Source organism: Bradyrhizobium sp. 61, from assembly GCF_023073075.1.
Classification (GTDB): Bacteria; Pseudomonadota; Alphaproteobacteria; order Rhizobiales; family Xanthobacteraceae; genus Bradyrhizobium; species Bradyrhizobium barranii.
This window is the reverse complement of record NZ_JADPIU010000067.1, coordinates 1-57,671: the sequence shown is the minus strand read 5'-3', so window position 1 is coordinate 57,671 and position 57,671 is coordinate 1. Positions and strand designations below refer to the sequence as shown.

At 63.4% G+C, this 57,671-nt stretch carries 47 protein-coding genes (1 of these 47 running past the window's edge); 14 read left to right on the top strand and 33 right to left on the bottom strand.

The window, feature by feature from the left end; translation table 11 throughout:
• Together IVB46_RS24140 and IVB46_RS24135 are read left to right on the top strand one after the other, a co-directional pair.
• Positions 1 to 173: the 3' end of an ABC transporter permease gene (locus tag IVB46_RS24140; RefSeq protein ID WP_247314999.1), read on the top strand. The gene continues 676 nt to the left of window position 1, outside the view; the window shows 173 of its 849 coding nt (coding positions 677–849); the start codon falls outside the window, past its left edge; the stop codon is at positions 171 to 173.
• On the top strand, positions 152 to 1,849 hold the full coding sequence (locus IVB46_RS24135) for an ABC transporter ATP-binding protein (protein WP_247343618.1): 1,698 nt from the start codon (positions 152 to 154) through the stop codon (positions 1,847 to 1,849). The genes IVB46_RS24140 and IVB46_RS24135 overlap by 22 nt, the downstream gene beginning before the upstream one ends.
• Positions 1,850 to 1,885: 36 nt before the next feature.
• Here IVB46_RS24135 and IVB46_RS24130 read toward each other — a convergent pair whose 3' ends face one another.
• Complete coding sequence (locus tag IVB46_RS24130; RefSeq protein WP_247314996.1) at positions 1,886 to 2,899, bottom strand: DUF2891 domain-containing protein; 1,014 nt, start codon at positions 2,897 to 2,899, stop codon at positions 1,886 to 1,888.
• Positions 2,896 to 3,819 (bottom strand): hypothetical protein, encoded by a 924-nt coding sequence (locus IVB46_RS24125; protein WP_247314995.1) that lies wholly within the window; start codon positions 3,817 to 3,819, stop codon positions 2,896 to 2,898. The genes IVB46_RS24130 and IVB46_RS24125 overlap by 4 nt, the downstream gene beginning before the upstream one ends.
• Before the next feature lie 89 nt (positions 3,820 to 3,908).
• On the opposite strand from IVB46_RS24125, the gene IVB46_RS24120 reads away from it, so the two are divergent.
• Positions 3,909 to 4,823, top strand: coding sequence for a LysR family transcriptional regulator (locus tag IVB46_RS24120; protein ID WP_247314994.1), 915 nt, complete (start codon positions 3,909 to 3,911; stop codon positions 4,821 to 4,823).
• 25 nt (positions 4,824 to 4,848) lie between these two features.
• Here IVB46_RS24120 and IVB46_RS24115 read toward each other — a convergent pair whose 3' ends face one another.
• The 13 genes from IVB46_RS24115 to IVB46_RS24055 form a co-directional block, all read right to left on the bottom strand.
• Entirely contained in the window at positions 4,849 to 5,250 is a 402-nt protein-coding gene (locus IVB46_RS24115; RefSeq protein ID WP_247314993.1) for a VOC family protein, read from the bottom strand.
• A 134-nt stretch (positions 5,251 to 5,384) separates the two neighbouring features.
• Positions 5,385 to 6,167, bottom strand: a complete 783-nt coding sequence (locus IVB46_RS24110; RefSeq protein WP_247314992.1) for a class II aldolase/adducin family protein — start codon at positions 6,165 to 6,167, stop codon at positions 5,385 to 5,387.
• Between the two features lie 16 nt (positions 6,168 to 6,183).
• The gene (locus tag IVB46_RS24105) at positions 6,184 to 7,176 is read right to left on the bottom strand and encodes an NAD(P)-dependent oxidoreductase (RefSeq protein WP_247314990.1); all 993 of its coding nucleotides are present in this window, start codon (positions 7,174 to 7,176) and stop codon (positions 6,184 to 6,186) included.
• 440 nt (positions 7,177 to 7,616) lie between these two features.
• Entirely contained in the window at positions 7,617 to 9,314 is a 1,698-nt protein-coding gene (locus tag IVB46_RS24100; RefSeq protein ID WP_247314988.1) for a GMC oxidoreductase, read from the bottom strand.
• 63 nt (positions 9,315 to 9,377) lie between these two features.
• A complete protein-coding gene (locus IVB46_RS24095; RefSeq protein WP_071915237.1) occupies positions 9,378 to 10,709 on the bottom strand; it encodes an MFS transporter in 1,332 nt (443 codons plus the stop codon).
• 72 nt (positions 10,710 to 10,781) lie between these two features.
• Positions 10,782 to 11,588: an enoyl-CoA hydratase-related protein gene (locus IVB46_RS24090; protein WP_247343614.1), complete on the bottom strand. Its 807-nt coding sequence runs from the start codon at positions 11,586 to 11,588 to the stop codon at positions 10,782 to 10,784.
• A 36-nt stretch (positions 11,589 to 11,624) separates the two neighbouring features.
• Positions 11,625 to 13,169: an AMP-binding protein gene (locus IVB46_RS24085; RefSeq protein ID WP_247314986.1), complete on the bottom strand. Its 1,545-nt coding sequence runs from the start codon at positions 13,167 to 13,169 to the stop codon at positions 11,625 to 11,627.
• Positions 13,162 to 13,680: a (2Fe-2S)-binding protein gene (locus IVB46_RS24080; protein WP_166093438.1), complete on the bottom strand. Its 519-nt coding sequence runs from the start codon at positions 13,678 to 13,680 to the stop codon at positions 13,162 to 13,164. Before IVB46_RS24080 ends, IVB46_RS24085 begins: the two co-directional genes overlap by 8 nt.
• The gene (locus IVB46_RS24075) at positions 13,677 to 14,492 is read right to left on the bottom strand and encodes an FAD binding domain-containing protein (protein ID WP_247314985.1); all 816 of its coding nucleotides are present in this window, start codon (positions 14,490 to 14,492) and stop codon (positions 13,677 to 13,679) included. Before IVB46_RS24075 ends, IVB46_RS24080 begins: the two co-directional genes overlap by 4 nt.
• Entirely contained in the window at positions 14,489 to 17,491 is a 3,003-nt protein-coding gene (locus IVB46_RS24070) for a molybdopterin cofactor-binding domain-containing protein (protein WP_247314984.1), read from the bottom strand. The genes IVB46_RS24075 and IVB46_RS24070 overlap by 4 nt, the downstream gene beginning before the upstream one ends.
• Positions 17,492 to 17,634: 143 nt before the next feature.
• Positions 17,635 to 18,474: a helix-turn-helix transcriptional regulator gene (locus IVB46_RS24065; protein ID WP_014496257.1), complete on the bottom strand. Its 840-nt coding sequence runs from the start codon at positions 18,472 to 18,474 to the stop codon at positions 17,635 to 17,637.
• Between the two features lie 127 nt (positions 18,475 to 18,601).
• Entirely contained in the window at positions 18,602 to 20,023 is a 1,422-nt protein-coding gene (locus IVB46_RS24060; RefSeq protein WP_247315122.1) for a UbiD family decarboxylase, read from the bottom strand.
• Between the two features lie 25 nt (positions 20,024 to 20,048).
• Positions 20,049 to 20,669 (bottom strand): UbiX family flavin prenyltransferase, encoded by a 621-nt coding sequence (locus tag IVB46_RS24055; RefSeq protein ID WP_071915243.1) that lies wholly within the window; start codon positions 20,667 to 20,669, stop codon positions 20,049 to 20,051.
• Positions 20,670 to 20,842: 173 nt separating this feature from the next.
• Between IVB46_RS24055 and IVB46_RS24050 the strand changes: the two genes are divergently transcribed.
• Both IVB46_RS24050 and IVB46_RS24045 read left to right on the top strand, forming a co-directional pair.
• Entirely contained in the window at positions 20,843 to 21,814 is a 972-nt protein-coding gene (locus tag IVB46_RS24050) for a LysR family transcriptional regulator (protein ID WP_247343611.1), read from the top strand.
• Positions 21,815 to 22,026: 212 nt separating this feature from the next.
• Positions 22,027 to 23,067 (top strand): tripartite tricarboxylate transporter substrate binding protein, encoded by a 1,041-nt coding sequence (locus IVB46_RS24045; protein WP_247314982.1) that lies wholly within the window; start codon positions 22,027 to 22,029, stop codon positions 23,065 to 23,067.
• A gap of 76 nt (positions 23,068 to 23,143) precedes the next feature.
• Here IVB46_RS24045 and IVB46_RS24040 read toward each other — a convergent pair whose 3' ends face one another.
• The 3 genes from IVB46_RS24040 to dctA all read right to left on the bottom strand — a co-directional run bounded on the left by IVB46_RS24040 (position 23,144) and on the right by dctA (position 25,911).
• Positions 23,144 to 23,980, bottom strand: coding sequence for a bifunctional allantoicase/(S)-ureidoglycine aminohydrolase (locus tag IVB46_RS24040; RefSeq protein ID WP_247314981.1), 837 nt, complete (start codon positions 23,978 to 23,980; stop codon positions 23,144 to 23,146).
• A 62-nt stretch (positions 23,981 to 24,042) separates the two neighbouring features.
• Positions 24,043 to 24,552: an ureidoglycolate lyase gene (locus IVB46_RS24035; RefSeq protein ID WP_247314980.1), complete on the bottom strand. Its 510-nt coding sequence runs from the start codon at positions 24,550 to 24,552 to the stop codon at positions 24,043 to 24,045.
• Positions 24,553 to 24,579: 27 nt separating this feature from the next.
• Positions 24,580 to 25,911, bottom strand: coding sequence for a C4-dicarboxylate transporter DctA (gene dctA, locus IVB46_RS24030; protein ID WP_247343608.1), 1,332 nt, complete (start codon positions 25,909 to 25,911; stop codon positions 24,580 to 24,582).
• 224 nt (positions 25,912 to 26,135) lie between these two features.
• On the opposite strand from dctA, the gene IVB46_RS24025 reads away from it, so the two are divergent.
• Positions 26,136 to 27,041, top strand: coding sequence for a LysR substrate-binding domain-containing protein (locus tag IVB46_RS24025; RefSeq protein ID WP_247343605.1), 906 nt, complete (start codon positions 26,136 to 26,138; stop codon positions 27,039 to 27,041).
• 141 nt (positions 27,042 to 27,182) lie between these two features.
• Here IVB46_RS24025 and IVB46_RS24020 read toward each other — a convergent pair whose 3' ends face one another.
• Entirely contained in the window at positions 27,183 to 28,064 is an 882-nt protein-coding gene (locus tag IVB46_RS24020) for a LysR family transcriptional regulator (RefSeq protein WP_247314974.1), read from the bottom strand.
• Between the two features lie 181 nt (positions 28,065 to 28,245).
• Here IVB46_RS24020 and IVB46_RS24015 point away from each other — a divergent pair, with 181 nt between their 5' ends.
• Positions 28,246 to 28,614, top strand: a complete 369-nt coding sequence (locus IVB46_RS24015; protein WP_247314972.1) for a nuclear transport factor 2 family protein — start codon at positions 28,246 to 28,248, stop codon at positions 28,612 to 28,614.
• 24 nt (positions 28,615 to 28,638) lie between these two features.
• Positions 28,639 to 29,475: an MBL fold metallo-hydrolase gene (locus IVB46_RS24010; RefSeq protein ID WP_256468627.1), complete on the top strand. Its 837-nt coding sequence runs from the start codon at positions 28,639 to 28,641 to the stop codon at positions 29,473 to 29,475.
• Positions 29,476 to 29,525: 50 nt separating this feature from the next.
• Here IVB46_RS24010 and IVB46_RS24005 read toward each other — a convergent pair whose 3' ends face one another.
• From IVB46_RS24005 to IVB46_RS23995, 3 genes are read right to left on the bottom strand one after another with little or no spacing between them, the layout of a single operon-like run.
• Positions 29,526 to 29,957, bottom strand: a complete 432-nt coding sequence (locus tag IVB46_RS24005) for a RidA family protein (RefSeq protein ID WP_247314969.1) — start codon at positions 29,955 to 29,957, stop codon at positions 29,526 to 29,528.
• Positions 29,958 to 29,975: 18 nt separating this feature from the next.
• Positions 29,976 to 31,154, bottom strand: coding sequence for an acyl-CoA dehydrogenase family protein (locus tag IVB46_RS24000; RefSeq protein WP_247314968.1), 1,179 nt, complete (start codon positions 31,152 to 31,154; stop codon positions 29,976 to 29,978).
• Between the two features lie 16 nt (positions 31,155 to 31,170).
• Positions 31,171 to 33,489: a bifunctional salicylyl-CoA 5-hydroxylase/oxidoreductase gene (locus IVB46_RS23995; RefSeq protein WP_247314967.1), complete on the bottom strand. Its 2,319-nt coding sequence runs from the start codon at positions 33,487 to 33,489 to the stop codon at positions 31,171 to 31,173.
• 290 nt (positions 33,490 to 33,779) lie between these two features.
• Here IVB46_RS23995 and IVB46_RS23990 point away from each other — a divergent pair, with 290 nt between their 5' ends.
• The gene (locus IVB46_RS23990) at positions 33,780 to 34,283 is read left to right on the top strand and encodes a MarR family transcriptional regulator (RefSeq protein ID WP_028149405.1); all 504 of its coding nucleotides are present in this window, start codon (positions 33,780 to 33,782) and stop codon (positions 34,281 to 34,283) included.
• A 12-nt stretch (positions 34,284 to 34,295) separates the two neighbouring features.
• On the opposite strand, the gene IVB46_RS23985 is transcribed toward IVB46_RS23990, so the two are convergent.
• From IVB46_RS23985 to IVB46_RS23955, 7 genes are read right to left on the bottom strand one after another with little or no spacing between them, the layout of a single operon-like run.
• Entirely contained in the window at positions 34,296 to 35,957 is a 1,662-nt protein-coding gene (locus IVB46_RS23985) for an ATP-dependent acyl-CoA ligase (protein WP_247314966.1), read from the bottom strand.
• A 9-nt stretch (positions 35,958 to 35,966) separates the two neighbouring features.
• Positions 35,967 to 37,124: an ABC transporter substrate-binding protein gene (locus tag IVB46_RS23980; RefSeq protein WP_247314965.1), complete on the bottom strand. Its 1,158-nt coding sequence runs from the start codon at positions 37,122 to 37,124 to the stop codon at positions 35,967 to 35,969.
• 56 nt (positions 37,125 to 37,180) lie between these two features.
• Positions 37,181 to 37,963, bottom strand: a complete 783-nt coding sequence (locus IVB46_RS23975) for a cyclase family protein (RefSeq protein WP_247314963.1) — start codon at positions 37,961 to 37,963, stop codon at positions 37,181 to 37,183.
• A gap of 34 nt (positions 37,964 to 37,997) precedes the next feature.
• Complete coding sequence (locus tag IVB46_RS23970) at positions 37,998 to 39,239, bottom strand: SDR family NAD(P)-dependent oxidoreductase (RefSeq protein ID WP_256468625.1); 1,242 nt, start codon at positions 39,237 to 39,239, stop codon at positions 37,998 to 38,000.
• Entirely contained in the window at positions 39,236 to 40,414 is a 1,179-nt protein-coding gene (locus tag IVB46_RS23965; RefSeq protein WP_247314958.1) for a thiolase family protein, read from the bottom strand. Before IVB46_RS23965 ends, IVB46_RS23970 begins: the two co-directional genes overlap by 4 nt.
• A 24-nt stretch (positions 40,415 to 40,438) precedes the next feature.
• Complete coding sequence (locus IVB46_RS23960) at positions 40,439 to 40,867, bottom strand: organic hydroperoxide resistance protein (RefSeq protein WP_346016140.1); 429 nt, start codon at positions 40,865 to 40,867, stop codon at positions 40,439 to 40,441.
• Positions 40,868 to 40,883: 16 nt separating this feature from the next.
• A complete protein-coding gene (locus IVB46_RS23955) occupies positions 40,884 to 41,666 on the bottom strand; it encodes an aspartate/glutamate racemase family protein (RefSeq protein ID WP_063984212.1) in 783 nt (260 codons plus the stop codon).
• 619 nt (positions 41,667 to 42,285) lie between these two features.
• Between IVB46_RS23955 and IVB46_RS23950 the strand changes: the two genes are divergently transcribed.
• From IVB46_RS23950 to IVB46_RS23930, 5 genes are all read left to right on the top strand, one after another.
• A complete protein-coding gene (locus IVB46_RS23950) occupies positions 42,286 to 43,434 on the top strand; it encodes an ABC transporter substrate-binding protein (RefSeq protein ID WP_247314956.1) in 1,149 nt (382 codons plus the stop codon).
• 43 nt (positions 43,435 to 43,477) lie between these two features.
• The gene (locus tag IVB46_RS23945) at positions 43,478 to 44,521 is read left to right on the top strand and encodes a branched-chain amino acid ABC transporter permease (RefSeq protein WP_014496274.1); all 1,044 of its coding nucleotides are present in this window, start codon (positions 43,478 to 43,480) and stop codon (positions 44,519 to 44,521) included.
• The gene (locus IVB46_RS23940) at positions 44,518 to 46,287 is read left to right on the top strand and encodes a branched-chain amino acid ABC transporter ATP-binding protein/permease (RefSeq protein ID WP_247314954.1); all 1,770 of its coding nucleotides are present in this window, start codon (positions 44,518 to 44,520) and stop codon (positions 46,285 to 46,287) included. Before IVB46_RS23945 ends, IVB46_RS23940 begins: the two co-directional genes overlap by 4 nt.
• Complete coding sequence (locus tag IVB46_RS23935; RefSeq protein WP_014496276.1) at positions 46,284 to 46,997, top strand: ABC transporter ATP-binding protein; 714 nt, start codon at positions 46,284 to 46,286, stop codon at positions 46,995 to 46,997. Before IVB46_RS23940 ends, IVB46_RS23935 begins: the two co-directional genes overlap by 4 nt.
• A 643-nt stretch (positions 46,998 to 47,640) precedes the next feature.
• Complete coding sequence (locus tag IVB46_RS23930; protein ID WP_247314952.1) at positions 47,641 to 51,000, top strand: adenylate/guanylate cyclase domain-containing protein; 3,360 nt, start codon at positions 47,641 to 47,643, stop codon at positions 50,998 to 51,000.
• 63 nt (positions 51,001 to 51,063) lie between these two features.
• Here the strand turns inward: IVB46_RS23930 and IVB46_RS23925 are convergent, their stop codons facing one another.
• From IVB46_RS23925 to IVB46_RS23910, 4 genes are all read right to left on the bottom strand, one after another.
• Positions 51,064 to 52,326 carry a patatin-like phospholipase family protein gene (locus IVB46_RS23925; RefSeq protein WP_247314950.1) on the bottom strand — a complete coding sequence of 421 codons (1,263 nt, stop codon included), beginning with the start codon at positions 52,324 to 52,326 and terminating at the stop codon, positions 51,064 to 51,066.
• Between the two features lie 425 nt (positions 52,327 to 52,751).
• Positions 52,752 to 53,828 (bottom strand): hypothetical protein, encoded by a 1,077-nt coding sequence (locus tag IVB46_RS23920; RefSeq protein ID WP_071915261.1) that lies wholly within the window; start codon positions 53,826 to 53,828, stop codon positions 52,752 to 52,754.
• Between the two features lie 995 nt (positions 53,829 to 54,823).
• Positions 54,824 to 55,021, bottom strand: coding sequence for a DUF1127 domain-containing protein (locus IVB46_RS23915; protein WP_247315115.1), 198 nt, complete (start codon positions 55,019 to 55,021; stop codon positions 54,824 to 54,826).
• A 1,233-nt stretch (positions 55,022 to 56,254) separates the two neighbouring features.
• Positions 56,255 to 56,659 (bottom strand): nuclear transport factor 2 family protein, encoded by a 405-nt coding sequence (locus IVB46_RS23910; protein WP_247314947.1) that lies wholly within the window; start codon positions 56,657 to 56,659, stop codon positions 56,255 to 56,257.
• Between the last annotated feature and the right edge of the window lie 1,012 nt (positions 56,660 to 57,671).

Sequence of the window (57,671 nt, the reverse complement as noted above, 5' to 3'; positions counted from 1 at the left end):
TTGCTTTCCTCGGCTACGGCGATCCGCCTCCCGCCTCCGACTGGGGCCTGCTGATCTCGATCGGCAAGGACTACCTCAAATGGCCGTGGCTGGTGTACGCCCCCGCCTTCGTCACGATCGCGACCGTCCTCTCCGCAAACAGGATCAGCCGATGGCTCCGCAAGACAGACTGACCGCCACGTTCACCCGCGCCGAGCGCGTCGCGCCGACGCCGCTGCGGTCGATTCCGCAGCTCCGGGTCGACGGCCTGTCGGTCTCCTATGGGCCGCACGAGGTCGTGACCAACGTGAGCTTTGAACTCGGCCGCGGCGAGAGCCTCGCCCTCATCGGGGAGTCCGGCTCCGGCAAGTCGACGATCGCCCGCGCGGTGCTGCGGCTGCTCCCCAGCGGCGGACACGCCACCGGCCGCGTCGCGTTCGACGGCCAGGAGGTGCTGGGGATTTCCGAGCGCGGCTTCCGGCCGCTGCGGGGACGAGCCATCGGGTTCGTCCCGCAGGACCCCGCCAACTCACTCAACCCGGTACGGACAATCGGTGCCCAGGCGCAGGAGGCGGCTGCGCTGCTCGACGAGCCCGACAAGACGATCCGCAAGCAGCTCATCCTGGAGACGTTCGCCCAGGTTGGGCTCGACAACCCCCTGCGTGTCTACGACTCCTACCCGCACCAGCTGTCCGGCGGCATGCTCCAGCGCGTGCTGATCGGCCTTGCGATCCTGCCACGGCCGGCACTGCTGGTCGCGGACGAGCCGACTTCCGCGCTCGACGTCACGATCCAGAAGCGGATCCTCGACCTGCTCACGCGGCTGCAGCACGATCTCAAGATCAGCCTGCTGCTCATCACGCACGACCTAGCGATCGCCGCCGAGCGAGCGGACTCGCTCGTGGTGCTCAAGGACGGCGTCATCCAGGAGGCTGGCCGGACCGCTTCCGTCTTCTCCTCGCCGGCGTCGGTCTACGCAAAGAAGCTGCGCGCGGATGTCCCGGCCCTCAACCCCGACCGTTACGCCGCACTGCGCGACACGGGCTTCCGTTCCCTCAAGACCGGCCAGGCACCGAAGATCGAGGTCAGCGCCGTCACGAAGACCTTCACAGTCGACGGCAAGGCGCTGACGGCCGTCGACGATTTGTCGTTCAGCGTCCCTGCTGGCACCACGCACGCGCTGGTCGGCGAATCGGGCTCGGGAAAGACCACGACGGTCCGGCTGCTGCTTGGACTGGAGGGACCCGACACCGGGAGCATCTCGGTCGCAGGCGAACAAATCACCGGCCGCTCGCCCGAGGCACTGCGGACGGTGTGGCGCCACCTTCAATTGGTCTACCAGAACCCGTTCACCTCGCTCGATCCGACCTGGACGATCGAGCGGCTCGTGCGCGAGCCGCTCGATCGATTCAAGATCGGAACGCGAAAGGAACGGGATGAGCGCGTCCGCGCAGCGTTGGTCGATGTCGGACTTGGCGAGCACCTGCTATCCCGCAAGCCCGGAGCCCTGTCAGGTGGCCAGCGCCAGCGCGTGGCCATCGCCCGGTCGCTGGTCCTCAAGCCCGACGTGATCGTGCTCGACGAACCCACCTCCGCGCTCGACGTCAGCGTCCAGGCCGGCATCGTCGAAGTCCTGCTCTCGCTACAGGCCAATCTGGGCCTGACCTACGTGTTCGTGTCTCATGACCTGGCGCTGGTGCGTCAGCTCGCCCACACCGTCTCCGTGATGCATCGCGGACGCATCGTCGAACACGGGACCGTCGCCGACATCTTCGACAACCCCCTGCAGCCCTATACGAGGTCGCTGCTGGCGTCGATCCCGTCGGGTGGCGACGATGTCGCGCACATGCGCACGCGCGCCTTCGGTTGATCATGACCGCAGATTGAATGAGAGGCCCCTGCCCGCTCAGTTCTCATCATCCAGTGCAAGCACAGCAAAACTCGCGAGCCAGTGCTCTCCCATGTAGTGACCGGCGATATGGGGGAGGCCTGCGGCCAGATGCTCGCGCGCCGCTTCGTGAGCAACGACGCGGCGGGGGTCGCCTGCCGGCAAGGCGTCGCCGAGAGAGCGCCAGCACCAGGCGCGGCTGAGATTGAGTCCGTCGAGATGAGCGATCTTGCCGTCGGTGCGATCGGTGACCGTCGCAGGCTTGAACAGCGTTGCCGGCCGTCGTTCGACCAGCCGCGGCAGAAACCGATCGAACCAGGGCAGGAACGCGTCCGGAGGCAACAGGCGCCGCATGCACTCGGCCTCGATAAGAGCCGAGGACTGGAAATCGTCGCCGCTCGGCTCACCCCAGGCGGGGCAGTCGGTGTCCTCACCATACCAGCGCTGGCCAGTCTCGTGCAGCAACCTGGCGAGCGCTTCATCCTTTTTGATTCCGGCGTAGTCTGCCGCCATCCGCAGGCCAAACGCCGTATTGAAATGGGTGCCGACGCGTACGGGATAGAACGCCAACGGCAGGAAGTCGCGAAAGCGTTGCCCGATGATTTCGGCCAGCGGCGCGAGATTGCGGCTCCAGCGATCGTCAGGGTGGAGCGCCAGTTCAGTCGCGAGCTTCAGGAGCCAGGCCCAGCCATACGGCCGCTTGAAGCCGCGGGCAGTCGGGCGGGCGAAGTAAGCACGCTCGGCGGCGACCTTCTCGGGCACGAATTGCGTATCGAAGAGAGCGCGGATGTCGGAGGCTGCCGCAAGGTCGGGAAACCTGCGCAGCAGTCGCGCCAGCATCCAGTAGCTGTGGACGCAGGAGTGCCAGTCATAACTGCCGTAGAAGATCGGATGCAGCTGGCTCGGCGTGCGGGCATCCGCAGGTTCAGCCAGCGCGTGGTCAACGTTATTGGGATATTCGCGCCCGACATGGCCGAGCGCGATGTTGGCAAAATGCGAGGCATGTTCGCGGGTAAGACGGGGCGTGGTCACGGCTTGGCCTTTCCAGTGTTCCGGCCGATCAATGTCTCGATCAGGCGCGGCAGGAGGTAGATCGGAAATTGCGTCGCCGCGAAGTATAGCGCCATGCGTGGCGAGGCGGCAGCACCCAGCGCCGACCAGACCAGGCCGACATTGCGGTTACCGAGGATGAGCCCGACGGTCAGCCGCTGGCTCAAATTGCCCGGCAGCAGCACGGCACCAGCTGCTTGAAGGGCGATGTTGCAAGCGAAGGCGAGCCCGAGGCAGAGCGTGGCGGCCTGCACATCCGCCGCGATCTGCGCGCGAATGTCAGCCATCGTCGCCACCGCAAAGACGAGGAGCGCCGCGACGATGATCCCGTCGACCATTCCGCCATGGGCCGCCAGCACCGGGGCTGCATGCCGGCGGACCAGGAAGGCCACCCCTTCGGCGCCGCCGATCAACAGCGCCAGACGAAGCGCGAGCTCGAGCGCGCTGATCTCGAGACCGCCGAACCAGCCTGCAAGAAGCGGCACGGTGACCGGAGCCAGCACCATGGACAACACCGTCACCACGAGCGGCACCGCACCGTCGAGCCCGAGCATGCGTGCCACTGCTGCCGTTCCGCTCGATGGCGGCGCCGAGACGGCGAGCACAGCCGCAAGCGCGATCTCCGGACCAAGGTTCAAGGCGTGACCGGCAACACCGATCATGAGTGGACAGGCTACCATGACGACGGCCGGCAAGAGCACGGAAAGCGATGGCCGTCGCAGCGTTGCGACGACGGCCTGACTGTCGATCCGCAACAGCGTTCCCAGCACGATCAGGAAGATCGTGGTTGCCATCAAGGGGCGAGCGAGGTCCGCAAGAGCCGGAAAGGCCAATCCAAGCAGGACGCCAAGCGCCAGCAATGTCGGTCCGCGCGGGATGAAGTGCAGGAGTGAGGATCGCATACGCCGCGCCCAATCATGTCGTCTTCGCCAGGAGACCACACCCCGCATCATTCTTGAAATCGATTGTTACTATATCTATCATCATTCAAATGAATTTAGCTTCCGTCGACCTCAACCTCCTGGTCGCCTTCGAGGCGCTGATGGAGGAACGCCATGTGACCCGCGCCGGCCAACGCATCGGCCTGGCGCAACCGTCCATGAGCAGCACGCTGACGCGGCTGCGTGCGCTGTTTGGCGATGAGCTCTTCGTGCGCTCGGCCTCCGGCATGCAGCCGACGGCCAAGGCGCTGGCGCTGGCGCGGCCGATCAGCGACGCTCTGGGGCAGATCAGGGGCGTGCTCGAACCCACATCAGCCTTCAATCCGGCAACGGCCCGTCATCGCCTGTCTATTGCGGCAACTGACTATGGCGACCTCGTCGTGGTGCCGCGACTGGTCGAGGCGTTGCGGCGGGAGGCGCCTGGTATTGATCTCGTGGTGCGACCCATCATTGATCCGGCCGCGAGTGTCGCGAGCCTGGAACACGGCGATGTCGACGCGCTGATAGGTGGCCATCTTCCCGCTTCCACGCGCATCATCCGATCCACGCTTTTCACAGAGAGATTCGTCTGCATTCGCGACGCCAAGCGCGCCAAACTGAAAGCCCGTCTCACCAAGGACGATTACACGCGGCTTCCGCATGTGCTGTTCTCCTCCGCCGGCGGCGACGGGCTTCCCGGCGCAATCGACACGATGCTGAGCCGGCACGGACGCAAGCGCCGGACCGCGATCACGCTCGCCCATGTCGTCGCGGTGCCATTCGCCGTCGCCGGCACCGATCTCGTGGCAACCATGGCCGAGCGCGTCGCGCGCCGCTTCGCGACAGCCGCCGGCGTGTCTGTCATTCCGATTCCCTACGATGTGGAGCCATTCACCATCGACCTTCTCCACACGCGCCGCGCCATGGCCAATCCGCCGCTGCGCTGGTTCATCGAACTGGTCAATCGCGTCTGCGGGACGCTGTAGCGATCGGCGGGCCGGCAGCAGGCTGCTATTCCCGCTCAATCAGCTGCGCGATCTCCCAGACATGGCCTGAGGGGTCGGCAAAGGACGCAGTTCGTCGCCCCCACGGACGGTCGATCGGGCCATTGAGCAGATCGACGCCAATCTCCCGCAGGGCTGAGCAGACCTGATCGACGTCGACGACCCTGATCGTCAGGAGTGCGCGCGCCGCTACGGAGGACTGCGCGACACGCAGCGGCTCGACAAGTGGCGGTGCCTGAGACGCGTCGAGAAGATTGACCAGGAGCCCACCAAATCGAAGCACGGATGAGACCGCATCTTCCCAGACCGTCTCGGACGCGAAAACCTTGGCGTAAAACGCTTTCGACGACGCAATGTCATCGACGAACAATGTGCTGACTTCAACTTCGCTTGGCAGACCATTGACCATGTCGCCCTGCTCCTCACCGTTGCTGCGGCAGCCTGCACAAGCGTGACAAGCCGCCTGCCGCTATATCTCACGATGTTAGAGCGTGGCGCAATTCGGCTAGCCGGGTCATCGGCCCGGCTCGGAAGCCTCGATCCCTAATTGAATAGATCCGGTTCCGCCCCGGTGATCCAGTCCCACAACGGCTGGAAGCTGAAATAGCCGCCCTTGTGCATTCCGACCTGCCGCGAGGTCAGGCTGGCGATCTCGTGCGGGATTGGCTTTGACCTTCCGGCGGCTTCCGCAAGCAGCTGCGCGCGCGCAGCATTGTCCATGGCGATGTACCACCAGGCGGCAGCCTCGATGGTCGGTCCGACCGTGAGCAGGCCGTGGTTCTGCAAGATGGCCGCCTTCTTCGATCCCAGCGCCTGCGCGATCTTGCGGCCCTCTTCCGCCTCCAGCACGACGCCGGAGAACGGATCGAACAGCACGTGATCCTCGTAGAAGGCGCAGGAATCCTGCGTCAGCGGATCGAGCAGGCGGCCGAGCGCCGACCAGGCCTTGCCATAAGTCGAATGGGTGTGCGCGGCCGCGATCACCTCAGGATGCGCGGCGTGGATCGCGGAGTGAATCACGAAGCCGGCCTGGTTGATCGGCTTGTCACCGATCAGGATGTTGCCATCGTGATCGACGAGCTGAAGATCCGATACCTTGATCTGGCTGAAATGCTTCGACAGTGGATTGATCCAGAACCGTTCGGGAAACTCCGGATCGCGCACGGTGACGTGGCCTGCGAGCCCCTGATCGAAGCCGTAGCGCGAGAACAGGCGGAATGTTGCGGCAAGCCGCTGTTTGCGGTGCAGCCGCTCTTCCCCGAACGTCGCGGCCGGCGTGCGCTCGACCAGAGAGTATTTCTTGGGCTTCTCGACGACCTTGTTCATTGTTGTCTTTCCTTTTTTAGTATTCGAGATTCTTGTCGAAGACGTCGGCCAGCGCCACGCCATGGGCGTGGGCGTCGAGGTTGACCAGCGTCTTGTCGGCCAGCCGCTTGGCATCCTCGCCACCCGTCCATGACACATGCGGGGTTAGGACGACCTTGGGATGGCGATAGATCGGATCGCCCTCCGGCGGCGGCTCGGGATCGGTGACGTCGAGCGTCGCGCCGGCAATCCGCCCCTCGTCGAGCGCCTGCAACAGCGCACTCTGATCGACGATCCGCCCACGCGCGACATTGATTAGGTGCAGCGACGTCTTGGCCCGCGCCAGCACATCGGCGTTGATCAGACGCGCGGTCTTGGTCGTCGCCGGCAGAGCAAGGACGAGATGATCGGAAACCGCGACCAGTTCTTCGATGCTATCAACCGGCTGGATGCCCGGAAGGACATATGGCCAGGCCGAGCGCCTGAGAACCCTGATGTTGACACCGAACGGCTTGGCCCGCTCGGCGACTGCGCGGCCGATCGCGCCGAAGCCGGCAATCCCGATCGTCTTGCCGGTGAGCGAGCCCAGCGGGCTGATCTTCCACTGCTCGCGATTGCGCGGCCGGATGTCATGGATACGCTTCTCGAAGCCGAGAATCGCCGCAAGGACATATTCCGCGATCGGATCAGCCGAGATGCCGCGGCCGACCGTGACCACCGGACCGTCGAGCAGCCATGCCGGAAAGAAATCGACGCCCGTCGAAGCGGTCTGGATCCAGCGCAGGCCGAACGGCCAGCCGGCCGGCTTCTCCGCAGGCGCCTTGTGCCAGCCCACTAGCGGCCGCGTCAGCAGCACGTCGGCTTCGGGAGCAACCTCCCAGGGCGCGCGATCGGCGGGATGATCGATGATCAGCGGACGCGACCAGTGATCGACCAGCGCGGCACGAATGTCCGGGCCAAGCTGATTGACGATGATCGGCGATCGCACCCTGGTGGAGGCGCGCTGGCTTTCAATTCGGGGAGTGTTCATGTCACGCAGTCACGTTGGCAACGATCCGGATATGCTAGGCGTTTGCTGCAAGATAGTCCTTTCAAAGATGACGGGTGTCTTGCAACAAGAGGACGACGCGCTTCGGCAAGACATAAGAATTTGTCTCCGGAGCCTTGGCGCTTCTGCGGGGGCCGCGCCCGACGCGACCAAGTGCTCGAACCTGGGACCCACTGATTAAGAGCCAGTTGGTCCCATCCCAAGAAGTCGCGTCATTGATCGAATAGGTCGTAGTTAGCTGCGAGAGTGCAAAGAAGCTGCGCTTTCCGGGACCAATCCGCCTGCTTCAAAACGTGAACCGCTCGATGCCGCAGTCGGTCGTCGCGGCGCTTCCTGTTCAGGAGTCGAATCCAATGGAGTGACCTCGTGGAACTCGAATACCTAACGCAGGAGGGCGTTTCCGCGCTGGCGCAGCACAAAGCTTAATTTAGCGACAGCAGGGCATCACTGATCTTCTCGGCCGTCATGATCACGGGGATGTTGGTATTGGCCGTCGGCAGCCGCGGCATGATCGAGGCATCCGCCACAAAAATGTTCTCACTGCCGATCACTCGGCCCCCGGGATCGACCACCGCCATCCGGTCGGCGGGATCGCCCACGCGGCATGTCCCCACTGGATGCCAGACTCCGAACACGCTTTGCCGTACGAAGGCTTCGAGGGCACGGTCGTCGGCAAGCGTCGCTTGGAAGGCCGTGCCGTTGAGCAGCACGAGCCGGATCACAAGCGCCCTGAGGCCCGCAGGTATGTCGAGCATTGGCCCGAGGATGGACGCAACAATGCGATTGCCGGTGCCGTACCGGCTCAGCCGCTTGATCCGCGGAGAAAAGGAGGCCGGGAAGAAATCGCCCGCCTCGGGGTTGAGCGCGGGATGAACGACAAGCCTCGCGAGCAGCCGGACGGCCGCGACCATCCGTTCGAGATCGCGTCGGTCGGACAGCAGGTTGAAATCGACAACTGGATAGGTTTTCGGGTCGCGGCTCGCCAGCGTGAGCGAGCCGCTCGAATACGGCCGGTTGCACCAGAGAAAGTAGAGACCAAGCCGCGTGCCCAGCGCATGCCACCCGCCGCGCGCCGAGGCCGTGATGTACATGTCGGAGGCGTCGCAGCCGGGATGTTCGGACGAGAAGCGCATCGCCGCGAAATTGGGACGCCGCCGGGCAAGCGGCAACCGCAACCGCCGCGGCAAATATTGACAGAAGGTCAGCGCGGGATGATCGCGCAGATTGCTGCCGACGCCTGGCAGATCGATCGCCACGGGAATGCCGAGCGCTTGCAGCGCCGCACCCGGGCCGATGCCCGCCCGCATAAGGATCGCCGGCGATTGCAGCGCACCTGCGGTCAGGATCACGCGGCCGGCGGCGACGGCGAGCTTCTGCCCGCCCCGCGCGACCACGACGCCCGTCGCGCGGCGGCCATCGAGCTGGAGTTGTTCGACCTCGCTGTCCGCCCAGATGGTCAGGTTCGGCCGCGCGCGCGTTGCTGCGTCAAGATATCCGGCTGCGGTCGAGACGCGCCGGTCGTTGCGATTGGAGAAGGCCGGCGGAAAGATGCCGTCCTCGAACTCGCCGTTCTGGTCCTTTCGGAACGGCAGGCCGGTCGCCGACAACGCTTCGCCGACGGCGTGGCCAAACGGCGGCATCGCCTCGCGCGCGATGCGGCGGATCGGGATCGGGCCGTGCTTGCCATGCAGCGGGCCGTGGAAATCCAGGTCCGTTTCGAGCTTGAGGAAGTACGGCAGCACATCCGCCCAGCCCCAGCCGCGCGCGCCGAGATCGCGCCATTCGTCATAATCACGCGGCAGGCCGCGATTGGCCGATTGCACGTTTATGCTGGAACCGCCGCCCATCACCCGCCCCTGTTCGTAGGCGCGAACGACCGGCTTGCCCTCGGCATTGCGACCGCCGGCCGCTGACAGGCCCGGCCAGATGTATTTGTCGCCGAAGAACAGCGTCATCGGATAGCTGTCGAGGATTTCCGGCGGCGTCGCCTCGGGCGGCGTGTCCATCCCGGCTTCGATCAGCAGCACGCGGCGGCTTCCGTCTGCGGAAAGCCGGTTGGCGAGCACGCAGCCCGCCGACCCGCCACCGACGATCACGTCGTCGAAATGCAGCCCATCCATTCCCGTCTCATCGCGCAACTCGATGGATCGGCGCGGCCACGAATGCGGCCGCGCCGATTTGGCTCAGCGGAAGTTACCCTTGGTCTCGGGGATCACGACCGCACCAATCAGGTAGATCACGAACACGCCGACTGCGAAGTAGGCCAGCGACATCGGGATCTCCGCAGGGCTGCCGCTCACCAGCGAGACGAAGGTCGGCATCATGCCGCCCAGCGCAAAGCCGATGTTCCACGACAGACCCGTGCCGCTCGCGCGCAACGCGGTCGGAAAACGCTCGTTGAGGAAGATCAGCACCGGCGCATAGCCGGCATTGCCGATGAAGGCGATGGCGAGCGCATAGAGCGTGATTTGGGTCGTGTCCTTGGTCGCCGCGAGATTGAGGTAGCACAGCGGCAGCAGCACCGCGGCCAGGACGCCGATGATGAGGAACGTCTTCTTGCGGCCAATGCGGTCGCTCAGCGCGCCGACCAGCACGGCCGAGAAGAACGCCGACACGCTCGCGCCCATCAGGATCAACGACGAGGTCTGGTTCGGGACCGCATTGATGACTTTCAGGAAGCTCGGCAGGTAGCCCGAGGTCAGGTAATAGCCGGCGCCGCCACCGAAGGTGATGAGAAGGTTGACCAGCAGCACGCCGCGATATTCGCCGGAGAACACGTCCCTGACCGGCGCCTTCGAGACCTTCGCCTGCTTGTTACCCTGCTGGCGCTTGAGCTCCTTGAAGTAAGGCGACTCCTCGAGGTTGCGGAAGATGAACCAGCCGAGCAGCGAGCTCAGCAGCCCCGAGAAGAACATGAAGCGCCAGCCCCATACCGCGAAGGCATCGCCGGGGAAGATCGACGACGTGATCAGGAAGATGAAGGACGCGAGCAGCGCACCGATGCCGGCGCCACCGCCGCCGACCAGGCCCGACATCGCGCCGCGCCATTGCGCCGGCACCGACTCGGTGCCGATGGTGTGCGTGGAGGCCACGACGCCGCCGACGAAGATGCCCTGCACCAGACGCAGGATCAGGAAGAGGATCGGCGCGATCACGCCGACCTGGGCGATGGTCGGCAGCAGGCCGAACGCCGCCGTGCTAATGCCGACGCCGATGATGGCGATCAGCATGGCCTGCTTGCGGCCGTGCACGTCGGCATAATGCCCGAACACCGCCGAGCCCAGCGGCCGCATCAGGAGCGTCACGGCGAAAGAGCCGTAGACCGCAGCCAGCGACAGCGCTGGGTTGCTCGACGGAAAGAACAGCGCGCCGACGACCGGCGCCACGTAGAGCAAAATGAACAAATCGAACAGATCCAGCGCCCATCCGAGCACCGATGCGATGATCGCATTGACCATCTGCTTGTTATCCGCCGACGCTTGCGCGCCGGCGACCGGCATATCCATCTCAGCCATGTTGTTTTACCTCCCCCGTTTTGATAGAGCCGCGGTTCGCGTCATTGCGAACCGCGGCAGTTTTGTCGCGCATCAGCGCCCGGTGAACTTCGGCGGACGCTTGGCGTTGAAGGCTTCGACGCCTTCCTTGAAGTCTTCGGACTGGCGAAGGCGGCTGTAGCAATGGCCTTCGAGCTCGATCGCGATGGCGAGCGTCGAATCCTCGGTGTCGTTGAGGAGCTTCTTCGCCGTGCGCTGCGCCAGCGGCGAGAAGGTGCGGAGCTCGTCGACCAGCTTGTCGGTCGCCTTCTCCAGCTCGGCATCCGGCACGCATTCGGTGGCGATGCCCCACTCGTAGGCCTGCTTCGCCGAGATACGCTTGGAGCGCATCACGATGTCCTTGGTGCGAGTGATGCCGACCATCTTCTGGAGCCGGGCCGAGCCGCCCGAGCCCGGAATCTGGCCGAGCTTCTGCTCCGGCAGCGCGTATTGCGTGGTCTCCGAGGCGATGCGGAAGTCGCAAGCGAGTGACAATTCGAAGCCCACGCCGAAGCAATAGCCGCGGTTGGCAACGATCACGGGCTTGGCGCAACGCGCAGGCGCGGCGATGTTCCAGGCGAGCTTGGAGACGTGCTCGGGGCTCGCCTCCATGAAGCCGCCGATATTGCCGCCGCTGGAGAAATGCTCGCCCTCGCCGCGCACCACGATCACGCGGACGCGCGGATCCTCGTCCAGCGTCTCGAAGGTCAGGCGCAGCTGGTCACGCTGCGGCATCGCCACGACGTTGTAGGGCGGCCGGCCCAGGATGATATCGGCCCGCTCATGCGCCTCATCGATCTCGACCTTGAACCCGTCGAGATTTGCGAGTCGAGGATCGGTAACATTGTAGGCTGACGGCATGTTGGTTTCCTTCTGTTGATTGTTGATGAGTGATGATCAGGCGGCGTCTGATGGCGGCAGGCGCTCGGCTTCGTACTCACCGGCGACGAGCAGTCGCCGCAGCAGTTTGCCGACCGGCGATTTGGGAATGGCGTCGACGAAGACGTAGCGGCGCGGCCGCTTGAAATTGGCAAGGCCCGTGGTCCGGCAGAACTGCTCCAGCTCGACGTCCGACACGGGGCGATTGCGCTTGACGAAGGCGGCGACGACCTTGCCCCATTTCTCGTCGGCAACGCCGACCACCGCGACCTCGTCGACCGCGGGATGCAGCGACAGGCAGCTCTCGATCTCGACCGGCGAGACGTTCTCACCGCCGGTGATGATCATGTCATCGACGCGGCCGGTGACGAACAGATCGCCGTCGGGATCAACGAAGCCGGTATCTCCCGTAAAGTACCAGCCCTCGCGGAGCGACTTGGCGTCGGCTTCAGGGCGGCGCCAGTAACCCTCGAAGGCCTCGTCGCCGGCCAGCGTCGCGATAATCTCGCCCTCCTCACCGACCGCGGCAAGCTCCGCGACCGACTTCGCTCCGATGCGCACGACCTTGACGTGCTGGTTCAGCCCCGCCTTGCCGGCTGAGCCGGGCTTTGCGGCGGCGTTCTGGTCGATCGTAAAGGTGTAGATCTCCGAGCTGCCGTAGTGATTGACGAACAACTCTGGCTTGAACGCCTCGTTCAGCTTCTTGAGAAGGCCGTCGGTCATCGAGGCGCCGGCAAAGCCGAGCTTGCGGACGCTGGAGACATCGGTTTTGGAGAAGGCCTCGTGATGAACGAGGTCGTGATAGAGCGTGGGGACCAGATAGAGGTTGGTGATCTCCTGCTTCTCGATCAGCGCCAGCGCCTGACGGCTGTCATAGCGCGGCAGGCAGATGAAAGTGCCGCCGATCAGCGACATCGCCAGCAGCGAGCGGACGCCCATGGTGTGGTAGAGCGGCATCACGCCGAGCGTGCGCTCGCCGCGGCCGTAGAGATTTTGCGCGACATGGGCGATCGCCGCGGCGCGTTCGGCGCGATGCCGCCGCGGCACGCCCTTCGGCCGCGAGGTCGTGCCCGACGTGTAGAGCATGATCGACCAGGCATCGGTGCCGACACGCGGCTCGGCGTCCGGCGCGCTGTCCTTGATCAGATCGGCAAAGCTGGTGGCCTCCCCCGTCCCGGGATCGACGGAAACACGCAGCAGCTTGCCTGCCAACCCCGAGCCCTGCACCGCCTCGGCAGAGATATCCTGATAGACAATCGCGCAGGCTTCGGCATTCTCGATGCAGTAATCGAGCTCGTCGGCCTTGGCGCGCCAGTTGATCGGCGTGATCACGAGGCCTGCGAACTGGCAGGCCCAGTGCAGCGTCGCCGCCTCCCAGCGGTTTTGCAGCAGCGTGACGACGTGATCGCCGGGCTTGAGGCCAAGGCGGTCGAACGATGCCACGAGCGCGGAGATCTTGCCGTACCATTGCCGGTAGGTCAGGCGCAGATCACCGTCGACAAGCGCAATCGCATGGGGATCGCGCGCGGCGCTGGCGATGAAGCTGCTGGCGAGATCAAGCATCGGACGTCTCTTTTTTGGATGAAGCGAGTTCGGCGGCGGCTTCGAGCGCCGCCTGGATGATCGGTGTGTAGCCGGTGCAGCGGCAGATATGCCCGCTGAGGAGGTCGCGGATCTCGGCCTCGGTCGGCGCCGGGTTCCTGGCGAGATAGTGGTCGAGCGACATCAAAATGCCGGCGGTGCAGAAGCCGCACTGGAGCGCGTGGTTGCGGCGGAACGCCTGCTGCAGCACGCCGAGCCGATCCGCCGACGGCGCGAGCCCTTCGACGGTCCTGAGTTCGCAACCATCGACCTGCGCCGCGAGCGTCAGGCAGGACCGCGTCAGCATGCCATCGACGACAACAGTGCAGGCGCCGCAGACGCCGTGCTCGCAGCCGACATGGGTGCCGGTCGCTCCCAGCTGGTGGCGCAGGAAATCGGAGAGCAGCATGCGCGGCTCCGCCTCGCCCTCGACCGGCTTGCCGTTGAGCGAGAAACGGACGGCATGGCGCTGATCTGCCTTGAGACGGGTCATTGCAGCACCTCGCCGATCAGATCGCGACCGATCATGCGCACGAGGTCGCGCCGGTAGCGCGCGGTTGCGTGGACGTCGTCGCGGGCACCAAGTTCGTAGGCAAAGGCATTGAGGGCATCGTCGAGCGCGCTGCCCTCCAGCCGCGGCCAGTCGCGCACGGTCGGAACGTCGGCGACGCCGCCAACGGCGATACGCACGCCCGTCGGTGTCTTCATCGCCGCGCAGGCGACAATGGCGAAATCGCCATGGCGTCGCGCGACCTCGCGGAAGGCGAAGCGCGATCCCTTGACGGCGGGCAGCGAGATTCCTTCGATCAGTTCGTCATCGGCGCGAGCGGTCAGCATCATGCCGGCGAAGAAGTCCTTGGCGGCAACGCGCCGCCGCCGCTTGGCGCTGCGCAGCAACACCTCGCCGCCGAGCGCAACCAGCGTCAGCGGCATCTCGGCGCTGGGATCGGCGTGCGCGAGCGAGCCGCAGATGGTGCCTCGGCTGCGGGTCTGCAAGTGCCCGACCCAAGGCAGCGCCAGCGCGACAAGCGGCAGCGCCTCGGCAAGGTCAGGCCATGCCAGGAGGTCGGCCTGGCGCACGCCGGCGCCGATGATGACGGCATCGGTCTTCCGCTCGATCTGGCGCAGCTCCCTGATGCGCATGATGTCGATCAGCAGTTTTGGCTTGGCGAGGCGCATGTTGAGCATCGCCATCAGCGACTGCCCGCCCGCGAGCACGCGCGCATCGCCACCCTGCTGCGCGAGGCCTTCGAGGACCTCGCCGACGGTTTCGGCGCGGAGATAGTCGAATGCGGGCGGCTTCATCGGCGCCCCCCGAACAGGCTCGCCACCTTTGCCAGCAGCGCGAACAGCGAGAAGCCGCCACCCTCCGCACCACCACCGCCAGCCTTGCGGGCCAGTGCGGTGAAGAACTGGCCGATGATGACGCGCGTGGCGCCGTCGAGCAGGCGACCGCCGATGCTCGCGACCTTGCCGCCGATCGCGGCGTCGTAGCTGTAGACCAGCTTTGTGCCGCCATTGCCGTCGGGCGCGAGCGTGATCCGCCCCTCGGCGTTGCCGAAGCCGAGTGCGCCGGTCGCACCGCCACGCAGTGTGACCGCGCGTGGCGGATCGAGATCGAACAGCTCGACATCCGCGCGATAACGCCCGCTGACCGGGCCGATGCCGAGCGTGACGTCGGCGCGGAAATGCGTGTCGGTGATCTTGTCGACGCGCTGGCAGCCAGGAATGACCGATTGCAGGGTGGCGGGATCGAGCAGCATCGCCCAGACCTGCTCGGGCGGCCCCTTTACCGAGGCCTGTCCCTCACCGCGCAGCCGCCGGTCGCCCTCGCGCACAGGCGCAGCAGTCGCGCCGCCCGCGGGAGGCGGCGGTTCGGCACCGCGCACCAGCTCCGCAAGCCGCGCCGGCACCAGCGGCAAGGTGATGTCGGCAACGCCCAGCGCGTCCGCGACTGCATTGGCGAGGCAGACGGGTGTGGACATGCAATTGCCCTCACCGACGCCTTTTGCGCCGAGCGGCGTGAACGGCGACGGCGTCTCCATGTGGATGATCTGCGGCTCCGGCACCTCGGTGGTGGTCGGCAGCAGATAGTCGGCGAGCGTTCCCGTCAGGAAACTGCCGTCCTCAGCGTAGGCATATTCCTCGTAGAGCGCAGCGCCGAGCGCCTGGGTAAAGCCGCCGCGGATCTGGCCGTTGACCATGCCGGGATGCAGGATGGTGCCGCAGTCGTGCATGGTGACGTAGCGATCGATTCGCGTCTCCAGCGTCGTCGGATCGATCTCGACGCCGCAGAAATCGAAGATGAAGCCGTGGCAGAGCGAGGAGTTGATGCGGTCGTCCTCGTCGGGCGGCGTCAGCTCCGGCGGCGTCCAGAACACGGTCTCGCGGATGGTCTGGCCGGCATCATCAGGCAGCGAGCCCGGCGACCAATGGCTGAGCGCCGCGACGCGCGGGAACGCGATCCGGTTCTCCGGATTGTGCCTGGAGGCAACGAAGCCTTTCGCAAACACGATGTCGGCGGCTTCGACGTTCAACTGGCTTGCGGCGATGCGGGCGAGCCTGCCGGCGACGCGTTCCGCGGCGATCTTCGCCGTGCCGGCCACGGCTGCTGCGAAGCGGCTGGCGTAATTGCCCGAAGCGATCGACCATGCGTCCTTGGCCGTGTCGATCTCGGTGTTGACCCGGATATCCCTAGGCTGGAGGCCGAAGACGTCGGCGACGACCTGCGACAGCACGGTGCGATGGCCCTGCCCCTGCGGCACGGAGGCGACGTGAACCGTGACGCTGCCGACCGGATCGAGCCCGACGGTCGCGGTTGCCTGCGCGCCGTTCTTGGGACCTGCCTTGCGGCGCTCGGCCGCCGTCAGCACCGTCGTGATGTAGCCCATGTTGGAGACGCTGGGCTCGACCACCGCGGTGAAGCCGATCCCGTAGAGCCGCCCCTGCGCTCGCGCCTCGTCCCGCTTCGCCTTGAGCTCAGCGAGCCTGCCCTGTTCGACTGCGAGCGCAACGGCTTCCTGGTAGTTGCCGGAGTCGAGCAAGGCACCGGTCGCCGTGCGATAGGGAAACGCGCCGGCGTCGATCAGATTGCGCTTGATGACATCGAGCGGATCGAGGCCGAGGCCGATCGCGATCCTCTGAACCAGGCGCTCCAGTGCGAAATAGACCTGCGGGCCGCCAAAGCCGCGGTTGAGACCGGTCGGTGTCTTGTTGGTGACGACGACGCGGTTGCGGATCTTGACGTGGCGGATGTCGTAGGCGCCGGTCAGATTGCCGTGCATGCGGTAGAGCGTAGCAGGCTCAGGCGCGCGCAGATGCGCGCCGCAATCCTCGACCTGGTCCCAGTCCAGCGCGAGGATCTTTCCGTCGGCTGCGACCGCCGCCGACAACGTCGTCGCGCGGTTGGTCGCCGACACCGACGCGGTAAGATGCTCGAGCCGGTCCTCGATCCACTTCACCGGCCGTCCCGTGACGCGCGCGGCCGCCGCGATCAGCACGATGTAGGGAAACACGCCTTGCTTGACGCCAAAGCTGCCGCCGGAATCCGGCGGCGTGCGCAGCCGGAGCCGATTCCCCGGCACTTTTAGCGCGCGCGCAATCACCGTGTGGATGCTGAACGGGCCCTGGAAATTGGCGAGCACCTCATAGGCATCCTCGCCGGCATCGTGCGAGGCGACGACCCCGTAGGTCTCGATCGGCGTGCAGGAATTGCGGGGATAGCGGATGTCGATCGAGAAGCGATGCGGCGCCTCCGCGAAGGCCTTTTCAGGATCGCCGTAGCGGAAATGGCGGTCACTGGCGAGATTGCCGGGAAAGCCATCGTGGAGCACGGGCGCGCCCGGTGCGAGCGTCCCGAGCGGATCGATGACGGCAGCCCGCGGGCGATATTCGACATTGATCAGCTCGGCCGCATCCTCGGCGCGCGCACGGTCAGTTGCGACGACCAAAGCGACCGGTTCGCCGACATAGCGCACGCGGTCCATCGCGATCGGCCAACACTCCACCGGCGCCTTCACGCCCACGACGAGGCTCGTGGTGACGGCCTTGACGTCGCTGCCGGTCAGAACGGCTGCAACGCCCGGCAGACGCTTCGCGGCTTCAACATCGATGGAGAGAATATCGGCATGCGCATGCGGCGAGCGCAGGATCGTCGCGTGTAGCGTGCCGGGCTGGACACCGAGATCGTCGACGAAGCGGCCGCGGCCAGAGAGCAGCGCGGCGTCTTCGACGCGCTCGATCGAACGCCCGACCCACGGCTCATCGCCACTTCCCGGATTTGCGGATTTGACCGCCTGCAACATGTCCCGGCATACCTCCCGACGCGTTCTTTGACGCGACGATGACGTTTGTCAGGACTGGGGGTGCGGGAGCCATACCGCCCGCTCTCACGACTTACCAAATCGTCTCATTCGAGAGCGTGCAGCGCAATATCAGCCCGCAAGACTCAACCCGCGAGACGCGAGACATTGCGAAACTCGCGCGGGCTGACGCCGGCGTGATCGCGGAAGAAACGCGTGAAATGCGCCGGCTCCGGAAACCCAAAGCGCTCGCTGAGCTCGCCGAGCGGTGTGTCCTCGCGCATGACAGCATCGAGCGCGCGCTCCATGCGGACGACGTTGAGATAGAGCTTTGGCGAGACTCCAAGCGAGGTCTCGAACAGGCGGAAGAACTGCGCGCGCGAAAGACCGGCGCCCTTCACGAACTGATCGACGTTGGCATAGGAATCGTGCACGCGCATCGCGTCCATCGCGCGGCGGATGCGCCAATCGCAGCTCACCGCGCTCATGCCGCGGATCGAGGTCGGGAAGCTGCGCCAGGGCGTGAAGCGCTCGATCACCGCGATCATGAGATCCGAGAGCGTCTGCTCGTGGGTCCGCACCGCATCCGGATTCGCCATCATTTCGGCCGCCAGATGCAGCGTGAGCTGACGGATGCGCGGCGACACCTCGCCCGACGGCCGCTCGAAAAAGCCCGGCGCACCGCTGGCCGCCCAGCCGGGACGGAACTCCTTCAGCCATTCCGGCTCGATATAGAGCGCCATGATCAGCGTGCGCGGACGGTTGGCGTCGTGCACATAGGCATGCGGCTTCCAGCCGTCGACGAGCACGGCGGCGGTGTCCGTCAGCGGCGTGACCTGGTCGCCCACAAGAAACTGCGTGTCGGAGCCCTCGACCTTGAGCAGGACGTGGCAGTGATGATGAGCGTGGCGGACCAGCGAACGGTCCATGTCGAGCAGAGCGACCCTGCCGAAAGCGCCATGAGCGATGCGCAGGGCCGTCGACATCAGTTCCTTCCTCCCGGCAGCGTTGCGCTGCAAAATGATTGCTTCATCGGCGCGGCACTATAAGCAGCACCCGCTTCATATTCCAACGGCGCAAACCGACGCAAGTTGCTTCCGAGCGGTAATCCGCTCATGCGCGCGTCTCCGAAAGAAACCGCGCGAGCGCAGCGCTCGGGTCGGCCTGCAAGGCAGTGGCGAGATCAACGTCCTCCTCACCCTTGACGCGAATGCGCTTGAAAGCGAGCTCGGGCGCGTTGACCGGCGCGGTCGCATCGAGACCCATCTTGGCGCTGATGCCGTTGTCGGTGGTCGGATCGAGCTTCGAGCCGAGCGCGCCGGCGACGACCATGAGGTCGCGGTCGGCCTGGAAGCGCGTCGCCACCGCCCATTCGATTTCCTCGGACGAGGAGATGTCGACGTCCTTGTCCACCACGATCACCTGCTTGATGTCGTAATGGGCGCCGAAGGCGCACATCATGATGTTCTTCGGCTCGCCGTCGTTCGCCTTGTCGATCTTGATCGCGAGGTGGTAGCGGCAGGTGCCGCCGCGCGTCAGGCGAACGTCGATCACGCCAGGAAAACTGCGCCGCAGATGCTGGAGCAGCGTCGCTTCGCGCGGCACGCCGCCAAGGATCAGGTGCTCAAAACCGCCGCCCACGATGGTATGGAAGATCGGTTTCGCACGATGCGTGATCGCGTCGACCTCGATCACCTCGCGATTGGCGCGCGGACCATAATATTGGGGGAATTCGCCGAACGGACCTTCCGGTTCGCGCACGCCCTGAAGAATGCGTCCCTCGATGACGATCTCTGCATGAGCGGGCACGCGGACCGAATTGGTGCGGCACTTCACGACGTCGACGGGCGCTCCGAGCAGCGCCCCCGCAATCGCCATCTCGTCCTCGTCAAGCGCGGCGATCGCCTGCGAGGCCAACATCAAGGCCGGATGCGCGCCGATCACGATCGCGATCTCCAGCGCCTGGCCCAGCTCCTCCGCGAGGCGGTAGTAGGAGAAGGTGTGCCGGGGCAGCAGCAGCACGCCGATGCGGTTCTTGCCAGAGATCTGGCAGCGGTGGATCGAGACGTTCTGTATACCGGTCTTCGGGTTGCGCGCGATCAGCAGACCGGCCGTGATGTAGGGGCCGCTGTCGCGCTCATTGTGCTTGGGCACCGGAAGCTGACGGAGCAGATCGACGTCCTCGTGGACGACGTCCTGAACCGGTCCGCTCGCGACCTCATGCGTCGGCAGCGGATGGTTTGCGGCAGCCAGGAACCGTGGCAGCAACTGGTCCTCGGTCACGCCGATGGAATCGGCGACCCAGTCGCGGCCCGCGAAGAGATTGGCGACGACGGGAATTTCATGCCCATCGGGGCGCGGGAAGAGCACCGCGCTGTCGCGCTCCAGCCGCTTGGCGACGGCGGCGAGCTCGTCAGCCAGCCCAATGCCCTCGCGGGCGATCGCGAGCTTGCCGCGCTCGGCGAGAAACGCGAGCCAGGCGCGCAGATCGGCGGGCGCGTTCGCGCCTCTCCTCGCAACATTTTCCATTCGCATACGGGTCATTCCTCAGGTCTTCAGGTCAAGGCGCGATCTTGCGCAGCGGCGGCGAGCGGCGCTTGAGCGCCTCGTCCTCGCCCCAGCGGCGCACAACGCCGATATCGATGTCGAACAGGTCGAGCACACGTCCGACGGTGTGCTCGACCATGTCGTCGAGGTTCTCGGGTTTTGCGTAGAAGGCCGGCACGGGCGGGGCGATGATCGCGCCCATCTCCGACAGGGCCGTCATCGTCCTGAGATGCCCGGTGTGCAGCGGCGTCTCGCGCACCATCAGCACCAGCCGCCGGCGCTCCTTGAGCACGACGTCGGCAGCGCGGGTCAAAAGCGTCGTGGTCACGCCGGAAGCGATCTCGGACATCGAGCGCATCGAGCACGGCGCCACGATCATGCCGGCGGTGCGGAACGAGCCGCTGGAGATCGCCGAGGCCATGTCGTCGATCGCATGGCAGACATTGGCGAGCTCCCTCACCTCCGCGATCTTCAAATCGGTCTCGTAGGCAAAGGTCAGCTCAGCGGTCTTCGACATCACCAGATGCGTCTCGACGCCGGCATTGCGCAGGAGCTGCAGCAGGCGCACGCCATAGGTGACGCCGGAGGCGCCGGAAATGCCGATGATCATCCGCTTGGGTGTGGCGTCCTGCATATTTCTGATTTCGCTCCCAGACGGCGCGGCCCTCGAGGCCTCGCGGTCCGCCACGAGACTAGGCAATCCCACCCATCACTACAAATAATGATTGATTATATCATCTATCATCTGTGATGATGGCCGCGCGCAAGCAACAGCGAACAAAGGACAGCTCCGTGGAAATCAGGCAGATGCAATATTTCCTTTGCCTGGCGGAGGAAAAGAACGTCACCCGCGCCGCGCGCCAGCTCAACATCGTGCAGCCCGCGCTGAGCATGCAGATCGCCAAGCTCGAGGCCGAACTCGGCCAAAAACTGTTCGACCGCAGCGTCCAGGGCATGAATCTGACCAGCGCCGGCGAGGCGCTTGTGCGGCTGACCGCGCCGATCGTGCGCGATGCCGAATATGCGCGGCAGGAGATGGCGCAGCTCGGCGGGCGCATTTCGGGGCGGGTCTCGGTCGGCCTCATCACGTCGGTGGCGCAGAGCACTATGGCCAGTTCGTCGGCGACGGTCGCCAGTCGTTATCCCGAGATCACGCTGTCCGCCTGCGAGGGCTATACCGAGACGCTGGTCGACTGGGTCAACACCGGCCAGCTCGATTTCGCGCTGATCAACGTGCCGCGCCGGAAGACGCCGCTGGCCGCGCATCACATCATGGACGAGGAGATGGTGTTCGCCTGCCGCAAGGACAGCCCGGTCAGGCCACCGGCAAAGCTGCGGTTCGACCACATCGCGAATTTCGACCTCGTGCTGCCGTCCAAGCGCCACGGCCTGCGGCTGATCCTGGATGAGCACGCCGCCGCCGTCGGCATCGACCTGCGGCCGCGGCTCGAGCTCGACACCCTCCCCGCGCTCTGCGACGTGATCGCGACCACCGATTTTGCCACAGTGCTGCCGACCATCGCGCTCCGGCAATCGCTCGCGAGCGGCGCCATCCGGGCGCATCGCTTCGACCAGCAACGGATCGTGCGCTCGATTGCCTGGGTGCATCACCCGCGGCGAGCGGTGTCGGTCGCGGCAAAGGCCGTGCTCGATGTCATCAGCCACGATCTTGCGCAAGCGGCCGCCGTGGCGAGAGAGTTTGTGGAGCTTTTCATTGGCAGCACGACCTCATCGCCCCACAAGGCGCGCAGCAAGACGCGGCGGAAAGCGATCTCTTGAGTGCAGAATTTCTGCTCGGACAAGATGTCGCGCCCACTGCAAAATGAGACGGGTTGGTAAGTTTTGAGACGTGCAGGCATGACGGTCGTAGCGGCCTGCTAACTACGGTCCAGGCGCAGAAAAACGCGACCTGGCGCTCATCCCCGACGACTCCCGTCCCGGATGCTCCCTGGGCTCGCAGAACAAGACACAGTCGGGAGATTCAGTCCGAGATGGCACGGTTCGGTCGCAGCAAGATCACAGATGGCGCCCACCAGCAGAGCGAGGGATTTCGTCCTGACCGGAGGTCGCTGCTCTCGCTCGGTGGTGGCGCCCTGCTCGCAGCAACGGGAATGCGGCATGCAAACGCGCAAGACTATCCGACCCGCCCGGTCCAGGTGCTTGTGCCCTTCGCCGGCGGCAGCGCCAGCGACGTCATCACCCGCATCCTGCTCAACCGCATGTCCACGTCACTCGGGCAGGCCTTCGTGGTCGACAATCGTCCCGGCGCCGGCGGCAATATCGGCACCGCGGCTGCGGCGCATGCCGCACCCGACGGCTACACGCTGCTTATGAGCACCTCCGGTCCGCTGGCCGCGAACAAGTCGCTGTACAAGGAGCTGCCCTATGATCCGCAGAAGGATCTCGTCCCGATCGGCCTGTTCGCGACGTTACCGAATGTCATCGTGATCAATTCGAGGCTGCCACCGAGATCACTGAACGAGCTGATCGACTATGCCAAGGCGCATCCGCGGGAGCTGAACTACGGAACGGTCGGCGTCGGCTCGTCGCAGCATCTGGCGGCCGCCTATTTCGAGCAGCTCACGGGCACCGAGATCACGCACGTTCCCTATCGCAATATCGCCGCCTACACGCCGGACTTCATCGCGGGCCAGGTCCCGCTTGGCTTCCAGCTCTTGCCGAACGTCATCAGCCTGATCAAGAGCGGCGATGCACGCCCGCTCGCGGTGGCCAGCGACAAGCGCATGACGGCGCTGCCGGATGTGCCGACCGCGACGGAGGCCGGCCTCAAGAATTACGAGAGCGCCGCTTGGCTTGCTCTGCTCGCGCCCGCGAGCACAGGCAAGGCCGTGCTCGACAGGCTCTATGCGGCAATGGCGGAAGCCGTGAACGATCCGAAGGTGCGCACCCTCTTCGTCGAGCAAGGCGCCGAGCCCATGGTGATGGACCCACAAGGCCTGAAGGATTTCATGACATCGGAAACGACGAAATGGGCCGCGGTCATCAAGAAGATAGGCATCGAGCCGATGTAACCCCAAGCTTTTGTGCAATTATCAGCATCGTCCGGATGATCCATCCGCGATAGCTCGCCAAAAAAGCGCCTCCAACTTACGCTGCCGTGAAGGGCCGCAGATCCATGTGCCGGTTGACATCCTTATAGAGTAGATAACGGAACCGACCTGGGCCCCCAGCGTAGCACGCCTGCGGACAGAACGCCCGCAGCCACATAAAATCTCCTGCCTCGACCTCGACCCAGTCCTGGTTGAGCCGGTAGACGGCCTTGCCCTCCAGAACGTAAAGACCGTGCTCCATGACATGGGTCTCTGTGAAGGGAATAGATGCGCCCGGCTCGAACGTGACAATATTGATGTGCATGTCATATCGGATATCGGCCGGATCGATGAAGCGCGTGGTCCTCCATCTCCCATCCGTATCTGGCATTAGCGTCGGTGCGACCGAGTCCTCGTTGGTCACGATGACGTCGGGGTGAGCAAGCCCCGGTACGCCCTGATACAGCTTGCGGATCCAATGAAAATGCGCGGGGCTTAAGCTGCGATTGCGAATGCTCCAGCCGCGGCCGGGCGGAAGATAGGCAAAGCCCCCGGGCCGCAGCTCCCGCTCCTTGTCCGCCACCTCGAGGCTCAATTTGCCACCCGCGACGAACAGCGCGCCTTCGGCATCCTTGTCCGGCTCCGGCAGCTCACTTCCCCCACCCGGTGCCACCTCCATAAGATAATGGGAAAATGTCTCGGCGAATCCGGAGAGCGGTCGCGCCAGCACCCAGACACGCGTGTTATCCCAATGCGGCAGATGGCTGACGACGATATCGCGCTGCACACCGCCGGGTATGACCGCATATGCGTTCGTGAAGACCGCCCGGCCGCTCAAGAGCTCCGTCTGGGCCGGATGGCCGCCCTGCGGCACGTGATAGGTTTGCGATCGCATGGTCGTGGCCTCCGATAGGTTTCCCGTGTGGTATGTCATTGCGCGGCTCTGCTTGCCGCGCGTCATTTTCCGAGAATGCTGTCCGTCGCAAGATCGAGCTGCATCATCTCTTCCAGCCAATATTCCTCAAGATTGTCGCCCCCGCCCTTCCGGTCGACGACGAAGAACGGACTGGAGTCTTCCAGAACAAGCAGCGGATGGTGCCAGCAGTTGCGGGCATAGTTTACGCCCTGGTGTCCCGTTGCAGCGAAGGCCCGATAGGTCGAGGCGATATGCGGGTCCGTGCAGACGACGATCAGCCAGTCCTTGCGGTTCAAGGGCATGAACAATTGACTTCCAAGCGGATGGCGCTCCATCAGCCGGATCGCGATCGGCGCAGGCCGGGTGGAGGCGACAAACCAACTGATGTTGATCTGTCCGCCTTCCGCGGTGACGTCGATCGTGGCGAGATCGTTGAAGCGCCGGGCATAGCCTTCGTTGATCGGCAGGGGCGTCAACCCATCCGTATCGACGACATCGCCAAACGGCGCAAATGCCTTCCTCGTTAGAGGCTCAATCGAAAGCGTCAGCATCGCCATATTCCAACCAACACTCGCGTTTCACGCCGTCTGTGCACTCGGGACGGGCTCATCTCCGCCGACGGCATCGACCAGCCCCTCACTTGAGGGATCAATCTCGCCGTTCAGGATACGATGCGCCTTTGCCCTGTCGATGTCGCCTTCCCAGGACGCGACGACGACGGTGGCAACGCAGTTTCCGACATAATTGCCGAGGGCGCGGGCAATGCCGATGAACCAGTCGACCGACAGGATGAGCACAAGGCCAATCGCCGGAATAGCCGGGATAGCGGCAAGCGTCGCGGCGAGCACGACGATGGCCGATCCCGGAACGCCGTGCGCGCCCTTCGAGGTGAGCAACGCGATGCCAAGGATGGCCAGGAGATCGCCTGTCGCAAGCGGCGTGTTGGTCGCCTGTGCGATGAAGACTGCGGCCAGGGTCAAGTAGATGGAGAACGCGTCCAGATTGAACGAGTATCCGGTCGGTATCACCAGACCAACCGTCGACCGCTTGATGCCGAGCGGCTCGAGCTTTCGCATGGTTTGCGGCAGAACGCTGTCACCTGCGGCGGTGCCGAGAACGATCATCAGCTCTTCGCGCAAGTAGGCGAGCAACTTGAACAGGCTGAAGCCGGACAGTCGCATGATTGCGCCGAGCACCACGATCACAAACAGGACCACGGCCAGATAGAACAGGCCGACGAGCCCGCCGAGTTGCTTGAGCGAACCAACACCGTACTTCCCGACCGTGAAGGCGATGGCACCGAAGACGCCGATCGGCGCGAGCCGGACGACGAAATTCATCATCTTGAAGATGATCTCGTTCACGCGCTCGATGAACTCGACGACCGGCTTCGCTCGCTCGCCGCACAAGGACACGGCGCAGCCGAACATGATCGAGACGATCAGCACCTGCAGGACGTCGCCGGAGCCGAAGGCCCCCACAATCGTCGAGGGGATGAGCTTCATCAGGAATTCGGAGACGCCGCCTCCCGCGACCTGAGCCGCGGTCTGGCTGAACCCGCTAAGGGCCTTGGCGTCGAGCGTCTTCGGGTCGATGTTCATTCCTGCGCCCGGCTCGAAATAGTAGGCAAGCCCAATGCCGAACACCAGTGCGACGGTGGTGACGATCTCGAAATACAGGAGAGAGCGGATGCCGACCCTTCCAACCTTCGACAGGTCTCCCGCCGCGGCGATACCGTGCACGACGACGCAGAACACGATCACAGGCACCAGCATCTTAATCAGCTTGATGAAGCCGTCGCCGAGCGGCTTCATCTGAAGGGCGAGGTCGGGATTAGCCATGCCGAGGGCGATGCCAAGCATGAGCGCAATGACGACCTGGAAGAAGAGTGACTTGAAGATCTTGGGCACGGCTTTTCCTCGCTTGGCTGGTCTTCGACTGACGCGGCTTGGTGGGCCTTCGGGCCTCCGCCTATCTTGTTGTTTGGTGGTGACGTGTCGTCGTACGCACAAAGGAGCGCGCTTGCCGTGATCGCGGACCGCGCCCGGCCCGCAGAGGGCTCCGTCGGGCATTCGTTGACCATCGCGGATCTCAAGTCCAATATATAGAACGACACGATTGATAGGTTTTCCAAATGGATCTCCGCCAGCTCCGATATTTCATCGCCGTCGCCGAAGAGCGCAGCTTCACCCTCGCCGCTCGGCGACTGAACCTTTCCCAACCACCGCTGAGCCAGCACATCCAGACGCTGGAGGCCGAGCTCAAGACGCAGCTTCTCCACAGGACCAGCCGCAGGGTCGAACTGACTAAGGCCGGTGAATCCCTGCTGGGCCGAGGTCGCGCCATTCTCCAGCAAATCAAGCTCGCGGAAGACGAAGTTCAGTCGATCGGCGCCGGCCTTATCGGCACGCTTGACGTTGGTGCAACCGGCTCCATTCTGCGCGGTCGGCTGGCGGAACTGCTTGCCGCCTACCGAAAGGTTGCTCCGTCGGTGAAAACCACGGTGCATGAGCAGGCGCCTGCGTTGCAGATCGCAGCACTCCTCAACCGCACGACCAACATTTGTCTCATTCGCAGCGTTCCGACCGAACACGGCCTGACCAGCAAGCTTGCTTGGCGTGAAGAGGTGGTCCTCGCACTGCCGCACGCGCACCCGTTGGCCGGGCGCAAGCGGGTTGCGCTTAGCGAACTAGCATCGGAGGATCACATCGTCCTCGACCCCAATAGCTCGGAGTTCGCACGCTATATCCAGAAATGCTGTGTCGATGCCGGCTTTTTGCCGCGGGTATCCCAGCAGGTCGTCGACGCCCAGTCGATTCCAAGCCTGATCGTGGCGGGCTTCGGCGTGGCACTGGTGCCCCAGTCCATTGCGCGCTTCACGACAGCCGACATTGTATTCCGGCCCATCAGACCCTCGCCACCCTCGGCCGATGTGTTCTTGGTGTTCCGAGAGGATGAGACGTCGATGGTCGTGCGCAATTTCATCAAATTGGCCGTTCGGTACCTAGGCCACCGCAAAAGCCCGAGGCAAGCCTCCTGAAACAGCACGACGGTCGTTGTCGCCGCGGCGGTCGCGTCTGGGTGGCTTCCGGACATCCCGGCGTTGAACGCTCGACGGATTGTCGACTGCTGCATCGCGACCCACGCGGGCCCTGATGGCGTTCGTCGCGTCGAACTATGGTTAAGAGGCTCGCAGTGCGTTCGTTAGTGCAGACAGCGCAGCCGGCTGATGCTGACGACTGGGGTAATACATGAAGAATCCGGGAATTGGCGGCGTCCAATCTTCCAGCACACGAACAAGGCGACGTTTCGCAACATGCTCCGCGACCTGCTCTTCGAATGCGAGTCCCAGGCCGGCGCCAGCGAGTGCGGCCTGAATCACCAGGTGGGTATCATCGATGATGAGCGGGCCATTCACGCCGACCGTGACCGCCTTTCGTCCTTTCTCGAATTCCCACCTGTATGGGCCGCCCGGAAGACGCAGGTTTATGCATCGATGGTCATTTAGATCCTTGGGTCTCCGGGGGATGCTTCTTGATGAAAAATAACTGGGCGATCCGACCACTGCCAATCGCAACTCCTGGGTGACCCGCACCGCGATCATGTCTTTCTGAATATACTCGCCAAGTTGAATACCGGCGTCGAACTCACCCGCAACGAGGTCGACGGGGCCAGTGACGGTAACGACGTCAAGAACGATATCGGGGTAGGCTTCCGCGAATGCCGTGAGCCGCGGCAACAATACCATCACGGCAGCCGACCGGGACATTACAATCCGAAGGCGCCCTGCAGGCCGGTGCCGAACGTTTCGGGCTTCGTTGATGGCACGAGAAATCTGCTCGAGTGCCGGAGACAATTCCTTCAAGAGAGCTGCCCCTGCAGCGGTTGGTGCGACGCTCTTGGTCGTTCGAGCAAGAAGCTGCAGCTCGAGACGTTGCTCAAGTCCCCGGATCGTGTGGCTCAGGGCAGACTGAGACACACCGATCTTTGCCGCAGCCCGCGTAAAGCTCCGTTCTCTGGCGACGATTGCAAACGTAGCGAGTTCGTTCAGTTCGTTTCTCATGATTTATGAATTTTCCTCATAACCCCATGTCGTTCAACATGCCTATCCTCATAAGCTACTTTGTCCTAGGTTCGGTCAGCAAGGAAGACTTGAGGCAACATTCTGCAGGTTTCGGCCGGAGACCAGGCTTTCCAGCCACGCGCAGTTTCTTCCCATTCCCAAGCTGATGGACAACAGGCCTATGGATACCGATGCTCGTGCCTTGCGCTCCCTGGCGCATACCTATTTCGACAGTGCCTATGAAATGGATGCTGACAAATTCGCGTCTATATTTCATCCCTCGAGTTCCGTGACCAAGGTCGGCGACGACGGCAACGTGAGCGTGACGCCAATTGCGACGTGGCTGGCAGCTGTCCGCAATTTGAAGGCTCCGAAACAGCAGGACCTGGAGCGCCAAGATCAGATCCTCTCAATTGACGTTGAGGGAGAGCTCGCGCTTTTGAAGCTGAAATTGCAAATTCCGCCGCGCTACTTCACCGACATGTTGTCGTGCTTGAAGGTCGACGGAACCTGGAAGATCGCTCAGAAAGTGATGACTTCGAAAACCTGACGGCTTCATTGTCGTTTTGAGAGAATGCATCAAACGCTTGTCAGGTTGTCCGTGAAAGCTCTGTCACAAAGCGCCAACACCTTGGGCTGCGCTTCGGGATCATGGAGGATTTGGTCACTCTCTGATGGATATGTCGACCTGCCCGCCGAATCCCTCAAATATCCAAACGACAAAGTAGGCAGGCAGACCGAACCGCCTCAGCGGGAGGCTTCGCTGGTTCGATTATCGGTCAACTGCTTTCTATTCGATCGCTCTGGCATGGATCGCGTCTTGATCGATTGTGGAGCCGGCGCGAGCTGGGACCCGTCCATGGGACATCTCGCGGAGGCGATGGCGGAGGCAGGCATCGACACGTCATCGATCACGATGATCGCCCTCACTCATGCTCATGGCGACCACATCAATGGTCTCCTGATGCCTGACGGTCGACGTGCGTTTAACGGCCTGAGGAAGATCGTGATAGGGGAAGACGCCGTCGGGGAGTTTCTTGCCGAGCCGGTGCTGGAGCAGTTTCGTTCGCTCCTTGTCCCCATTAACGGGGGAGATCGGCTGGCCGATCATTTACTGGCGGTGGATATACCTGGGCACGCTCGGGGCCATATGGGTTATCTCCTCAACACTGACGAGGACGATGTCTTGTTCTGCGGCGACCTTATCCACGTTCCCGCCGCACAGTTTGCCCGTCCCGAGCTTACCTGGGCCTATGACGATGACGAAGCCGTGGCGAGGGCTACCCGGATCGGGTTGCTCCGGGACGCAGCCAATGCGCAGACGTGGCTGGCCGGCGCTCATTTAGGTCGACCAGGCATCGGCAGAGTGGTCGAAGAAGGGCAAGGATATGCGTTCATTCCGGTCGCGTAGCGGCCCATGAGCCCGCGCGACGGGCGTCAGCACCTTCGCGCACGCCCTCGTCAGCGCGGGACGACGGCAGTCGCTTCGATCTCGACGCGCGCGGATGGCTCGACGAGGCGCACCACCTGCACGAGCGCCATGCTGGGGTAGTGGGTGCCAACCACCTCGCGATAGGCCTTGCCGAGCGCCTTCAGATTCGTGGTGTATTCATCCATGTCGACGACATACCAGGTCAGGCGCACGAGATGGTCCGGCCGGGCGCCGCCTTCCGCCAGGATCGCAACGATGTTTTCGAGCGTCTGCCGAACCTGCGCGACAAACCCGTCGGCGAACCGACCTGCGATATCCCAGCCGACGACACCACCCGTCGCAACGAGACGTCCATCGGCCATGATGCCGTTGGCATATCCCTTCGGCTGCGGCCAGCCGCTGGGCTGAAGCACTTGCAGACCGCTGGTCGCGGGGGCCTCTGGCTTTTTCATCGTACTCATGCGGAGTTCTCGATCCTCTCAGCGCGGCTTCAGGAGATCGCGCGCGACAATCAGTTTCTGGACCTCGGTCGCGCCCTCGTAGATGCGCAGCGCGCGGATTTCGCGGTAGAGGCTTTCGACGATCTCACCCTTGCGCACGCCGCGGCCGCCGAACATCTGGACGGCGCGGTCGATGACGCGCTGCGCGGTCTCGGTTGCCGTCAACTTCGCCATGGCGGCTTCGCGCGTCGTCGGAAGCTTCTGGACGTCGCGGCGCCAGGCCGCGCGATAGGTCAGCAGCGCGGCGGCATCAGTCTCCGTCGCCATGTCGCCGAGCGCGGCCTGGGTCAGCTGGAGATCCCCCAGCGTCGCACCGAACATGTGCCGGTTGCGCGCATGCGACAGCGCTTCGTCCAGTGCGCGCCGCGCAAAGCCGAGGGCTGCGGCGGCGACCGATGCACGGAAGATATCGAGGGTCTGCATCGCGAGCTTGAACCCGCCGCCCGGCGCGCCGAGGCGACGGCTCGCGGGGATCCGGCAATTGGTGAAGCGCAACGTCGCCAGCGGATGCGGCGCGATGACATCGATACGGTCGGCGATGCCGAAGCCGGGATCATCCGGGAAGACGACAAAGGCCGAGATGCCGCGGGCGCCCGGGGCCTCGCCCGTTCGCGCAAACAGCGTGTAGACATCGGCAATACCGCCGTTGGAGATCCAGGTCTTCTCGCCGTCGATGACGTAGTCGTTGCCGTCGGCCCGCGCCGTGCAGGACATCGCCGCGACGTCCGATCCCGCCTCCTTCTCGGACAGCGCGAAGGCCGCCAGCCACTCGCCGGCGCGAACTTTCGGCAGCACGGCCTTGCGCAGGTCCGCCGAGCCGCCGAGCGCGATCGCGCCGGAGCCGAGCCCCTGCATGGCGAAGGCGAAATCGGCGAGGCCATCGGCATAGGCCAGCGACTCCCGCGACAGGCAGATCGAGCGTGAATCGATCGTCGTCGCATCGCCGTCGGGCGCCGCTACGGCGCAATCGAGCACCCCCGCCTCGCCCATCGCGCGCACCAGCTTGCGGCAGGCGCCATCGACATCAGTGTGATCGATTGTGTCGAGAGCTCCCGACTGCACGAAGCGGTCGAGCGCCTCACCGACCGCATGATGACGCGGCTCGAAAAACGGCCAGTCGAGCCATTCGCGTCGGATCACTTTCGCCGTGGAGCTCATCTGATCCCTCCTCCGCTCATTGCGCGCTAGCTGCCGCGGCGCGCGCCAGATTGGTTTCGTATTGTCCCTTGGCGGACAGATACTGCTTCGGCCACTCGACCTTTGTGATGCCGATGCGCGCGGCTTCGTGCAGCGTCCAGGCCGGGTCGGCAAGATGCGGCCGCGCGATGGCGCAGAGATCCGCGCGGCCGGCCGCGAGAATCGAATTGGCGTGATCGGCCTCGGAGATCGCACCGACTGCGATGGTCTCAATGCCGACCTCGTTGCGGATCAGGTCGGCGAACGGCGTCTGGAACAGGCGTCCATAGATCGGCCGCTCGTCCTTCCAGACCTGCCCCGACGAACAATCGATCAGGTCCGCCCCGGCCTCCTTGAACATCGCCGCGAAGACCGCCGCATCGGCCGGAATGTTACCGCCGTCGGTCCAATCATGGCAGGACAGGCGCACCGACATCGGCCGCTCGGACGGCCACACCGCGCGCATCGCCTTGAACACCTCCAGCGGAAAGCGCGCGCGGTTTTCATGGCTGCCGCCGTATTCGTCCGTGCGCCGGTTGGTCAGCGGCGACAGAAAGCTCGACAGCAGATAACCGTGCGCGCAATGGAGCTCGAGCCACTCGACGCCGGCGGCAGCGGCACGATGTGTCGCCGCGACAAAATCGTCACGCACGCGGTTCATGTCGCTGCGGTCCATCGCCCGCGGCATCTGGCTGTGCGGCAAATACGGCAAGGCCGACGCGGAGATCAGCGGCCACTCTCCAGATTCAAGGGGTTGATCGATTCCGTCCCAGGGAACCCGGGTCGCGCCCTTCCGTCCGGCATGGCCGAGCTGAATTCCGACCTTGGCGTGTCCGACACTGTGAACGAGATCGACCAGCCGGCGCCACTGCGCCGCCTGTGCATCGTTCCAGAGCCCGAGGCAGCCCGGCGTGATCCGCGCATCCGGGGAGACGCATGTCATCTCGGCGAAGACCAGCCCGGCGCCGCCCATGGCGCGCGCGCCGAGATGAGCGACGTGGAAGTCGTCGATGAGCCCGTCCTGCGCCGAATACATCGCCATCGGCGAGACCATGATCCGGTTCGCAAGCGTCAGTCCCCGCACACGGTGCGGTGTCAACATCGGCGGCGGCACCCGCTCGCCATCCTTGACCGCAATGCCCGACCGCGCGGCGAACCAGCGCTCAAAACCTTCCAGCCAGGTGCGATCACGCAGGCGAAGGTTTTCGTGGCTGATGCGCTGTGAGCGCGTCAGCATCGAATAGAAGAATTGCGGCGGCTCGAGCGTATCGGCATAGCGGTGGCCGACCACCTCGAACCATTCCATGGCGTTGCGCGCCGCATTTTGGATGCGCGCCACGTCGACGCGGCGCACCTCCTCGTACGCGTCCAGCACGGTTTCGATGCCGGCGCGACCGTGACCATGGCGATCGAACTGGTTGGCAAGCTCGATGGCGTCGTCGAGCGCGAGCTTGGTGCCCGAGCCGATCGCGAAATGCGCGGTATGCGCGGCGTCCCCCATCAGCACGACATGAGACTTGCCGTTGAACACGCTCCATTTGCCGCAGATCAGGCGGCTGAAATTGAGCCAGGCCGAGCCGCGCAGATGGCGCGCATTGGTCAGGAGCTTCGCGCCATCGAGCGTCTCGGCGAAGATTTTTTCGCAGAACTCGATCGAGGCCTGCTGATCGAGCTCGCCAAGCCCGTGGGCGTTGTAGGCTTCTTCCGTGGTCTCGACGATGAAGGTCGAGGTCTCCGCATCAAACTTGTAGATGTGCGCCTGGAACCAGCCGTGCTCGGTCTTCTGAAAATCAAATGTAAAGGCGTCGAACGCCTTCTTGGTGCCGAGCCAGATGAAGCGGTTGGGCCGGATCACCATGTCGGGCTGGAATTGCTCGGCATAGCGAGCGCGGATCCTGGAATTGACGCCGTCACAGGCGACGATCAGGTCGGCGTCGGGGTATTCGAGATCGGATTCGACCTCGCGCTCGAAGACGAGCTCGACACCCAGCGCTTCACAGCGCCGCTGAAGAATATTGAGCAGATGCTTGCGCCCGATACCGATGAAGCCATGGCCCGTCGTGCGCTGGCGCGTCCCCTTGAAGACGAGCTCGATGTCGTCCCAGTGATTGAAGGCGTCCTCGATCTCGGCCGCGCTCTCGGGGTCGGCAAGGCGCATCGCGGACATCATGGCATCCGAGAACACGACGCCCCAGCCGAACGTATCGTAGGGCTTGTTGCGCTCGACGACCGTGATGACATGCTCCGGGTGCCGGCGCTTCATCAGCAGGCCCAGATAGAGACCGGCCGGGCCGCCGCCGATACAGACTATGCGCATGATCCCTCGCTTTCGCGCGTCGCGCCGTGTGCCGAGCTTTCACCCAAATTATTTTAAGCATAAAATATTTCCTCGGCGCGCGTCTTGTCAAGGCGGTTCTGCAAAGACCCGGCCCGCGGGCTGGTCTCCGCGGCGTCGATCTGGAGATTCAGTGTAAATTGGACACACGGCAGCGCCGATTCCGAGCCGCTCGGGCGCAGCCTTGAATTTACTTTTGGCACGAACTATCTTGCCAATGACCACGATAGCTGCGCCGGCTTTCGTCAGGCCACCAAGCCCGGGAGATTCGATTGGCACTCGCGAAGGAGTCCACGCCTGTTTCAAAGAATGGGGCGGATCAGGACGCCGAGTACAGGGCTCAAACACGGGTCTGGCTCCGGCTGCTCGCCTGCACGACCCTGATCGAAGGCGAGTTGCGGCGCCGGTTTCGCGAAGAGTTCGATTTCACGATGCCCCGCTTTGATGTTCTGGCCCAGCTCGACCGCGAACCGAGCGGACTTGTGCTGGGAGAATTGCCCAAGCGCCTGATGGTCTCGGCCGGGAACCTCACGCCGATCGTGGACCGCCTGGTCGAGGACGGATACATCACGCGCACGCCCTCGAACCTCGACCGCCGCGTGCAGATTGTCTGCATGACGGTCGAGGGCCGCAAGACCTTCAGGCGGATGGCCAAGAGCCACGGCGCGTGGCTTGCCGAGCTGCTGGCGGATTTCCCGGCGGACCGGTTCGACGGATTGATCGGCGAGCTCGACGACCTCAAGGGTGCCGTCAGGGACGCCCTGCAAAAACCCTGAGCGGACCGACAGTCAGCGCCGCACCTTCACTCCGGCCGCCTCGCGATCCCAGGTATCCGTGGTGATGCCCGCCTCGCGCAGCACGCCCTTCTTGATCTTGCCGTTCTCAGTCAACGGCATCTGGCTCAGAATGCGCACATAGCGCGGGATGGCGAAATAGGCGATCTGCCCTTCGCAATGCCTGACGATGTCGACGGGCTCCAGCGATTGGCCCGGTTCGAGCAGGATCGCAGCCGCAACCTCGTCCTCGCCCAGCTCCGACGGCAGCGGGTAGATCGCACAGGCGGCGACCGCGGGATGGGACTGGATGGTCTGCTCGACCTCCCATGAGGATACGTTCTCGCCGCGCCTGCGGATCGAGTCCTTCATGCGGTCGATGAAGCGATAATGTCCGTCAGCATCTCGAACGACCCGATCGCCCGAGTGAAACCACAGATTTCGCCAGGCCTCGACCGTCTTCTCCGGCATGCCGAAATAGCCGGTGGCGAAAGCAAAGGGTTCTCCGGCGCGAAGCACGAGCTCCCCGGCCTGTCCGTCAGGAAGCGCTGAATCGTTTTCATCGACGATCCGCGCCTCAATGCCTTCGGCCAGATAGCCCATCGTTCCCGGACGATCGGACGGGATCGTACCCGCGAACACGAAATTGGTCTCGGTCGACCCGTAGCCGTCAACCAGCGGCACGCCAAACCGCTGAAGGAACGGACCGTGGATTTGCGGCGGCACGCCGCCTCCAAGCGCAACGCGAAGACGATGCGCCTTATCGTTCGCATTCGTCGGCTGCGCCAGCAGCATCGACGCCATCGCGCCGAGCAGATAGCCGACCGTCGCATTGTGCCGTTGCGCGGCCGCCCAGAATCCGGACGCGGAGAATTTCGGCTCCAGCACGTAGGTGCAGCCGTTCAGGAGCGCCTGATAGAACGCATTGAGCGCGTTGGTGTGAAACAGCGGCAGTGTCGTGAACAGCACATCGCCCTCGCAGATGCCAAGCGCCTGCGCCGAATAAATGCCCCACCAGAACAGCTGCGCCTGCGGACAGCACACACCCTTCGCTGGCCCCGTCGTGCCCGACGTGTAGAGGATCGCAACGGTATCGCCGGGACGCACGGCACCCGCCGGGGCCGCGGCTCCGAGCGCCGGCAACGGTACCGCGGAACGCCGGGCGTCGATTGCACCAGCGGCAGCTCCGATGATCCAGGTTCGGGGCGGCAGCTCGACACCCGCCTCGACGCTATCGATCGCGGCAACGAACTGAGCCTCAACGACAAGGAGCGCGGGACGCGAGTTGCGGAAGACGTGGGAGAGCTGGAAGCCGCGCAGCGCGGTATTGATCGGGACCGCGATGGCGCCAAGCCACGCGCAGCCGAGATAGACCTGCAGGAACTCCGGACGGTTCGAACACATCAGCGCAACCCGATCGCCCGGCTTGATCCCGGCATCGACAAGCGCCTGAGCCGACGCGGCCGCGATCGCGGCGGTCTGCGCAAAGCTCCAGCGCGTCTCCCCCGCGACAAGCAGGACACGATCGCCATGGCGCTCGGCCTGCCGCGTGAGGATCGTTGAGAGGATGCGGTCCGACGGCGGAAACGACGTCACTGCACACGCCCAGGCCGGCGTCACGTTCTCCCGGCCGACCGCGTCGCTGACGTTCACCGGCGCGTTCTCCGTCACGATCATGCTCCCGTCTCAGGGCAACAGCTTGTATTTGCCGTTCTCGATCTGGACCAGGACGCGCGAGCGATCGTCGACGCCGTGCCGATCCGCCGGCGTGTAGGTGTAGACGCCCTGCGTCCCGACGACCTCCTTGGTCGTGAACAGCGCCTGACGAAGAGCTACACGGAATTCCGGCGAACCGGGCTTGGCACCGGTTGCCATCGCGCGCTTGGCGGCATCGGCGAACACGAGCCAGCCGTCGAAGGAATAGGACGAGAATGAATCCGTCGGCGCCTCGCCGTTCGCCTTCTCGAAGGCAGTGCGGAAATCCAGGGCCACCTTCTGGATCGGATTGCTCGACGGAAGCTGCTCCGCCGCGGTCACGGGTCCAGTCGGGCAGATGATGCCGTTGGCGGCCTTGCCGGCGAGACGCAGGAAATCGGCGCTGATCAGCCCATGATTGCCGTATAGCGGCCCTTTATATCCGCGCTCGGACAAGGCGATGACCGGCAACGCGCCGGGCGTTCCAGTGCCGCCGAGCATGATCGCGTCGGGACGTGCGGCGAGTGCACGCAGCACCTGAGCCGTCACCGAAGAATCCGATCTGGCGTAGCGTTCGTTGGCAATGATCTTGATGTCGGTCGTCTTCACACTCTGCTCGAGCGAGTTGTACATGAGGTCGCCGAACGCATCGGAGAAGCCGATGAACGCGACGGTCTTCAGGCCCTTCGCCTTCATGTGATCGACGATGCCTTGCACCAGAAGCGGCGTCGGCTGGGGCGTCTGGACGACCCAGGGGCCGCCGTCGCCCGGCGGCACCGGCGCGATCGGAGACACCGCGATCATCGGCACTTTCATCTCGATCGCGGCGGTCGCCATCGCTAGGGTCTGCGGCGCGCCCGACGTTCCGATCAGGATATCGACCTTCTCCTGCTCGACGAGCTTGCGCGCGTTGCGCGCCGAGGCGGTGGCATCGGAAGCGTCGTCGAGTTGGATGACGCGGACCTTCTCGCCGCCGATCTCACCGACATAGGCCTCTCCCGCGGCGATGCCCTTCGCATTCGGGATGCCGATCGAGGATACCGGCCCGCTGAGACCGGTGACGAAGCCGACGAGGATCTCGGCCTGCGCAAGTTGCGGGACGGCGAGAAGCAATGCAGTGGAAGCCAGCAGGCTCTTGATCAAGTTCATGGCACCTGTCTTTCGTGAGGATGTCTGTTCCGATTGGCAAGCGCCATGGATTGGATTCAGGCTGACGCAACCAGCGCGATGACGCGAAGCGGACTGCCAGAGCCGTTCTGGATCTTCAGCGGCGAGGCCACGATGACCGCCCCGGTGGGTGGAAGCTGATCCAGGTTGCACAGGCATTGCAGGCCGTAGCGGCCGGCGCCGTGCAGGAAATGATGCGCCGGATAAGGCGGCTCGAAATGCCCGGCCTGCCCCGCATCCGTACCGATGGTCTCGGTGCCGAACCCGATGACGCCGCGCTCCTCCACCAGCCACTTCATGACGGCCGCGTTGGGGCCGGGCGTGTGTGCGCCGTCATCCCTGAGATTGGAATAGTCGCGCCAGCCCTTCTTCGACCAGTCGGTCCTGAGCAGCACCCAGTTCCGCTCGGGGATCCGGCCGTGCTTTGCTTCCCAGGCCTCGACGAGCGGGACGGTCAGCAGGAAATCGGGATCCTGCGCCGCCTGCGCGGAGCAGTCGATCACGCAGGTCGGCGCGATCATGTCCTTGGTCGGCATCGTGTCGACGGCATTGTTCGGCAGGTTCTTGCCGGTGAACCAGTGAATCGGCGCGTCGAAATGCGTGCCGGTGTGCTCACCGAACGTGACGTTGTTCCAGTACCAGGCCGGGCCGCGACCGTCGTATCGTGAGATCTCCTGGATGCGGACCGGCGCGGCCTGGCCGAACTCGGGCGGCAGCACGATGACCGGAAAATCCGGACTGAGCGTAAATGTCAGGTCGACGACGCGCACCGCGCCGGAAGAAACCGCACCCGCCAGCTCCAGGAGATTGTTGCTCTGCATCGTCACGTCCTCCGGCTTGGTTGAAATCCCGATGTCACCTGTCGAGCTCGCGCTCGAGCGCTTTCGGATTGGCCGCGAGACGTTGCCGGATCTCTTCGGCGACATCTCCGACATACATCTCCTCGAGCCCGCCTCTCAGCCCCGACACGATTGCCTGCGCGATTGCGCGCGGCGCGACCTTCGGCGGCGGTACGGCCTGGAACCATTCGGTATCGACGGGCCCGGTGAACAGATTCATCACCTTGACGCCGCCGGGCCTGAGCTCGGCGCGGAGGCAGTGCGAGAGCGACAGGCACGCCGCTTGCGAGGCCGAGTAGGCGCCAAAGGCAGGCCAGTTCGCCAGCGCATGGACCGAGAGAATGTTGACCCACGCGGCACTGTTGTTGATGCCATCGGCACCCCGCATCCGCATCGCGGGGCCGAAGGCCTGTGCGAGGTTGATGAAGCCGAGATAGGCCTGGTCGATCTCGTCGCGCGCGATGCTCGTGCCCCTGCGGTCGAGCAGGCCGCCCGGCCGCACATATTCCGTCGTGTTGACGAGGATATCGACCTTGCCGCCGATGTCGGCCGCGAGATCGGCCGCAGATTTCTCGTCGGCGGCGTCAAGGGTCACGATCTCGATTCCGTCCTGGCCGCGCAGCAGCTGCTCGCCGGCGAAAGGCCGCCACGGTTCGGCAATGCCGACGAACACCGTCTTGGCGCCTGCGGCCTTCAAGGCGGCGACGGCCTCCTGACCGATCACGCTCCGACCGTTGGTGACCAGCACGCGCCGGAATTTCGGATCGGCCGTCATTTCCCGCCATTGCTTGTCGTCTGCCATGTTGGGAGTCTCCCCCTCGGGATGGGCAAAGGCCACTGCCTGGCCGCTCTTGTCGAGTTGAAACGACATGCGGACCGGTGCCCCCTCCACGCAGTCGGCATGGAGGTGCGTCACAATCGTCGGACCGCAATCCATCTTCACGAGGCCGATGCGCCAGGGCGCCCGCTCGCGGAAATAGACATCGCTCGGCACGCGCGCGGTGGTCTCGCAAAGAAGCATGCCCCGGCGCGGCGCGTCGACGAATGCGAGGCCGGCCGACAGGCAAGACGGACAGGCCTCCCGCGCCGGATACGCAAAAGAACCGCAAGCGTCACAGCGTTGCAGCATGAAGCGGCCCTCGGCGGCTGCCCGCGTAAACCCATGCGACGTCCTGCTGCGCGGTCGCGGCGGCGAAGCAGGCAACCGCGTCCGCAACAGCGGGTTCTTGCGCCGGGGCGGCTTGATCGGCTCTATCATCGCGACGGCCCTGCAAAGATCGCGGCGCCCGAGGCGAGACCACGGTCATAGTTGATCATACCGAACCCCGAGGCCAAGGCGAGGCTCGCGTTCTCGACCTGGGTGGGGCCTGCAGTCCCCAGAACCTGCCGAAGTCCCTCGACGAGACCGAGATAGGCGCCGGCGGCGCCGGCCTGCCCAGCCGAGAGCTGTCCGCCCGAAGTATTGTGCGGAAAGTCGCCGTCGATGGTGAGATCGTGCTGGCGCACGAACTCGGCGCCCTCCCCCTTGTTGCAGAAGCCGAGATCCTCGAACTGCATCATCGTGATGACGGGGTAATCGTCATAGGTCTGCACGACATCGAGATCGTCGGGCTTCACGCCGGCCATCGCATAGAGCTCGCCGACGTCCATTGCCCAGCCGCCGCGAACCTGCATCGGATCGTCGGCAAAGGCATTGTGCCGCTCGATCGTCGAAAGCAGCCGTGCTGCTGTCAGCCCGAGCGAAGCCGCGGTCTCGTCTCGCATCACCAGGAAGGCCTCGGCGCCGGCGCATGGCATCACGCAATCGAAGAGATGGATGGGATCGGAGATCGGCCGGGCCGCCAGATATTGCTCCATCGTCAGCGGCGTCTTCATCAGCGCATGCGGGTTGCGGAGGGCATTGGCGCGCTGGGCGACGGCGATCCTGCCGACATCCTCACGCGTGACGCCGAAGGTCCGCATGTAGTTGCGGGCAATCAGCGCGAAGCTCGCATTGGCGCCGCCCGCACCGTAGGGATAGACGGCGTCCTGGTTGAACCGCGAAAAGTTCTCCAGCGTCAGCCGGAAGGAATCGACGTGGTTGGTATCGCCGGCGATGCACGCCACGATGTCGGCGTCGCGCGCCTGTACCGCGCGCGCCGCTTTTCGCAAGCCTGCGATGGCGCTGGCGCCACCGAGCGGAATCGTATCCAGCCAACGCACGCAGAGCCCGAAATGCTGCGTCAACCCGATCCCGCTGTCGGTGCCCATGGTGAAGCTGGAGACGCACAGACCGTCGATGTCGGAAGCCTTGATGCCCGCCTGCGCAACGAGCGTACTCAGTGCCCGCCCGATCCACCACTGCGCACTCTCGATCGAGTAGCGCACATACGGAATCGTGACGGGCGCCGCAATCACGACGCCGTCGTACGGTGTGCGCAAGGTATTAGTCACCAACCGCCCGCCTCGTTCATTGTCTCAGATGACCGTCAGCTTCACGGCAATATTGCCGCGGGTTGCATTCGAATAGGGACAGCGCTCGTGCGCGCCCGCGACGACCTCCTCGGCCACCGACCTCTCGACACCGGGCAGATTGACCTTCAGTTCGACGGCGAGCGCATATCCGACGGGAACCGGACCCATCGCAACCTTCGCGGTCACTGACGGCTCAGCGGATGGGACGACCTTCCGGGTGCGCGCGACGAGCTTGACCGCACCGAGAAAGCACGCGGCGTAGCCGGCCGCAAAGAGCTGTTCGGGGTTGGTGCCTTCGCCCCCGGGACCGCCCAGCGATTTAGGCACGGACAGCGATACCGACAACAGGCCGTCGGCGCTGGCGGCCTTGCCGTCCCGGCCGCCGATCGCCGTCACCTCGGTCTCGTACAGGATCTTTTCGGGAGTCATCATCATTCACTCTCCAGTCCTAGCGGCTGTTGCGAGCAAGCAGTGCGCGGAAATCGTCGCGCGCCTGGGCGCTGGCCCGCTTGAAGCTCGGCCCGCGGCTGGGCTCGGTGCCATTGAGCTGCCGGAGCTGCACCCACATCTCGGCACTTTTCAGCGCCACCGCCGCGCAATTGACCACCGGCGCGTGCCCGACTTTCAGGCCATGCTCCCTTCCGATCAGAAGGCCCGGCAGTACACCGGCGGGGATCACGACGTCGGCGCCGTGCTCGATCAGCGGGCGTGCGCAGGCGACAAAGTCCTTGATCATGCGGGCTTGCGCGGCCTGATCTCCGTCAAAGGCATCGGCGAAATCCGCCGGCTTGCAGCCAAGACCGGTCACGTGGACCACGCGATCGCCGAGGCCATAACGCTCGGCCTGCTCGTAGTGCCAGACTTCGAAGACGGGATCGAGCGTCACAAGGCCGAGTCTCCGGCCGAGCTGAGAGGCCGCGAGCAACGTCGCCTCGCCGGTCCCGATCACGGGAATGTCGAGCGTCGAGCGCAACTCGTAGAGTCCGGGATCCTGGAAATGTCCCATCACGAAGGCGTCGAACCCGCCCTCCTCGGCCGCGATGCCGTTGTCGATCGCCTGGACGGCGCAGCGCAATTCCGCGAGCCGTCCGAACTCCCGGTCGGGCGGCGAAATGCCCTCGACGTGAACTGTCGTGCCCGATGCAGCAATGTTGTTGAGGTATTCCGACAGCCGCGCCATGTAGGGCGCGTTCACGCTCGCATCAACGAAGCTCTGCCAGAAGATGCGCATCGTCCTTCTCCTCGGGCGGTGATCGGAGGATCGGTCGTCGACGGCCGATAAATATATTTCAATCATAAACTAATTCACGCGTCAAATGCGCTCGGCGTCGCCGCCGACGGCCACCGCCACCGCAAGGGAAGCCCGGCCTTTTCGTACGCTCGATCGGCATTGAAGCGCCGCACTCTGGCGAAATTGTATGCAGCAACATTTTTTCTGACAGAGCCGTGACACGTGTTGACGGCTCCACCAACAATACTTTAGGCTTTAAGTAATTCCTCGCCGGCCAGGGACCGGTGGATGTTGCAGGGCACCGATTTTGAGAGACTCGATCGTGTGGACAGTCGCCGTGCTCGAACAGCCGGCAGCAACAGCATCGCCGGCCGCGCATCGCGGCCGCGCCAACGGCCTTTCGTTGCTTCGGGAAAGTCCCGCCCGCATCTGCCGATGGGCCTGTCGTTCGAGCGGCAACCAGCGCCATGGCCGCTGAGATCCGGCCGAGCAAACCCTCTTCGGTCGCGCCCGGATTTCGGCGCTGCAGCAATGCTTTCAATCGGTTCATTCGTCGTTCGGGCTCCCCGCACGGCAGCTTCGAGGCATTCCTATCCAGCACCAACGGAGGAGAACGCGTATGCGCAAGAGTCTGAGCCTACTCGCACTTGTCGCCGGACTCTTCGCAGCGCCGGCTGCGCAGGCCGACATCACCATCGGCTTCGTCACCTCGCTGAGCGGCAACGGCTCGTCGATCGGCATCCCCTATGGGCGCGGCATCAATGCCGCCTATGAATACAGGAAGACCATCAACGGCGAGACCATTCGCCTGATCCAGCTCGACGACGGCTCCGACCCGTCGGCCGCGACCCGCAATGCGCGCAAGCTGGTGGAAGAAGAGAAGGTCGACCTCCTGATCGGCACGGCCACGGCGCCCTCGACCATCGCCATGGCGGCGGTGGCGAGCGAGCTGAAAGTGCCGATGATCGCGGTCTCGCCGATCGGCAAGCTGCCGGATACGCCGGAGCAGTGGGTGGTGTCGGTGCCGCAGCCGGCCTCTCTCCTCGTCAAGATCGTCGCCGACCGCATGAAGCGCGACGGCATGAAGAACATCGGCTATGTCGGCTTCTCCGATGCCTGGGGCGACCTCGTCTACAACGGCGCCAAGGCCGCCGAGGCCGCCGGTGACATCAAGATTCAGACCAACGAGCGCTATGCCCGCACCGACACCTCGGTCACCGCGCAGATTCTCAAGGTGATGGCCGCACGTCCCGACGCCGTGCTGGACGGCGGCTCGGGCACGCAGGGCGCGCTGCCGCTCCTCACGCTCGCCGAACGGGGCTTCAAGGGCAACACCTACGGCACGGTGGCACTCGTCAATCCGGACTTCGTCAACGTCGGCGGCAAGGCGGCCGACGGCATTCAGGTCTCCGCGGGTCCCGTGATCGTCGCCGAGCAGCTTCCCGACGAGCACTTTGCCAAGAAGATCGCGCTGGATTTCCGCAGCGTCTACCAGAAGACCCATAACATCCCGACCACCGACGGCTTCTCCGCCTATTCCTTCGACGCCTGGCTGATTTTCGCCAACGCTGCCGAGCGCGCGCTCAAGACCGCCAAGCCCGGAACGGCGGAATTCCGCACCGCGCTGCGGGACGCGATCCTCAGCACCAAGGAGCTGCCGGGCGTGCATGCCGTCTACAATTTCAAGCCCGGTGCGGTCACCGGTGTCGACGAGCGCTCGCTCGTCGTGGTGCGCCTGACCGGCGGCGCCTGGAAGTACGCGCCATAACCGGATCAATGGCCCCGGCATCACAGGGAGCAACGACGTCTCAATGACGAGCGACATTGCAGCCATTCTCGCGATCGACGGGATCGCCACCGGGGCCGTCTACGCCCTGGTGGCGATCGGGACCGTCCTGATCTTCACGGTGACGCGGGTCATCTTCATTCCCTTCGGCGACATCGCGGCCTTCACCGCGCTGACGTTGGCTGCCCTCGACGCGAAGCGCTTTCCCGGCACGGGAGCGCTGGTCGTGATCCTGGCCTGTCTTGCGACCCTGATCGAGATCATCTCGCTGGTGCGCTCCGGCGAACTCCGGCTGCTGCCCCGCGCGCTGTCCTTCTATCTCCTGCTTCCGCTCGCCGTGGTCGGTGCAGCCTGGCTTGTCATGCGCCTGGACCCGCCGCTTGCCGTCAGGCTCGTGCTGGCGCTGATGCTGATCACGCCGATCTCCCCGCTTCTGGATCGGATCGTCTTCCGTCCCATCGCTGACGGCACCGTGCTGCTGTTGCTGACGGTGTCCGTGGCGCTGCATTTCGCGCTGGTCGGCCTTGGCCTGTTGTTCTTCGGGCCCGAAGGCGTTCGAACCGAGCCGCTAACCTCGCTCTCGACCGAGTTCGCGGGCGTGCTGATCTCGGGCCAGACCATGCTGATCGTGATCGCGGCACTCGTTTTCAGCGGCCTCCTCTACCTCTTCTTCGACTTCACACTGGTCGGAAAATCGCTGCGCGCCACGGCCGTGAACCGGACCGGCTCCCGGCTGATGGGAATACGCCCCGCCCGCGCCGGCACGATCGCCTATCTGCTGGGGTCGCTGATGGCCGGCGTATCCGGCATCCTGATCGCTCCGGTGAACACCGTGTTCTACGATTCCGGCTTCCTGATCGGCCTCAAGGCCTTCGTCGGCGCCATCGTCGGCGGCATGACCAGCTATCCCGGTGCGGCGATCGGCGCCGTCGGCGTCGGCATCCTCGAGAGCTTCGCCTCGTTCGAGAGCAGCGCGCTCAAGGATGTCATCGTTTTTTCGCTGCTGATCCCGATCCTGATCTGGCGATCCCTCGCCTCGCTGCATTCCGAGGAGGAGATCGAGGAATGACGCGCCTCCACATCCAGCTTGCCGCCGTCCTCGCCGTGCTGTGTCTCGCGGTGGCTCCCTTCGTGCTCAGTCCGTTCAGCATCACGCTGATGAACTATATCGGCATCTATTCGCTGGTCGCCATTGGACTTGCACTCCTCACCGGCGTCGGCGGCATCGTGTCGTTCGGTCAGGCGGCGTTCGTGGGTGTCGCGGCCTATGCAACCGCGTGGGTCTCCGCGCTGAACGGGTACTCCCCGTGGCTCGGCCTCGTGTTCGGCGTGGTGCTGACCTGCAGCGTCGCAACGGTTCTCGGCGTCGTCACCCTGCGGCTTCAAGGCCATTTCCTGTCGCTCTCGACCGTCGCCTGGGGCCTCGCGATCGGCTTCCTGTTCGGCAATGTCGAAGGGCTCGGCCGCTTCAACGGCATCTCGTCGATTCCGCCGATCAGCTTTGGTTCGATTGCGCTGGTCACGAGCGCCCAGATCTATTTCCTGATCTGGGGCATCGTCGCCGCGGTGCTTTTCCTCGGCTACAACCTGCTGGACTCCCGGCTCGGCCGCGCCATGCGCGCGCTCCGCGGCGGCAATACGCTGGTCGAGAGCCTCGGCATCAACGCTTTCCGCATCAAGCTCGCGACCTTCGTGATCGCGGCCTTCCTGGCCTCGCTCTCCGGCTGGCTCTATGCACACATGAGCCGCTTCATCAGCCCGGGTCCGTTCGATGCCGGCATGGGCATCGAATATCTGATGATGTCGATGGTCGGCGGCGCCGGCAGCCTGCTCGGCGGCGTCGTGGGGGCCGCGGTCGTCACGCTGCTCAAGAACAGCGTGCAGGATTATCTGCCGCTGATCGCCAAGGGTGCCTCCGGCCAGCTCGAGATCGTCGCCTTCTCCGCACTGTTCATCCTGTTCCTGCAATGGGCCCGGCAAGGCATCGTTCCCTTCGTCGCCCGCTATCTGCCCAAGGCCAGGCGCGAGCGACCTCAACCGGCGCCGCCCCTGCCCCGTCGCGCGCAACCGACGCCCGGGGAGCTGCTTCTGAAAGTGGATGGTGCCGAGCGCCGGTTCGGCGGCCTCGTCGCCGTCAACAATGTCAGCTTCGAGGTCCGCGCCGGCGAAATACTTGCCGTCATCGGCCCCAACGGCGCCGGCAAGAGTACGATGTTCAACTGCCTGACCGGGGCGCTCCGGGTCAACAAGGGTGAGATCGTCTTTGCGGGACGCCCGATCACGCATGACGCGCAGTCCCGCATCGCCAAGGCCGGCGTCGCCAGGACCTTCCAGCATGTGAAGCTGAGGCCGCGCATGAGCCTTTTGGAAAACGTGATGCTCGGCACCTATGCGCGCACGAGCACCGGCCTGTTCGCCGGCGCCTTCCGCCTCAACGGGCGCGAGGAAGCCAGTACCCGGCACGAGGCGCTGATGCAGCTCGAACGGGTCGGGCTCGGCGACAAGCCGTTCGAGCTCGCGGGCAATTTGCCGCTCGGCAACCAGCGCATCCTTGAGATCGCGCGTGCGCTCGCCGCCGACCCTGCGCTGCTGGTGCTGGACGAGCCCGCCGCCGGCCTTCGCCGCCAGGAGAAGCTGCGGCTCGCGGAACTGCTCCGCTCGCTGCGGGCAGACCATCTGACCATCCTGATCGTCGAGCATGACATGGAGTTCGTGATGTCGCTGGTCGACCGCATCGTGGTGCTCGATTTCGGCTCAAAACTCTGCGAAGGCGCGCCAGCCGCGATCCGCAGCGACGAACGGGTCCAGGAAGCCTATCTCGGAGGCGTCGCGTGAGCGAGATGCTGTCCATGACGGATGTGACGGTCTGCTACGACAATGTCGAAGCGGTCCGCAACGTGTCGCTGTCGGTCGAGGAAGGTCAGATCGTCACCGTCATCGGCCCGAACGGTGCCGGCAAGACAACGCTGCTGATGGCGGCCATCGGCCTGCTGGCCTCGCGCGGGCGCATGGTCTTCCAGGGTCACGACATCGGCAGGATGTCGGTCGAAGATCGCGTCGAGCGCCGGCTGTGCCTGGTGCCGGAGAAGCGCGAGCTGTTCTCCGACATGACGGTCGCCGACAACCTCCTGCTCGGCTCCTACAGCCTGCGCGACCGCTCGGGCGTCCAGAAGACGCTGGACGAGGTCTATGATCGCTTCCCCCGGCTGAAGGAACGGCAGCGCCAGGCGGCAGGCACGCTCTCCGGCGGCGAGCGCCAGATGCTCGCGCTCGGCCGCGCGCTGATGGCCAAGCCGAAACTGCTCATGCTGGACGAGCCGAGCCTCGGCCTCGCGCCGCTGATCGTGCGCGAGATCTTTCGCACCATCGCGTCCCTACGCGACCTCGGTGTGTCAATCCTGCTGGTCGAGCAGAACGCCCGCGCCGCGCTCGAGACGGCTGACTATGGCTATGTGCTTGAGACCGGCGAGGTCGTGCAGTCGGGCCCGGCCAAGGATCTCATCCACGATCCCCGGCTGATCACGGCCTATCTTGGTGGACACTAGCGCCGGCTTGGATCAGGCCCGGCGAGCCGCACAACAAAAATATCGAAAAACAACCCCATGCACAGTAGCTGGCGACAGCGATATCAATGGCTTGATACCCAGCGACTGCGGATTTAACGAAATCAACTTGATCCGTCGGGCAAAACAGTGGCACAATGGCATCATCGCTGCCCATGGATAGCCGATGGCTTCCATCGCCAACTGGGACATCCCAGTTACTAGGGGATCAGCAAGCTAAAGCCCGCCCGCGACGATTGGGAACGGTGGAGCATACCATCACCCGATGAAATGGCGCCGCTTGCGCGCCCACATCTTGGGCCACAGCAAAGGCTGATCAATGATGCTCTAATCGGCGCGATAAATCGAACATCAGTTGCGCTCCATCTTGAATCCGCATTTTGGCACAAAGTGCATATTACGTCCGGCCTCGCCGAGGACAGCTATTGGCTCATGGCAGACCTATCGTGGCCGTCTGCTTGATGTCGGCTTTTGACCCAACTGCGACATCGCTTCGCAGCATCCAGTTTTCGCCGGAGCCTTTTCAACTGGGCGAGAGGTCCGGCGATCTGCGCTTCCGGCGATAGATGCGCCTTCGCTGGCTATTCCAATGTGCTATTCTTATCGCATAGGCCATAGGTATCCCATGACAGGTACTGCAGAGTGGCTCGCATCGATCGGTTTGGGGGAGTACGCCCAGCGTTTCGCCGAGAACGCCATCGATTTCTCGGTCGTTAGCGATCTCACGGAGCAGGACCTCAAGGACCTTGGCGTCCTGCTTGGGCACCGGCGCAAAATTCTGCGCGCAATTGCAGAACTCAAGAGTGAAGTCCTCGTATCAGCACGAACGGCCGCCAAACCAGCGCCGCGGGACAGTGCCGAGCGGCGCCAACTGACGGTCATGTTTTGCGATCTCGTGGATTCGTCGGCACTTTCGGTCCGACTGGATCCAGAGGACTTGCGCGCAGTCATCGGCGCCTATCACGACTGCATCGCGGATGTTATCGCCCGGAGTGAGGGCGTCATCGCGCGGTACATGGGGGATGGCGTGCTTGCCTATTTCGGCTATCCCCAGGCGCACGAGGACGATGCCGAGCAAGCGACACGCGCGGGACTGACACTGGTCGATGCCGTGGCCAACCTCCAGACAGATATCGGTACGAGACTACAGGTCCGCGTTGGCATCGCCACCGGAATGGTCGTCGTGGGTGATCTGACCGGCGAAGGCGCCGCCAAGGAGCACGCGGTCATTGGTGAGACACCGAACCTGGCCGCTCGCCTGCAGCAGTTCGCCGAGCCCGGTATGGTGCTGATTTCCGAGAGCACACACCAGCTCACCGATGGACATTTCGAGTACCGCGATCTTGGCTCTGTCGCGCTCAAAGGATGGGCGGAACCAATACCTGCCTGGCAGGTGCTCGGGATCAGTGGAGTGGAAAGCCGCTTCGAGGCGCAGCACAAGACGCGGTTGACACCGCTAATCGGGCGTGACGAGGAGATCGAGCTGCTGTTGCGGCGCTGGCGGCATGCCGCGTCAGGCGAAGGCTGCGTCGTGGTTCTAACCGGAGAGCCGGGTATCGGTAAGTCGCATATCGCGCTGGCGCTTCAAGAGCGGCTCCAGGCCGAACCACACATTACGGTACGGCACTTCTGCTCGGCGCACCACGCCAACAGTGCGCTGTATCCATTCATCGCCAACCTCGAACGTGCCGCCCGGTTCGAGCGAGGCGAGACGCCGACGGAGAAGTTTGCCAAGCTTGAAGCTCTGCTCTTGCGGTTTGGCGCCGATGCAGACCGCGTGGTGCCGGCCCTGGCCAATCTTCTGTCGCTTCCGCTCTGCGACCGCTATCGCCTTCCCGAAATGACTCCGCAGACCCGCAAGGACATGACGCTGGCAGCGTTCCTGGCCCAGCTCGAAGCATTGGCGGCGCGTCAGCCGGTGTTCGTCATCTTCGAGGATGCCCATTGGGCGGATCCGACTTCGCTGGAACTGCTCGCGGTTACACTGGAAAAGCTGCCGCGGCTTCGCGTGCTGCTGCTGATCACGGCGAGACCGGAGTTCGCGCCGCCCTGGCCTGGTCATGCCCATGTAACGACGATCTCGCTCACGCGGCTCAGTCGGCGCAACGGGGCAGCATTGGTCGAGCGCGTCACCGCCGGCAAGACGCTCCCCGAGGAGGTCATGCACCAAATCCTCGCCCGTACCGATGGCGTACCCTTGTTCGTCGAGGAACTGACGAAGGCCGTGCTCGAAACCGGGCTGTTGCAGGAGCGGGACGACCATTACACGCTCAGCCGTCCGCTACCATCGATGGCGATTCCGACGACGTTGAGCGCATCGCTGATGGCCAGGCTCGACCGATTGGCTCCTGTGAAATACGTGGCTCAGATCGGCGCCGTCGTGGGGCGCGAGTTCTCCTACGAACTGCTGAGCGCCGTTGCCAAGTTGCCAAGGCAGACGCTGGAGGAAGCGCTTGCCCAGCTTGTCCGGGCGGAGCTGATATTCTGCCGGGGCGAGATACCCCGGGCTGTCTATACTTTCAAGCATGCGCTCGTACGCGACGCTGCCGAATCCGGGCTTCTGAAGAGCCGACGCGCTACGCTGCACGCCACCATCGCGGACGTGTTCGAGCAACAGTTCCCGGAAATCGTGGAGGCTCAACCCGAGACTCTCGCGCTCCACCTCACGGAGGCGGGACTGTTCGAAAAGGCAGGAGAATATTGGCTTCAGGCGGGAAGGAAGGCGGCCATGCGCTCCGCCAACCTCGAAGCTATCGCACACCTGCGGAAGGGCATCGAGGTGTTGGCCCATTTGGCCGACGGTGCTCGGAAGGACAGACGAGAGCTTGATTTCCAGTTCGCGCTGGGACCATGCCTGATCGCTACCCAGGGACCGGCATCGCCACATGCGGTGGCGATCTTCGCTCGCGCGCGCGAGCTGTGCCAGCGCCTCGCCGATCCCCCCGAGCAACTACAAATCATGTTCTGGTTGACCACCGCGAGCGTCATTCGTGGTGAGTTGCCGGTCGCCGAGGAAATGATCTCGGCGCTGCTCGAACTCGCGGAGGCGCGCGGCGATCGACCAACGTTGCTCAACGCGATGCGTGGACAAGGCATGATTCGACTTTTCATGGGACATCTCGAAGGAGCCCACGAAGTGATCGTACGGGCCTTCGAAGCGTTCGAGGCAAGCAACGAGCAGGACAGATTGGCGGCGCGTGCCGCCGGCCAGGATGCGGGCGTGGCCGACCTTGCCCTGATGTCATGGGTGCTCTGGCTGCTGGGCCGCCCCGATACCGCGCTCGCACGACTGGATACCGCCATTCGGCGTGCCGACGCCATTGGTCATCCGCATTCGCAGGCCTATGGATGTTACTATGCGTCCATTCTCCACGCTCTTCGGGGCGAGTTCCTGACTGCGCACGGCTATGCGGAACGCTGTCTTGCCTTGTCGGAGGAGCACGGATTCCGGCAATGGAGAGGATTGGCGCGCGCCGTTCGGGGGATAAGTGCCACCTTTCTTGATCCTTCGTCCGCCGCGCTCGCGGAAATCCAGGGTGCGATGAACGAATATCGCAACGCGGGCTATCAGCTCGGCATCACGGCCCTATACGTGCTCCTGAGCCCGGCCCTATTGTCGAGCTGTCAGCGCGAAGCCACGCTCGAGCTGATCGAACAGGGCCTTGCCACAACCAGCCGCAATAGCGAGCGGATATTTGAGGCCGAACTGTACCGACTGAAGGCGCGCGCGCTGCTCTTCGATGAAGTACCGGGAGCCGGCACCGAGGCGCAATCACTGTTCGAGCGCGCACTGACAACTGCAACAAGCCAACACGCCAAGGCCCTTGAACTTCGAGTTGCAGTGGACCTCGGCGCCTTGTGGGTCGATCAGGGCAGACGCAAGGACGCGCTCAATCTGCTCGCGCCCATCTACGCCGGCTTCGCCGAGGGTTTTGAAACGCAGGATCTAAAGCAAGCGAAGGCACTGCTCGATCGACTGCAGTAATTTTTCCCGGATCACAGATATTGGAGTCTGGTTCAGCGGTCGCAGAGCTACTTGCCTTTGGCACTAGGCGTCCGCTCGCTCTTGGCATTTACGATACGTATCTTTCACCTCTTGCCATCCCTCCTTGTCGTTCTTCTCTGGATGCTCATTTATGAAGTGTGGCCCATCATGCGGGTCGAGGTCTGCATGTGCGTGATACCTCTTGATTGCTTGTTCCGCAGCGGCTCTTCCCAACACTCGCCCGTTATAGAGGTTGCTGTGATTCCATTTGAAATTGATGTGCCCCGGCACCTGGATCTCGACGATTATGCCTTCCCATTTGGGTTCGTCGTACTGCACGTGATATTTGAAGATCCTGACGTCATCTTCGCCAACGGTCGCTGCGAATAACTGGCAAAGATTCGCCAGGGCATCATGAAGGTCTTTCGGTTTGCGGACCTGCTTCGAATCGACGATCCTGCTCACCCATATTTCGTCCAGATCACGGTGCTCCTCGAGCAAGCTCTCGAAGTTGACCGTGTCGATCAGCGCTCCTTCGCAGTACGTAACTCCGTCGATCTCAACTGTTTCTTCGATGAAGGGAAGAGCTGAGCACGCACATAGGCTGGACGCGCTGATTGGCCCTTTGTACTCTTTCTTGTCGGCTTGCTGGATCATTGGTCGGTTGGAAAACAACGCGAGCTTATGGTCATCAAGATTCCAGGCGTTGTGAAATATGACGGGCTTTCCAGGCTCTTTGAGCGCTTCGAACTTTATGCTCTTCATGAACTGGCTATTCGGATAGTTGATCTTGGAGAGGCCAGTGACATGGGACAAGTACATCATTGACGTGAGATAGCGAACGAAGGGATTGGGTGCCAGGACCTGATTAAGGATCCATCTGTTGATGTCTCCGTCGTCCGGGATCGTGAACTTCTGTTGAGGGAACCAGAGCGACATAGAATCCCTGAAGGCATTCACCATGGTCGATGGGTCCCATAAATGCAGATAGTTCTTGGGATCCATGACGAAGCTGGTCAGAGCCCTGCTCATGCTTCCTGCCCAATCCGGACCAAACACGGTGTTTATGGGGAAGCGCTTATAGCCTTCGTCGTCTCGAAACACGCCATTCTTGAAGAATTGATAGGTCTTTTCCGCCCTGGCTTTGTTTTCAACTCCATCAAACTGATTGTAGACGATCCCAACCCAAGCGCCGATGCAGGACAAAGCCCACACGTCAAACCTTATATCTTCGTTGGCAAGGGCTTCCAGAACCCCGATGTGCAATCCTGCTGCCGGACCGCCTCCGCCGAGCGCAATCGCTCTCTTTACCATCGGATCCTCCATCTGATTTTTCGTGTGGCTTATTCTCCAATCAACTTTCTGAATTGCGTGAAGAGATTGGTCATTCTTGGGCTCTCGGCCGCACAGAATGCCATCGAACCAAACTTGACAGTTCATAGAGCCAGCATTGCGAAATACGATACGTGCGACGGAGCGGTGGACGTCGATATTCGATCTCGAATCCGCTGATCCCACTGGCGCACGAAGAGCCTGCTTAGCCTATCGCGGTCTGAACCGTCCATTTGTGAACCACTTCACGTACGATACTTATTGCCGCCCATGGCCGCGGACCTGTTGTCCAATCGCGACTTCCGTTATTGGCCCAAAGCGGACGCTTTGTAGTCTTTGCTCAGATGTCGGCTTGTGACCCGGAACGGACATATCGAAATCAAAACAGACCGAAACGGACGAGAAGCACCGCGACTCAACTACGGGAGTCCTTTTGTCACCGTAAAGGGATTGAACCCACGTTCCGCGAGGGCAGCCCACGAAGCTGCGCCAAGATGTGACAATCGGAAATAGAGCCGCGGTTTGGTCGGATCGGTGTCCAACACGAACCCGGTCGGCAACTCGCGGGCAGTTGTGGCATAGAACCCACCATCCGGCGACCTCTGGGATTCGACTACAGCGATCAACGAGTCTGCTCTCCCAGTCCTGCCGAGCAATTTCATCAAGAGAGCCATTTGGCCCGTTCCTTCGGTCCACACACCGTCTCGGTCTTCACCGTAAGAAAAGCCCTCATCGACACTCATTCGCTGTTCGGCGGTCGTAATTGCCGATGCAAATTTCTCGACCGCTCCGTGGAGCGCTATTAAAGGCCAGACCTGAGCATCGAGAGCCAAAATCGGATTGTGCGTGACACCGTCTTCAGCGGTACCTGCGGCGAAACAGGCGCATGCCGGATCCCACATCGTATTTACGAAGTACTCAGCGACCGTTGCCTTATCGCGCCAGCGCGAATCCCCTGTACGGATCGCAAGAAGGCCAAACGCGGCGGCGAGGTCAGTATTATGTTCAGTCGATTTCCACGTCCGCACTTCCGGCGTCGGTTCGTGCCCAAACGTACCACCCGTGAAACCGCCAGTACCGCGCGTATCGGCCCATTGCGCGACCCAGGCGCCAAGCCGTGCTGCACCATCGCGGAACCGAGAGCCGGCGTTCACATCATCAAGCGACAGCAACGCCAACATGGCCCATGCCATGTTACCAACATCGCTGCCCACCTGATATCGATCCTCTAACCATTTGTTCTGAGTATTGTCCCACCACCCCGGAAGTTTGACGGGGCCATTCCCCACCACGCCCGCGGCGTAAGCGTTCCGGAGCCGTCCATCATGCCAGGTGCGGTCGTTGTCGATGGCCCAGAGAAGCGCCGAGCCAATCCGATACGCTTTGTCTTGCTCACCGCAACCGACCAACGCGATGGCGGCTACCGCATTGTCATAGAGGTAGGCGGCGCCATGCAGAGGCCCCGATTCGACGGTCGGATAGCTGGGCAGGAACAACGGCCCTGATGGCGGTGCCTTATCAATTAGACCAGCGAGGTATCCGCACGCTGACGTTTTTGGTGCTGTTGAGGCTTGCAGTGGAGCGGAGGCCGTCATGATTGCGAAAGTCGCGACGATCCAAGTCTGAAGGCAGAGTCCGCGACAACGGTAGAAGCAACAAGTGATTGGTGCCGGTAGCATTTCGCTGCCTCTCGTGTCTTTTCAACCAAGATAGACTTTAGGACATCGGGAAGAAAGCCGGTCAGGATCGAGAAACAAATGTGCCTTCGTCTTCAATGGCAGCTTATGGCACTTTTCGGACCTGCGGCGGCAGTGTTCCGATGTCCGCTGTTGAGGGTTGAACGGACCTAAATCAGCCGCGCCCGAAGGTCGCCTTTTGACCCAGACCGGACCACCCGTTCGCCGCGCAGGCATTGGGCTTAGGCTCGACCGGTCCTCGCGCTAGTTTGAAGGACCTCGTGTTGCCAGACAGAGCGGTCGTCCCCATCGTATAGTGATCAGAAATCGCCAGCCACGAAAAGACCAGACTACTGGCGATTGCCGCGCTTGCGCCGCCTGCTTGGGCGGAAGGGCGGAGGTACGGGTGCCAGGGCGAGCCCCTGGTACAGTATGGTAATCATCCCTCGACCATGGCCGATGAGCGCCGGTCATGCCAGTCCCGTGGATTATCGAAGAGCTGATCTATGGCCAAAAGCATTCTTGTCATCGTTGCTATTCTCGCAATTTCTACTTCTGGCGCTTTGGCCGCACAGAGGACCCATCATGGCCGCGCGTCGCCTGCGCCGTCGCCGAGCGAGGGGTCGAGGGGGCTGAGCCCATATGCTGTGGGCCCAGGTAATTCCAACGACCGCGACCTGTACATCAAGAACCTGCGCGACTCCGGGTATAATCCGGAGAACAACTTCAACAGGTTCGGGAACGAGCAGGCAGCACCTTATGGGGGCGGCTAAACCTCGAATCCCCTTAACCCGGCACCGGCGCGGCTGCCGTCGCTAGGCCCGCCAAAACGGCTTTTCGAGTTCGTGCGCGATGTCGCTCCGGGAGACGCCGATATCGTGCAGGTCGGGCTCGGTCCAGCGTGCGAGCTCCCGGCGATCGCGATAACGCTGCCGCCAGAGATGAAGGGTCGCGCCAACGCTGGCCCAAACCTCGTAGAGGTTGAGGAGAGCCTTGATATCAGCGGAGATCAGGCGTGTTGAAGCAAACTTCACAGCTTTATCTCCCCCTATAAGTTCGGGAGGACTGTATCGCTGTGCTACTGACAGCATACTGTCAGCAGCAGGTAGCATCTCTGGCCCAAGGAACGGAGATGCCCCGGCTTCGGCTGGCAATCACTTTGCGTCATGTCTTCTTGGGAAGTCCGATGTTGGCCCATCGGCGAAGTGACGACACCGCTCAAGGAGGTCCGCTTAGCGAGGCGGTGCGGACTGGATTTGCTCGCTCTGAGTTCTTCGCATTTTGACCCGAAGTCGACCTTAAACTCGTAACCAGCGAGAGGCTGATCGCAGCTTAGCAGAGTCCTTGGTGGGACTTAGCACAAGCGGCACGCCCCCCAGGATGCGCAGCAACCCGCGCAACCGCCGAACCCCCAGCCACCATAGCCCCAGCCATCGAACCCGATGTCGTCATCGAACCCGACGTCGAACCCGCAGCCGCCGCAACCGCAACCACGGAAGCCACGGCAACCACGAAAGCCACCGCAACCTCGGATGCCAACGAACCCGCTACCACCGCAACCTCGAATCCCAACGAGCCCGCCACCACCGCAACCTCGGATGCCAACAAACCCACCACCACCGCAACCTCGGCCGCCAACAAACCCGCCGCCGCCGCAACCTCGGCCGCCGCCGCACCCCCCGCCACCATGGCCGCACCCGCAACCACCGCACCCCCGCGCTAGCTGCACGCCGCCGCCAAAGTTTTCTCTATCGAAAAGATGGAACGTGGCCAGACTGACGTCGGCCATTTCCTCTTCGCCAAGAAAGAAGCGCTGATTTGGCGAGGTGTTGGATTGCGGGATACCGGTAGCGGGCATCGTGGATGCGGATGCGCTACTCGCCAGCGAAAGACCCAGTCCGGCCGCACCTAGCACCTTCACGGTGGCGGCTTTGGCTGTGCGCTTCTGCTTCCAAGCTTGCTTGACCCGTGGCATGTTCGCACCCTCCGTAGTTCTTGTGAAAGCGCTCTGCGAGAGTGCGCTCGGCGAAACCGGCGCGCAAGGGTTACCTGTGCCATAAAATGCGAAACATCTCATCGAGCTCCATTCATCTTCAGAACCGAGATCGACACATGACCGCTTTTGGTTGAGCAGAATCACGCCAGCTGACCAGCGCAAGAGGCGTCGCGATGTCGGCTGTCTACGGGAAAGCGGACGTCACACGATGGTTGGGCTGACCGCAGCTTTTGACCCAAAGCGGAAATCACTAGCTCGGTACCCCGCTTAGGTGAAATGTCGTAGCAAGGATGCGCCAGCCGTCGGGGGAGCGAACAAGGTTGTACGACTGCCGCCATTGCCTTGTGACGCTTCCATCCGGTCGGAGGTTTTTCCACGTTACAGTTCCGAGAGCACTGCGTTCGCCTATAGGAACAGCCGCTACATCGTGCAGAGTTCCACTTTCGGCCCCTTCGCGTCGGTAGGTGTCGGCCACTCCTTGGAAAAACCGCGCAATCTCGTCACGTGACTGAAAACAATGTATCGACCCGTCACCCCGCATGGTGATGCAGGGAGCGCAGTAGAGTTTGGCGATTTGATCACCATCCCAGGTGGTGAATGTCTCCATGTATTTGTTGAAGAAGGCAGATATCTCGACTTCAAGCGCTTCCGGCATGATCTGTCTCCAGAGCTTTCATGTTCTGCGACGAGCAAGCCAACCCGAATTGTCTTGGGTTGCGATACAGCGCACGCGGAATTCGGATGGCGACATGCCGTTCAGCCGATCCGCTGCTGGGTCCAACTCCGCGCAACTGGCCTGCTCTACAGTTACGATCTGATCCGCGGCCAACCAAGCTACGATTGGAACTGAAGGGCCAATGATTACGAGATAGGCCAAGCCGAGAGCGGGAGACCAACGTTCAATACCAAGCCCCGTCCGGAAGACCACGGCCATTCCTAAGCCGAAGCACGCGATCCAAACGGCAAGCCAACAAGCAGAGATCATTCGTCTCTCCCCGCTCCAACAGTGTGCGCAATGTTACCGTTGACGCCCATCTCTCGCCAGAAGACAGTTTGCACCGAAGGGGCAATGCACTTGACCGATTCTGGATGGTTAAGCTCACCTGCCCGTCAGGTGTTGATGGACACGACGAGGTCATTGAATGCAAAAGGCTGATCGGCGATGTCGCCTATTGGCCCCAAGCAGCGGTTGGTGGATGTGTGCTATTCCGCTGCTGTCAGGGGAGAAGCAGACATCCGGCAAACAGGCCAAAAATGACGCGAATGACCCATAGCAGACCTGCACCCGAGCATTCGCCGAGTGGCCGCCTTAACCTCGCAGTGGCAGCGGGATGGAAAGCAGTTAACGCGCGAGTGCACTTCGTAATCTTAATTTGCGCGAAGGCGTCCCACCGAAATTGCTCACCCGCGCCGACGAGTTGATCGAATAACTCGCTCTTAGCTGAGACGCATGGGTCCACACCAGCCCGAGCCGACTCGCGCAGCGCTTCATCGCACTCCGCTTCCGGGCGTATTCAGACCTTGAGAAAGCATTGGCGAGGTCTGGCAGTGACCCGGCAGCTGACTCTGGATGCAAGCCTGAAGTAGACCGGGCGCTCTAGCACCCGTCGTCTCCTTCCACGACGGTCGACAGGAAGCTGGAACGAGCCAGATCACATGCAATCGGT

What these genes read in the sequence shown, in the direction of transcription:
- IVB46_RS24135 (WP_247343618.1), top strand. Translation starts at nt 152, where the DNA reads ATGGCTCCGCAAGACAGACTGACCGCCACGTTCACCCGCGCCGAGCGC.
- IVB46_RS24125 (WP_247314995.1), bottom strand. Translation starts at nt 3,819, where the DNA reads ATGCGATCCTCACTCCTGCACTTCATCCCGCGCGGACCGACATTGCTG.
- IVB46_RS24120 (WP_247314994.1), top strand. Translation starts at nt 3,909, where the DNA reads ATGAATTTAGCTTCCGTCGACCTCAACCTCCTGGTCGCCTTCGAGGCG.
- IVB46_RS24115 (WP_247314993.1), bottom strand. Translation starts at nt 5,250, where the DNA reads ATGGTCAATGGTCTGCCAAGCGAAGTTGAAGTCAGCACATTGTTCGTC.
- IVB46_RS24110 (WP_247314992.1), bottom strand. Translation starts at nt 6,167, where the DNA reads ATGAACAAGGTCGTCGAGAAGCCCAAGAAATACTCTCTGGTCGAGCGC.
- IVB46_RS24105 (WP_247314990.1), bottom strand. Translation starts at nt 7,176, where the DNA reads ATGAACACTCCCCGAATTGAAAGCCAGCGCGCCTCCACCAGGGTGCGA.
- IVB46_RS24100 (WP_247314988.1), bottom strand. Translation starts at nt 9,314, where the DNA reads ATGGATGGGCTGCATTTCGACGACGTGATCGTCGGTGGCGGGTCGGCG.
- IVB46_RS24095 (WP_071915237.1), bottom strand. Translation starts at nt 10,709, where the DNA reads ATGGCTGAGATGGATATGCCGGTCGCCGGCGCGCAAGCGTCGGCGGAT.
- IVB46_RS24090 (WP_247343614.1), bottom strand. Translation starts at nt 11,588, where the DNA reads ATGCCGTCAGCCTACAATGTTACCGATCCTCGACTCGCAAATCTCGAC.
- IVB46_RS24085 (WP_247314986.1), bottom strand. Translation starts at nt 13,169, where the DNA reads ATGCTTGATCTCGCCAGCAGCTTCATCGCCAGCGCCGCGCGCGATCCC.
- IVB46_RS24080 (WP_166093438.1), bottom strand. Translation starts at nt 13,680, where the DNA reads ATGACCCGTCTCAAGGCAGATCAGCGCCATGCCGTCCGTTTCTCGCTC.
- IVB46_RS24075 (WP_247314985.1), bottom strand. Translation starts at nt 14,492, where the DNA reads ATGAAGCCGCCCGCATTCGACTATCTCCGCGCCGAAACCGTCGGCGAG.
- IVB46_RS24070 (WP_247314984.1), bottom strand. Translation starts at nt 17,491, where the DNA reads ATGTTGCAGGCGGTCAAATCCGCAAATCCGGGAAGTGGCGATGAGCCG.
- IVB46_RS24065 (WP_014496257.1), bottom strand. Translation starts at nt 18,474, where the DNA reads ATGTCGACGGCCCTGCGCATCGCTCATGGCGCTTTCGGCAGGGTCGCT.
- IVB46_RS24060 (WP_247315122.1), bottom strand. Translation starts at nt 20,023, where the DNA reads ATGCGAATGGAAAATGTTGCGAGGAGAGGCGCGAACGCGCCCGCCGAT.
- IVB46_RS24055 (WP_071915243.1), bottom strand. Translation starts at nt 20,669, where the DNA reads ATGCAGGACGCCACACCCAAGCGGATGATCATCGGCATTTCCGGCGCC.
- IVB46_RS24050 (WP_247343611.1), top strand. Translation starts at nt 20,843, where the DNA reads ATGCAATATTTCCTTTGCCTGGCGGAGGAAAAGAACGTCACCCGCGCC.
- IVB46_RS24045 (WP_247314982.1), top strand. Translation starts at nt 22,027, where the DNA reads ATGGCACGGTTCGGTCGCAGCAAGATCACAGATGGCGCCCACCAGCAG.
- IVB46_RS24040 (WP_247314981.1), bottom strand. Translation starts at nt 23,980, where the DNA reads ATGCGATCGCAAACCTATCACGTGCCGCAGGGCGGCCATCCGGCCCAG.
- IVB46_RS24035 (WP_247314980.1), bottom strand. Translation starts at nt 24,552, where the DNA reads ATGCTGACGCTTTCGATTGAGCCTCTAACGAGGAAGGCATTTGCGCCG.
- IVB46_RS24025 (WP_247343605.1), top strand. Translation starts at nt 26,136, where the DNA reads ATGGATCTCCGCCAGCTCCGATATTTCATCGCCGTCGCCGAAGAGCGC.
- IVB46_RS24020 (WP_247314974.1), bottom strand. Translation starts at nt 28,064, where the DNA reads ATGAGAAACGAACTGAACGAACTCGCTACGTTTGCAATCGTCGCCAGA.
- IVB46_RS24015 (WP_247314972.1), top strand. Translation starts at nt 28,246, where the DNA reads ATGGATACCGATGCTCGTGCCTTGCGCTCCCTGGCGCATACCTATTTC.
- IVB46_RS24010 (WP_256468627.1), top strand. Translation starts at nt 28,639, where the DNA reads ATGCATCAAACGCTTGTCAGGTTGTCCGTGAAAGCTCTGTCACAAAGC.
- IVB46_RS24005 (WP_247314969.1), bottom strand. Translation starts at nt 29,957, where the DNA reads ATGAGTACGATGAAAAAGCCAGAGGCCCCCGCGACCAGCGGTCTGCAA.
- IVB46_RS24000 (WP_247314968.1), bottom strand. Translation starts at nt 31,154, where the DNA reads ATGAGCTCCACGGCGAAAGTGATCCGACGCGAATGGCTCGACTGGCCG.
- IVB46_RS23995 (WP_247314967.1), bottom strand. Translation starts at nt 33,489, where the DNA reads ATGCGCATAGTCTGTATCGGCGGCGGCCCGGCCGGTCTCTATCTGGGC.
- IVB46_RS23985 (WP_247314966.1), bottom strand. Translation starts at nt 35,957, where the DNA reads ATGATCGTGACGGAGAACGCGCCGGTGAACGTCAGCGACGCGGTCGGC.
- IVB46_RS23980 (WP_247314965.1), bottom strand. Translation starts at nt 37,124, where the DNA reads ATGAACTTGATCAAGAGCCTGCTGGCTTCCACTGCATTGCTTCTCGCC.
- IVB46_RS23975 (WP_247314963.1), bottom strand. Translation starts at nt 37,963, where the DNA reads ATGCAGAGCAACAATCTCCTGGAGCTGGCGGGTGCGGTTTCTTCCGGC.
- IVB46_RS23970 (WP_256468625.1), bottom strand. Translation starts at nt 39,239, where the DNA reads ATGATAGAGCCGATCAAGCCGCCCCGGCGCAAGAACCCGCTGTTGCGG.
- IVB46_RS23960 (WP_346016140.1), bottom strand. Translation starts at nt 40,867, where the DNA reads ATGATGACTCCCGAAAAGATCCTGTACGAGACCGAGGTGACGGCGATC.
- IVB46_RS23955 (WP_063984212.1), bottom strand. Translation starts at nt 41,666, where the DNA reads ATGCGCATCTTCTGGCAGAGCTTCGTTGATGCGAGCGTGAACGCGCCC.
- IVB46_RS23950 (WP_247314956.1), top strand. Translation starts at nt 42,286, where the DNA reads ATGCGCAAGAGTCTGAGCCTACTCGCACTTGTCGCCGGACTCTTCGCA.
- IVB46_RS23945 (WP_014496274.1), top strand. Translation starts at nt 43,478, where the DNA reads ATGACGAGCGACATTGCAGCCATTCTCGCGATCGACGGGATCGCCACC.
- IVB46_RS23940 (WP_247314954.1), top strand. Translation starts at nt 44,518, where the DNA reads ATGACGCGCCTCCACATCCAGCTTGCCGCCGTCCTCGCCGTGCTGTGT.
- IVB46_RS23930 (WP_247314952.1), top strand. Translation starts at nt 47,641, where the DNA reads ATGACAGGTACTGCAGAGTGGCTCGCATCGATCGGTTTGGGGGAGTAC.
- IVB46_RS23925 (WP_247314950.1), bottom strand. Translation starts at nt 52,326, where the DNA reads ATGGAGGATCCGATGGTAAAGAGAGCGATTGCGCTCGGCGGAGGCGGT.
- IVB46_RS23910 (WP_247314947.1), bottom strand. Translation starts at nt 56,659, where the DNA reads ATGCCGGAAGCGCTTGAAGTCGAGATATCTGCCTTCTTCAACAAATAC.